At 65.3% G+C, this 57671-nt stretch carries 50 protein-coding genes (1 of these 50 running past the window's edge); 29 read left to right on the top strand and 21 right to left on the bottom strand.

Annotation, left to right across the window (positions count from 1 at the left end; translation table 11 throughout):
- The 3 genes from NJ75_RS11320 to NJ75_RS11310 all read left to right on the top strand — a co-directional run.
- Window positions 1-994, top strand: partial view of a zinc-binding dehydrogenase gene (locus NJ75_RS11320; protein ID WP_039334506.1) — the 3' portion only. It extends 95 nt beyond the left edge of the window; 994 of the gene's 1089 nt are visible here — the last part of the coding sequence; its start codon lies off the left edge, out of view; its stop codon occupies window positions 992-994.
- A gap of 111 nt (window positions 995-1105) precedes the next feature.
- A complete protein-coding gene (locus tag NJ75_RS11315; protein ID WP_039334505.1) occupies window positions 1106-2281 on the top strand; it encodes a sulfotransferase family protein in 1176 nt (391 codons plus the stop codon).
- 59 nt (window positions 2282-2340) lie between these two features.
- Window positions 2341-4092 (top strand): N-acyl-D-amino-acid deacylase family protein, encoded by a 1752-nt coding sequence (locus tag NJ75_RS11310; protein ID WP_039334504.1) that lies wholly within the window; start codon window positions 2341-2343, stop codon window positions 4090-4092.
- A gap of 19 nt (window positions 4093-4111) precedes the next feature.
- Here NJ75_RS11310 and NJ75_RS25305 read toward each other — a convergent pair whose 3' ends face one another.
- On the bottom strand, window positions 4112-4765 hold the full coding sequence (locus NJ75_RS25305) for a TetR/AcrR family transcriptional regulator (RefSeq protein WP_052242379.1): 654 nt from the start codon (window positions 4763-4765) through the stop codon (window positions 4112-4114).
- A gap of 108 nt (window positions 4766-4873) precedes the next feature.
- Between NJ75_RS25305 and NJ75_RS11300 the strand changes: the two genes are divergently transcribed.
- Window positions 4874-5956: a hypothetical protein gene (locus NJ75_RS11300; RefSeq protein WP_039334503.1), complete on the top strand. Its 1083-nt coding sequence runs from the start codon at window positions 4874-4876 to the stop codon at window positions 5954-5956.
- Between the two features lie 80 nt (window positions 5957-6036).
- On the opposite strand, the gene NJ75_RS11295 is transcribed toward NJ75_RS11300, so the two are convergent.
- Entirely contained in the window at window positions 6037-6357 is a 321-nt protein-coding gene (locus NJ75_RS11295; RefSeq protein ID WP_322788212.1) for a hypothetical protein, read from the bottom strand.
- 74 nt (window positions 6358-6431) lie between these two features.
- Window positions 6432-7109 (bottom strand): TetR/AcrR family transcriptional regulator, encoded by a 678-nt coding sequence (locus NJ75_RS23330; RefSeq protein WP_052242377.1) that lies wholly within the window; start codon window positions 7107-7109, stop codon window positions 6432-6434.
- Window positions 7110-7268: 159 nt separating this feature from the next.
- Between NJ75_RS23330 and NJ75_RS11285 the strand changes: the two genes are divergently transcribed.
- Window positions 7269-9488, top strand: coding sequence for a glycoside hydrolase family 3 C-terminal domain-containing protein (locus NJ75_RS11285; RefSeq protein WP_039334501.1), 2220 nt, complete (start codon window positions 7269-7271; stop codon window positions 9486-9488).
- 31 nt (window positions 9489-9519) lie between these two features.
- Entirely contained in the window at window positions 9520-12633 is a 3114-nt protein-coding gene (locus tag NJ75_RS11280; RefSeq protein ID WP_052242375.1) for an alpha-L-rhamnosidase, read from the top strand.
- Window positions 12634-12639: 6 nt separating this feature from the next.
- Here NJ75_RS11280 and NJ75_RS11275 read toward each other — a convergent pair whose 3' ends face one another.
- The 3 genes from NJ75_RS11275 to NJ75_RS11265 form a co-directional block, all read right to left on the bottom strand.
- Entirely contained in the window at window positions 12640-13605 is a 966-nt protein-coding gene (locus NJ75_RS11275; protein ID WP_039334500.1) for an acyl-CoA dehydrogenase family protein, read from the bottom strand.
- A 14-nt stretch (window positions 13606-13619) separates the two neighbouring features.
- On the bottom strand, window positions 13620-14777 hold the full coding sequence (locus NJ75_RS11270) for an acyl-CoA dehydrogenase family protein (RefSeq protein WP_039334499.1): 1158 nt from the start codon (window positions 14775-14777) through the stop codon (window positions 13620-13622).
- 119 nt (window positions 14778-14896) lie between these two features.
- Complete coding sequence (locus tag NJ75_RS11265; RefSeq protein WP_039334498.1) at window positions 14897-15772, bottom strand: LysR family transcriptional regulator; 876 nt, start codon at window positions 15770-15772, stop codon at window positions 14897-14899.
- Between the two features lie 100 nt (window positions 15773-15872).
- Between NJ75_RS11265 and NJ75_RS11260 the strand changes: the two genes are divergently transcribed.
- From NJ75_RS11260 to NJ75_RS11245, 4 genes are read left to right on the top strand one after another with little or no spacing between them, the layout of a single operon-like run.
- Window positions 15873-16679 carry a crotonase/enoyl-CoA hydratase family protein gene (locus tag NJ75_RS11260; protein ID WP_039334497.1) on the top strand — a complete coding sequence of 269 codons (807 nt, stop codon included), beginning with the start codon at window positions 15873-15875 and terminating at the stop codon, window positions 16677-16679.
- A complete protein-coding gene (locus NJ75_RS11255; RefSeq protein ID WP_039334496.1) occupies window positions 16676-17914 on the top strand; it encodes a CaiB/BaiF CoA transferase family protein in 1239 nt (412 codons plus the stop codon). The genes NJ75_RS11260 and NJ75_RS11255 overlap by 4 nt, the downstream gene beginning before the upstream one ends.
- Window positions 17914-19350 carry an aldehyde dehydrogenase family protein gene (locus NJ75_RS11250; protein WP_039334495.1) on the top strand — a complete coding sequence of 479 codons (1437 nt, stop codon included), beginning with the start codon at window positions 17914-17916 and terminating at the stop codon, window positions 19348-19350. Before NJ75_RS11255 ends, NJ75_RS11250 begins: the two co-directional genes overlap by 1 nt.
- 18 nt (window positions 19351-19368) lie before the next feature.
- Entirely contained in the window at window positions 19369-20268 is a 900-nt protein-coding gene (locus NJ75_RS11245; RefSeq protein WP_039334494.1) for an NAD(P)-dependent oxidoreductase, read from the top strand.
- Window positions 20269-20317: 49 nt separating this feature from the next.
- Here the strand turns inward: NJ75_RS11245 and NJ75_RS11240 are convergent, their stop codons facing one another.
- Together NJ75_RS11240 and NJ75_RS11235 are read right to left on the bottom strand one after the other, a co-directional pair.
- On the bottom strand, window positions 20318-21172 hold the full coding sequence (locus NJ75_RS11240) for an SDR family NAD(P)-dependent oxidoreductase (RefSeq protein ID WP_039334493.1): 855 nt from the start codon (window positions 21170-21172) through the stop codon (window positions 20318-20320).
- Window positions 21173-21193: 21 nt separating this feature from the next.
- Complete coding sequence (locus NJ75_RS11235) at window positions 21194-21655, bottom strand: VOC family protein (RefSeq protein ID WP_052242373.1); 462 nt, start codon at window positions 21653-21655, stop codon at window positions 21194-21196.
- Window positions 21656-21758: 103 nt separating this feature from the next.
- Between NJ75_RS11235 and NJ75_RS11230 the strand changes: the two genes are divergently transcribed.
- Window positions 21759-22754, top strand: a complete 996-nt coding sequence (locus tag NJ75_RS11230) for an alpha/beta hydrolase (protein ID WP_052242371.1) — start codon at window positions 21759-21761, stop codon at window positions 22752-22754.
- 27 nt (window positions 22755-22781) lie between these two features.
- Here the strand turns inward: NJ75_RS11230 and NJ75_RS11225 are convergent, their stop codons facing one another.
- The 3 genes from NJ75_RS11225 to NJ75_RS11215 all read right to left on the bottom strand — a co-directional run bounded on the left by NJ75_RS11225 (window position 22782) and on the right by NJ75_RS11215 (window position 28418).
- A complete protein-coding gene (locus tag NJ75_RS11225; protein WP_039334491.1) occupies window positions 22782-23894 on the bottom strand; it encodes an acyl-CoA dehydrogenase family protein in 1113 nt (370 codons plus the stop codon).
- A 213-nt stretch (window positions 23895-24107) separates the two neighbouring features.
- A complete protein-coding gene (locus tag NJ75_RS11220) occupies window positions 24108-26576 on the bottom strand; it encodes a TonB-dependent receptor (RefSeq protein WP_039334489.1) in 2469 nt (822 codons plus the stop codon).
- Between the two features lie 396 nt (window positions 26577-26972).
- Complete coding sequence (locus NJ75_RS11215) at window positions 26973-28418, bottom strand: NAD-dependent epimerase/dehydratase family protein (protein ID WP_236727129.1); 1446 nt, start codon at window positions 28416-28418, stop codon at window positions 26973-26975.
- 120 nt (window positions 28419-28538) lie between these two features.
- Between NJ75_RS11215 and NJ75_RS11210 the strand changes: the two genes are divergently transcribed.
- Window positions 28539-30464, top strand: coding sequence for a flavin-containing monooxygenase (locus NJ75_RS11210; RefSeq protein ID WP_052242369.1), 1926 nt, complete (start codon window positions 28539-28541; stop codon window positions 30462-30464).
- A 65-nt stretch (window positions 30465-30529) separates the two neighbouring features.
- Window positions 30530-31183, top strand: a complete 654-nt coding sequence (locus NJ75_RS11205) for a TetR/AcrR family transcriptional regulator (RefSeq protein WP_039334487.1) — start codon at window positions 30530-30532, stop codon at window positions 31181-31183.
- Between the two features lie 27 nt (window positions 31184-31210).
- Here NJ75_RS11205 and NJ75_RS11200 read toward each other — a convergent pair whose 3' ends face one another.
- Entirely contained in the window at window positions 31211-31987 is a 777-nt protein-coding gene (locus tag NJ75_RS11200) for an SDR family NAD(P)-dependent oxidoreductase (RefSeq protein WP_039334485.1), read from the bottom strand.
- Window positions 31988-32269: 282 nt separating this feature from the next.
- On the opposite strand from NJ75_RS11200, the gene NJ75_RS11195 reads away from it, so the two are divergent.
- The 5 genes from NJ75_RS11195 to NJ75_RS11175 are packed head-to-tail and all read left to right on the top strand — an operon-like array spanning window position 32270 to window position 37745.
- The gene (locus NJ75_RS11195) at window positions 32270-33184 is read left to right on the top strand and encodes a ThuA domain-containing protein (protein ID WP_052242367.1); all 915 of its coding nucleotides are present in this window, start codon (window positions 32270-32272) and stop codon (window positions 33182-33184) included.
- Window positions 33185-33216: 32 nt separating this feature from the next.
- Window positions 33217-34509 carry an MFS transporter gene (locus tag NJ75_RS11190; protein ID WP_039334484.1) on the top strand — a complete coding sequence of 431 codons (1293 nt, stop codon included), beginning with the start codon at window positions 33217-33219 and terminating at the stop codon, window positions 34507-34509.
- Window positions 34510-34512: 3 nt separating this feature from the next.
- The gene (locus NJ75_RS11185) at window positions 34513-35370 is read left to right on the top strand and encodes a sugar phosphate isomerase/epimerase family protein (protein WP_039334482.1); all 858 of its coding nucleotides are present in this window, start codon (window positions 34513-34515) and stop codon (window positions 35368-35370) included.
- Window positions 35371-35430: 60 nt separating this feature from the next.
- Entirely contained in the window at window positions 35431-36045 is a 615-nt protein-coding gene (locus tag NJ75_RS23325; protein WP_052242365.1) for a gluconate 2-dehydrogenase subunit 3 family protein, read from the top strand.
- Window positions 36046-36059: 14 nt separating this feature from the next.
- Window positions 36060-37745: a GMC oxidoreductase gene (locus NJ75_RS11175; protein WP_039334481.1), complete on the top strand. Its 1686-nt coding sequence runs from the start codon at window positions 36060-36062 to the stop codon at window positions 37743-37745.
- Between the two features lie 53 nt (window positions 37746-37798).
- Here NJ75_RS11175 and NJ75_RS11170 read toward each other — a convergent pair whose 3' ends face one another.
- Together NJ75_RS11170 and NJ75_RS11165 are read right to left on the bottom strand one after the other, a co-directional pair.
- A complete protein-coding gene (locus NJ75_RS11170) occupies window positions 37799-38578 on the bottom strand; it encodes an SDR family NAD(P)-dependent oxidoreductase (protein ID WP_039334480.1) in 780 nt (259 codons plus the stop codon).
- A 38-nt stretch (window positions 38579-38616) separates the two neighbouring features.
- Window positions 38617-39696, bottom strand: coding sequence for a Rieske 2Fe-2S domain-containing protein (locus NJ75_RS11165; RefSeq protein ID WP_039334652.1), 1080 nt, complete (start codon window positions 39694-39696; stop codon window positions 38617-38619).
- Window positions 39697-40020: 324 nt separating this feature from the next.
- Here NJ75_RS11165 and NJ75_RS11160 point away from each other — a divergent pair, with 324 nt between their 5' ends.
- From NJ75_RS11160 to estDL136, 10 genes are all read left to right on the top strand, one after another.
- Window positions 40021-40782, top strand: coding sequence for an SDR family NAD(P)-dependent oxidoreductase (locus NJ75_RS11160; RefSeq protein WP_039334478.1), 762 nt, complete (start codon window positions 40021-40023; stop codon window positions 40780-40782).
- 13 nt (window positions 40783-40795) lie between these two features.
- Window positions 40796-41524: an EthD domain-containing protein gene (locus NJ75_RS11155; RefSeq protein WP_039334476.1), complete on the top strand. Its 729-nt coding sequence runs from the start codon at window positions 40796-40798 to the stop codon at window positions 41522-41524.
- Between the two features lie 23 nt (window positions 41525-41547).
- Entirely contained in the window at window positions 41548-42423 is an 876-nt protein-coding gene (locus NJ75_RS11150) for an SDR family NAD(P)-dependent oxidoreductase (protein WP_039334474.1), read from the top strand.
- A 294-nt stretch (window positions 42424-42717) separates the two neighbouring features.
- Window positions 42718-44136 carry a cytochrome P450 gene (locus tag NJ75_RS11145; protein WP_039334473.1) on the top strand — a complete coding sequence of 473 codons (1419 nt, stop codon included), beginning with the start codon at window positions 42718-42720 and terminating at the stop codon, window positions 44134-44136.
- 10 nt (window positions 44137-44146) lie between these two features.
- On the top strand, window positions 44147-44479 hold the full coding sequence (locus NJ75_RS11140; RefSeq protein WP_039334472.1) for a 2Fe-2S iron-sulfur cluster-binding protein: 333 nt from the start codon (window positions 44147-44149) through the stop codon (window positions 44477-44479).
- 117 nt (window positions 44480-44596) lie between these two features.
- Window positions 44597-45469 (top strand): SDR family NAD(P)-dependent oxidoreductase, encoded by an 873-nt coding sequence (locus NJ75_RS11135; RefSeq protein WP_052242363.1) that lies wholly within the window; start codon window positions 44597-44599, stop codon window positions 45467-45469.
- Window positions 45466-45891 carry a nuclear transport factor 2 family protein gene (locus NJ75_RS11130; protein ID WP_039334470.1) on the top strand — a complete coding sequence of 142 codons (426 nt, stop codon included), beginning with the start codon at window positions 45466-45468 and terminating at the stop codon, window positions 45889-45891. Before NJ75_RS11135 ends, NJ75_RS11130 begins: the two co-directional genes overlap by 4 nt.
- Entirely contained in the window at window positions 45888-46694 is an 807-nt protein-coding gene (locus tag NJ75_RS11125; RefSeq protein ID WP_039334468.1) for an SDR family NAD(P)-dependent oxidoreductase, read from the top strand. The genes NJ75_RS11130 and NJ75_RS11125 overlap by 4 nt, the downstream gene beginning before the upstream one ends.
- Window positions 46694-47593: an NAD-dependent epimerase/dehydratase family protein gene (locus NJ75_RS11120; RefSeq protein ID WP_039334466.1), complete on the top strand. Its 900-nt coding sequence runs from the start codon at window positions 46694-46696 to the stop codon at window positions 47591-47593. Before NJ75_RS11125 ends, NJ75_RS11120 begins: the two co-directional genes overlap by 1 nt.
- A 13-nt stretch (window positions 47594-47606) precedes the next feature.
- Window positions 47607-48533 carry a chloramphenicol hydrolase gene (estDL136, locus tag NJ75_RS11115; protein ID WP_039334463.1) on the top strand — a complete coding sequence of 309 codons (927 nt, stop codon included), beginning with the start codon at window positions 47607-47609 and terminating at the stop codon, window positions 48531-48533.
- A 3-nt stretch (window positions 48534-48536) separates the two neighbouring features.
- Here estDL136 and NJ75_RS11110 read toward each other — a convergent pair whose 3' ends face one another.
- The 4 genes from NJ75_RS11110 to NJ75_RS11095 form a co-directional block, all read right to left on the bottom strand.
- Window positions 48537-50507 carry a putative bifunctional diguanylate cyclase/phosphodiesterase gene (locus NJ75_RS11110; RefSeq protein ID WP_039334462.1) on the bottom strand — a complete coding sequence of 657 codons (1971 nt, stop codon included), beginning with the start codon at window positions 50505-50507 and terminating at the stop codon, window positions 48537-48539.
- A gap of 195 nt (window positions 50508-50702) precedes the next feature.
- Complete coding sequence (locus tag NJ75_RS11105) at window positions 50703-51473, bottom strand: TIM barrel protein (protein WP_039334460.1); 771 nt, start codon at window positions 51471-51473, stop codon at window positions 50703-50705.
- A 3-nt stretch (window positions 51474-51476) separates the two neighbouring features.
- Complete coding sequence (locus NJ75_RS11100; RefSeq protein ID WP_039334458.1) at window positions 51477-52475, bottom strand: sugar phosphate isomerase/epimerase family protein; 999 nt, start codon at window positions 52473-52475, stop codon at window positions 51477-51479.
- 16 nt (window positions 52476-52491) lie between these two features.
- The gene (locus tag NJ75_RS11095) at window positions 52492-52878 is read right to left on the bottom strand and encodes a C-glycoside deglycosidase beta subunit domain-containing protein (RefSeq protein WP_039334456.1); all 387 of its coding nucleotides are present in this window, start codon (window positions 52876-52878) and stop codon (window positions 52492-52494) included.
- 121 nt (window positions 52879-52999) lie between these two features.
- Between NJ75_RS11095 and NJ75_RS11090 the strand changes: the two genes are divergently transcribed.
- A complete protein-coding gene (locus NJ75_RS11090; protein WP_039334454.1) occupies window positions 53000-54619 on the top strand; it encodes a GMC family oxidoreductase in 1620 nt (539 codons plus the stop codon).
- A 224-nt stretch (window positions 54620-54843) separates the two neighbouring features.
- On the opposite strand, the gene NJ75_RS11085 is transcribed toward NJ75_RS11090, so the two are convergent.
- The 3 genes from NJ75_RS11085 to NJ75_RS11075 all read right to left on the bottom strand — a co-directional run.
- A complete protein-coding gene (locus NJ75_RS11085; protein ID WP_156135772.1) occupies window positions 54844-55770 on the bottom strand; it encodes a hypothetical protein in 927 nt (308 codons plus the stop codon).
- 164 nt (window positions 55771-55934) lie between these two features.
- Window positions 55935-56837 (bottom strand): PRC-barrel domain-containing protein, encoded by a 903-nt coding sequence (locus NJ75_RS11080; RefSeq protein WP_052242361.1) that lies wholly within the window; start codon window positions 56835-56837, stop codon window positions 55935-55937.
- A gap of 112 nt (window positions 56838-56949) precedes the next feature.
- Window positions 56950-57671 (bottom strand): S8 family serine peptidase (locus NJ75_RS11075; RefSeq protein WP_039334641.1); only part of this gene is annotated, 722 nt, incomplete at its 5' end.

Genomic DNA, 57671 nt, shown 5'->3' with positions numbered 1-57671 from the left:
CGAAATCATGGCGAGCGGATTGTGCCACACCGACCTCAGCCAGATCGAAGGCAAGGCCGCGCCCTATCCCTTCCCGGTCATCGTCGGCCACGAAGGCGCCGGCATCGTCCGCGAAGTCGGCGCGGAGGTCACGTCGGTCAAGGTCGGCGACCATGTCATTCCCGTTGGCATCGGCGAATGCGGCTCTTGCGGCAACTGCCGCTCGGGCAGGACCAACCTGTGCGAGGCGTTCCTCGGCGACATTGCCCTCCAGCCCAGCCCGTTCTCGCTCGATGGCCAGCCGGTCTCCGCCTATTCCGGCGTCGGCAGCCTCGCGCAGTTCATCGTCACGGCAGAGCGCAACGTCGCGGTGATCCGCAATGATGTACCCTTCCACCTCGCCTGCACCGCAGGATGCTGCGTGGCTACCGGCGTCGGCGCAGTCATGCACACCGCCCATGTCGAAAACGGTGCGACAGTCGCCGTCTTCGGCCTCGGCGGCATCGGCCTCAATGTCGTGCAGGGTGCGCGTCTTGCGGGTGCCGCGCGGATCATCGGCGTCGACATCAATCCCTTGCGCCACGAACAGGGCAAGCGCTTCGGCCTGACGGACTTCATCGACGCGCGGACGAGCGATCCCGTCACCGCAATCCAGGCGCTGACCCGAGGCGGGGTGGACTACGCGTTCGAGTGTGCGGGCAATGTCAGGCTGATGGCCCAGGCCTTCGAATCGACGCGCATCGGCTGGGGCTGCACCGTCGTCCTCGGCGTGCCGCCCGATGGGCAGGCGATGGAACTGGTCCCGTTCCAGCTTCAGCTCGGGCGGCGGGTGCAGGGCTCGTTCATGGGCAACGTCAAGGGCCGCAGTGAACTGCCCGGCCTGCTCGATCATTTCGCGGCCGGTCGCCTCAACCTGGCCGATCTCGTCACCCATCGCCTGCCGATGAGCGAGGTCAACGCGGGGTTCGATCTGATGCGGCGCGGGGAGTCGCTGCGAGCGGTGGTTTCGTTCTGATTTGTGTTTGCATTATCAGGGGTGTGGTGACAAAACATCGCCAATTGCGAACCAAACTGCTCCCATAATTACGCATGGAGCAAATTGGTCCTAGTGAGAGGCTACTCTACGATGGCAACCACCGCCACCCCCGTCGCCGACCGGGTGTTTGACCGCGAAACCCTGCTGTCTGCTGCGTGCGAACGCAGCGGCCTGTCGGATTTCGGCGATACCTGGTTCTTCGAACCGATGGACCATTACATCGCCGCCGCCAATGCCGAGGGCAAGCTGACGGAGGCGGGTTTTGCCGGGCAGACCGAAGCGATCGTCAAAGGCCTCGCCAGCCGCCTGCGCATGGTCGAGGACATCAAGCGCCATCCCGAAATCCTCGATGAGGACGTGGAAGTCGCCGCGATCATCCTTGGCCTGCCGCGCACCGGCAGCACGATCTTCCATCGCCTGCTCGCCAGCGCCCCGGGCATGACCGCGATCCGATGGTACGAGGCGCAGAACTATGCCCCCCTGCCCGGCGACGAACCCGGCAAGCCTGAGGCCCGCCGCGCCTATGCCGAAGCGATGATCGAAGGCTGGCTCAACCTCTCGCCCGAACTCGCCTCGATCCACCCTCTCGATCCCGATGCGCCGGACGAGGAGATCATCATACTCGGCCAGCTGTTCATCACCACCATGGTCGAGGCGATGACCTTCATCCCCTCGTTCGCGAAGTGGCTCAACGATTACGACCAGTCCAAGGGTTACGAGGACCTCAAGACGATCCTGAAATACCTGCAGTGGCAGGACCCGACGCGGCGCGGCAAGAAGTGGGTCCTGAAAAGCCCGCAGAACCTGCCCTATACCGATGTCACCGCCAATGCCTTTCCCAAGGCGGTGCTGGTGATGACCCACCGCGATCCGCTGGAAGTCGTGCCAAGCTACGTCAGCATGGAGGCCGCGCTCTACAAGCTGAATTCGGTCCATTCGGACGAAGCCGTGGGCGCGTTCTGGTTTCCTCGCCTTGCCGAATGGATGCACCGCTTCGAGCAGGCGCGCGCCCGCATCGGCGAAGACCGCTTCATCGACATCGATTACCGCGAGGTGGCAAAGGAGCCCCTTAAGCAGGCGCAGCGTGTCCTGGCCCACATCGGCATTCCGCTGGACGACAAGATCGAGGCCGCGCTGACCGAGTTCATGGCCGGCAACAAGCGCGAACAGCGCCCGATGCACGACTACTCGCTCGAACGCTTCGGCCTGAACGAGGCTGACGTGCGCGAAGCCTTCGCCTCCTACCGGGCGCGCTACATCGGCTGAACCACCAGCGAAACAATGTTCGCTAAATGTTTCCCCGGGGAAACACGAGGAGAGAGTGCATGACCACGCAGGCAGACTTGCTGATAAAGGGCGGCCTGATCGTCGATGGCAGCGGCGCGGAGCCGCATGTCGGCGACGTTGCCGTGCGCGGTGATGCCATCGTCCACGTCGGCGGCACTTTCACCGGCACCGCCAGCGAAACAATCGACGCCACTGGCTGCATCGTCACCCCCGGCTTCGTCGATATCCACACCCATTACGACGGGCAGGCGATCTGGTCCGATACGCTTTCGCCCAGTTCATCGCATGGCGTGACCACGGCGGTGCTGGGCAATTGCGGGGTCGGCTTTGCGCCATGCCGAAAGGCGGACCATGAAGCGCTGATCCGGCTGATGGAGGGTGTCGAGGACATTCCCGACGTGGTCATGGCCGAAGGCTTGCCCTGGGACTGGGAGACATTCCCCGAATACCTCGACGCGCTCGGCCGCCGTCCGCGCGACATCGACGTCGCCTGCCTCCTTCCGCACAGCCCCTTGCGCGTGTGGGTCATGGGCGAACGGGCCATCGCCCGCGAGGCCGCGACCGAAGATGATCTCGCCCGGATGCGGACGATAGCGCGCGAGGCGATGGACGCCGGGGCCATCGGCTTTGCCACCTCGCGGCTGAACATCCACCGCACCAAGGCGGGCGACCTGATCCCGACCTTCGGCGCAGACACGCACGAACTCATCGCCATCACCGGCGCGCTGGCCGAGGCAGGTACGGGCGTGTTCCAGGCCGTGCTCGATGCGCCGTTCGAGACTTGGGAAAGCGAGATGGCGCGGCTGATCGCCGTCACCCGCGCTTCGGGCCGCCCGTCCACCTTCACGCTCGGCCTCGTCAACCATGGCCGCCCCAACTGGGAAGACGCGCTGACGTTGGTCGATCAGGCGCGGGCCGAAGGGCTGGAGATCTGGCCGCAGGTCCTGCCGCGCCCGATCGGCATGGTCTCCGGCTGGGCGCTTTCGACCCATCCGTTCTGCCTGTGCCCGTCCTATCAGCCGCTCGCCAACCTCCCGCTCGAACAGCAGCTGCCGCGCCTGCGCGATCCGGCATTCCGGGCGCAACTGATCGGCGAGATGCCGCAGGAGGGCCACCCGCTGGCCATGCTCACCCGCATCTGGGACTGGATGTTCCCGTTCGGCGATCCCCCGCAGTACGAACCATCGGTTAGCAACAGCATCGGCGCCCTGGCCCGCGCGCAGGGGCGCACGCCCGAGGAAGTGGCCTACGACGTGCTGATGGAGCGCGATGGCACCGGCATGATCCTCAACACGCTGGGCAACTTCCACGAAGGCAGGCTTGATGCCCTGCTCGGCCTGATGCGGCGCGAGGATACCGTGACCGGCCTTGGCGATGGCGGCGCGCACTATTCGGCGATCTGCGATGCCAGCTACCCCACCTTCGTGCTGACCTGGTGGGTGCGCGACCGCGACGGTGAACGCATGGGTCTGGCCGAGGCGGTGAAGATGCTGTCGTCGCGCCCGGCGCGGGTCGTCGGCCTTGAGGACCGCGGCCTGCTGCGCACCGGCTACAAGGCCGATCTCAACGTGATCGACATCGACCGGCTGACCCTGCACGCGCCGGTAGTACGCCACGATCTGCCGGGCGGCGGGCGCAGGCTTGACCAGGCGGCGAGCGGCTATCGCGCCACCGTGGTCAGCGGGCAGGTGATCCGCCGTGATGACCAGCCGACCGCACTGCGGCCCGGCCAAGTGGTGCGCGGCATGCAGAAGGCGCGCGCAGGAGAAGTGCTGGCGGAGCGCCCCTAACCTGCCGCAACGGCCCGGTTCAGGACCGAGGGGTCTCGCCGGCAGCGCCGGAGAAGCTGGCAATGAACGTGCGCAGCAGTCCTTTCTGGATGACCATGGCTTCAGGATCGGTTGCCTGCCGCCCGGACAGGCTTTCGATCAGGGGCGAGGCCCAGAAGAAGCCGAACAGCATGTTGAAGATCGCCACGATCTGCATCGCGAGGCTGTCATCCGATGAGGGCTGGCCCGCCTTCTCGTTCATTTTGCGGCCATAGCCGACCATCCGTGCCAGCCAGTCGAGTCCGATCGGGTCCGGCTCGCTGTCGGACGAAATCGCGGCGCGGATCAGGAGCCGGGCGATGTTGGGATGCTGCGCCAGCAGGTCGGTCATGCGATCGGTCAGGTCGGCGAAGTCGGCATCGGGGCGCGCCAGCACTTCGTCCATCAGATCGGTCATCGGCTTGAGCGCGCGCTCATAGACCTGTCGGTAGAGTTCGTCCTTGCCGGTGAAATGCTTGTAGAGGCCCGGCTGCTGCAGACCGACCTTGGCGGCGATGTCGCGCAAGGAGGTGGCGCCATGGCCGTGCTGCGCAAACAATTCCTCGGCAGCATCGAGAATGCGGTTCGCGGTGCGCTGCCCCTTGGTGAGAGCGCCGGATGCTGCGGGCGCGTGAATATCGGAGTTTCCGTCCATCGCCCCTCCATAGCGGAGTTCGCCTGAAGTCGCTTGCCAAAAAAGTTATCGATCTATAACTTCTGTCGGGAAAGCCAGGAAGGCGCGAATCCCAGACAGGAGACAGTGATGCTCGATGAAGCCCGCAGGCAGTACCTTTCCGACATTCTCAAGCCCGCCTCGCCCCCGCGCGAGATCAGCAATCCGTTCACCGAAGCGCAGAAGCGGCTGATGCTGGATGTGGTCCACGATCAGGGGCCGTGGAAGCTGATCATCGCCCAGCACTTCCCCACCGTGGAATCGCTGATCGCGACGTTCGCCGGCGGTTTCCCCGAGGGCTTTACCCCCACGCTCGATATGTTCCTGACGCCGACGTTCCGGGGTTACCTCGCCAACTATTCCACGCCGCTTTACCCCGAACTGCATGATGTCTTCTACAACGAGGCGTTCCTGAACCACGCCAAATCCTACTGGCGCGCGCAGTACGCCAAGCCGCAGATGATGCTGTTCAATGTCAACGGACCTTGCGGCAACACCGACCCCGGCCACCTCGATTCCCCAAGCTTTCGCGGCGTGCGGCACGAGAATTCGCCCACCTGGCTGTGCTCGATCATGGGCCGGTCCGGCTTGTTCCAGGATTACCTGATCAAGATGGCGCAGGTGATCACCTGGTTCAGCCATGATCCGGAAAGCGGCTTTACCTATTGGCCCAACGGGCCGCTGGGCAAGCCCGCGCGGGTGCAATCGCCGATCTACAACCGCGCCGTCGTCGTGCAGAACGAGATGCTGGTGCACCGGGGCGAGGCGAACGGACCCGTCGAGCGGCGGCGGCCCGAGGGCCTCGGCTTCGACAGCGTGTTCACCGGCGATCCGGCTGACCGCGATGGCTGGCTGGTGAAGACGGGCGAGCAGGTGATCGAGCGCTATCACACCGACGACCTGAGGTTCCTCGTCCACTGGTCGGCCGAAGTGTTCAGCGACTATGCCGAACTCAAGAAGAACATGGACGGCAGCGACAACCTGACCCACGAGCAGGCGATCGACATGCTGATCAAGGACGTCCGTTCGCGCGGCATCGAGATCGCAACGCCGAGCGATCCGCTGAACGATCCGGTGTTCATCGCCGCATTGAATGCTGCCTACGACTACGGCGGTCCGGCAGAGTATCCCGCCGAAGCGCCGGTCGATGCGCCTTATGGCATGGCAGCCTGAGCCGGGCGGCAAACACAGGAAAGGGCCGCGTTCATTGCGATCGCGGCCCTTCGTTTGTCCTGCCCCAGTCGGCCGGACGCCTACTTCAGCTTGGCGAGATCGGCGTCAATCTGGGCAAGGCGTTCGTCGGTGACGTCGTCGGGCGCGTAGGTCTGCACGGCCTTCAGCGTCATCGAGCGGGCCATTTCGATCTGCTCGTTGCTGGTCATGCCGGGGATGTACTTGTCGATGATCGCCTTGGCAGCGGGATCATCGAGCAGGGTGCCGATGTCGGTTTCGGCGGTGCTGTACTTGGGCTTGGCGGCAGGCGCGGCAGCTTCGGGCCTGGCCGGTTCGGCAGCGCTGGCCGAGGCGGGAAGCGCGGCAGCGGCCAAGGCGACGATAAGGGCAGTGCGGATCATGGGCATCCTCTCAGAATACGACATGCGAGTCGTTCGCCCGAGCATTAATGCACACAGGTGTTCGAATATCAAGCCTACCAGGCGCTGGTGCCCCACAGGATCAGATCGACCGCGCGTTGTGCGAAGGCTTGCAGGTCCTCGTCCCTGGCCGCCAGTCCGCTCTGCAGTTGAGCCCCGCTGATTGCGGCGACCAGCAGACGCGCCACGGCACGAGCATCGCGCAGGTTGCGCCTGTCACGCGCAGCCGCTTCCTCGATGTCGCGGGCGATCAGGCCGACGATGTAATCGTTGCCCCGCCGCTGCATGACTTCGGAAAGCTCGGGAAAGCGTTCCTGGACCGACAGCAGGAGACGCTGCAGGGCAAGAACGTCCGGCCTTCCCAGCCATGTGGCAATGATCTTGGCGTGATGGCGCAGGCGCTGTTCGATATTGTCGGTAAGCGATGCGTCCTGCAACGAGGCTTCCGCCGACCAGTCAGCGATCGATTGCTCGATGACCGCCTTGAACAGCGCTTCCTTCGAGGGATAGCGGGCATAGAGCGTGCCCTTGGAAACGCGCGCGGTTTCGGCCACCTGCTTCATGCCGACAGCATCGAACCCGTGGACAAGGAACATCGTGCGCGCGGTGTCGACAATGGCGCGATCGATCGAGGTGACCTGATCAGCCGTCGGCCGGCCGCGCACCGGCTGATGCGGCGCGGGCGCAGCCTTCCTTGCTGCGGGACCGCGGGTTTTCTTGGGGCTGGCGTCCATCGCGGTGCCTTGTTCCACAGCAGCAGAGCCCGCGCAAGCGGTGTCGCATAATCGAACCCGCGTGATCTATTACTTGACTCGAAGGCGAGCTTCGTGAAGTCTGCCGGCCTGAAAGCACGGGGCGGGTGATGCCCCGCCGGATCACCTGAGGACCCTGAAATGAAGCCTGCCGCGCGCCTGTCCTGCTCTGCTGCAATGCTTGCGCTCGGCTGTGTCCAGACACAGGCCAACCCTGTGCAAGCTTCCCGGGATACCGCCGAGGCGCGCGCCGAGCAGGCGCTTTCGCAGATGACGCTGGAGGAGAAGATCCAGCTGCTTCACGGCACGATGCCGCTGTTCATTCCCGTGCCCAAGCGCGCGCCGGGCATGCCGGTTGGCGCAGGCGTCATTGCCGGGATCGAGCGCCTGGGCATCCCGCCCCAGTATGCCACGGACGCCAGCCTTGGCGTTTCCAACATCATGGACATGCGCAAGGGCGATGTTGCCACGGCCCTGCCTTCCGGCCTGTCGCTCGCCTCCACCTGGAACCCGGCGCTGGTGCGCGAGGGCGGGCGGATGATCGGATCGGAAGCCGTGGCCAAGGGCTTCAACGTGATGCTGGCAGGCGGCGTCAATCTGGTGCGGGACCCGCGAGCCGGGCGCAATTTCGAGTATCTTGGCGAAGACCCGCTGCTCGGCGGCGTGCTGGTGGGGGCGCAGATCGAGGGCGTGCAAGCGAACGGCATCATCGCCACGATCAAGCACTTCGCGCTCAACAACCAGGAGATCGGGCGCTCGTCGGCCTCGGTCGAGATGGACGAGGCGGCCATGCGCGAGAGCGACCTGCTGGCCTTCCAGATCGGCATGGAGCGCGGCAATCCGGGCTCGGTCATGTGCTCGTACAACAAGGTTGGCGGCACATATGCCTGCGAAAACCGCTTCCTGCTGACCGACGTGCTGCGGCGCGAGTGGGGCTTCAAGGGCTATGTCATGTCGGACTGGGGCGCGGTCCATTCGGCCGAGGCGCTGCTGGCCGGGCTGGATCAGCAATCGGGCGAGATGCTTGACCGCAAGCGCTGGTTCTCCACCGAACTGAAGCCGAAGCTGGCTGACGGCAGCATTCCGATCTCGGCAGTCGACACGGCGGCCAAGCGCATCCTCTGGGCGATCTATGCCAAGGGCGTGGACAAGACCGTGATCGCGCCCAGGGCCATCGATTATGCCCGCAATGGGGAAGTTGCGCTGCAGGCCGCACGCGAAGGCACGGTGCTGCTGCGCAACGAGGGCGGCATCCTGCCGCTGGCGGCTTCGGTCCGCTCCATTGTGGTGATCGGCGGCAAGGCCGATCTTGGCGTGCCATCGGGCGGGGGATCGAGCCAGGTCGTGCCGGTCGGCGGGTTCCGCGCGGTGGAGAAGATCGAGAGCGGGCCTGCCGCCACCTTCGCCCGCCGTGCGTGGGGCGGCACGCCGCCGCTTGAGGCGCTGCGCCGCACATTTGGCAAGGCGCAGGTGACGTACGTTGACGGCAGCGATGCGAAAGTGGCAGCAGACGCGGCCCAGGCCGCCGATGTCGCCGTGGTCTTCGCCACGAAGTTCGCGACCGAAGCCGAGGACCAGCCTGACCTGGCGCTCGATGGCCGGCAGGATGCGCTGATCGATGCCGTGGCCAGCGCCAATCCGCGCACGGTGGTGGTGCTGGAGACCGGCAACCCGGTAACGATGCCCTGGCTGGCCAAGGTGCCGGCGGTGCTCGCCGCGTGGTATCCCGGCCAGCGCGGCGGCGATGCGATTGCCGAAATCCTGTCCGGCAAGACCAATCCCTCGGGTCGCCTGCCGGTGACCTTCCCGGTAAGTGTGGATCAGTTGCCCAATCCCGTCCTGCCCGGATCGGACTTGCCGCCGCCGTCCAAGGAGGACAAGGCCACCTATGGGCTGCAGACCAACAGCCCGCCGTTCACGATCACCTATCCCGAAGGTTCCGACGCCGGCTATCGCTGGTTCGACCGGAAGGGCGAGAAGCCCCTGTTCGCGTTCGGCCACGGCCTGTCCTACACGACGTTCCGCTATTCGGCGCTCAGGGCCAAGGCCGGGCGCACCGTCAGCGTCAGCTTCACCGTTACCAATTCCGGCGCGCGCGAAGGCGCCGACGTGCCACAGGTCTATGTCACGTTGCCCGGCAAGGCGCGGCGCCTGATCGGGTGGGACAAGCCGGTGCTGAAGCCGGGGGAAAGCATGACAGTGACGATCACGGCCGACCCGCGCCTGCTCGCCAGTTTTGACGTGGCCCGCCAGCGCTGGGTGGTGAAGCCGGGCAGAGTGAAGATCGAGGTGGCCCGCTCTGCCGGTGACCGGGTGCTGGCCACGCAGGTTTCACTGGCCGCGCAGACGATCAAGCCCTGATGCCAAGAGCAAAGATTCCGGGAGAAAGACGATGAAGGTCAACCGGCGCGAGGCCATTGCCTTGGGCATTGCCGGCGGCGGTGCAACCGCGCTCCCGCTGCGGGCGCTTGCCGCAGCTGAACCGGCACAGGTCGAAGGCCTGCGTGTGTGCGGTCTGGAAAGCCCGCTGGCACTGGGCGATGCACCACCGAGGTTTTCGTGGAAGCTGGGCGGCGCGGAACGTGCAGGCCAGGTCGCTTACCGGATCAGCGTGGCGCGCAGTCCGGACGACCTCGCTGCTGGCCGCAACCTGGTCTGGGACAGCGGGCGCGTGGCTGGCACTTCGGCGGTCGACATTGCCTATGGCGGGCCGGCCCTGCCCTCGCGCAGCCGGGTGTGGTGGCAGGTGGAAAGCTGGACCAGGGGCAGCCGCACGCCGCTGCGCAGCCAGCCCGCAATGTGGGAAACCGGCCTTGCCCCGGCAGACTGGCAGGCCGAATGGATCGCCAGCGAAACGCTGGTCGCCAAGGCCGATCGCGAAGCCGGGCTGCACTGGCTTTCAGGGCCGGACAAGCAGAACGTGGGCCAGACCCGCGCCTTCCGCTGGACCTTTGACCATCCCGGCGGTGCGGCAGAGTTCTGCGCCACGCTGCACGAATTGACCGGCGTGTGGATCAATGGCGAACCTACGCCCGCGCCGCGCGATGGCCCCGCGCGTCACACCGAGATGGCAGTCTGGCCGATCATCCTGAAGAAGGGCCGAAATGTCATCGCCATCGAAGGGCGGCGCGTCGGCAGCTTTGGCCAGCCGCCTTGCGTGGCGGCGGCCTTGCTGCGCCATGGCGAGGGATTGATCCAGCGGATGACTTCGGCCAGTCCTGGCTGGAAAACCGTGGTGGCGGCGCCCCCCGGCTGGCATCTGCCCGCGTCCGATGACACGGCATGGCCCGCAGCCGAACCGGCCAAGGGCAGCCTCCCCATTGGCGAGCCCTGGCCGCTCACGCCTGCCAGCCGCCTGCGCCATGGCTTCACCATCGACAGGCCAATCCGCGCCGCGCGCCTCCATGCCACGGCACTGGGCATCTACCAGCCATGGATCAACGGCGCGCCGCTGGCCGACCGCAAGCTGGCACCCGAATTCACCGATCCTTCGAAGCGGGTGCTTTACCAGACCTATGACGTCACCGCGCTGCTCAAGCCCGGTGCCAACGTGCTGGGCATGGTGGTCGGCGATGGCTGGTACGGTTCGCGCTTCAGCACTTCTGCCCGCTTTGCCTTCGGGCCTGCGCCATGCCGCATTCTGTGCCAGCTCGAGATCGAGCATGACGACGGCTCGCGCACCGTGATCGGCAGTGGCGATGGCTGGGAGATCGCAGACTCGGCCGTGCTCGAACATTCGCTGTACGATGGAGAGATCCACGATGCGCGGGGTGAACAGCCCGGCTGGGCGACCGCGAACGGACCGACCGCAGGGTGGCGTCCGGCCAGTGTGGTGGCTGCTCCCGCGATCCCGGTTCAACCACAGCGCTGCCCGCCGATCCGCATTCGCGAGACGCTGCAACCGAAGAGCGTCAAGCGCCTTGGGCCTGGGCATTATCAGCTCGACTACGGACAGAACTTTGCCGGCTTCCCACGCCTGACCGTGAGTGCCCCTGCCGGCACGCGCATCGAGATGCGCTTTGCCGAGATCCTCAAGGCCGACGGCACGATCGACCAGGCCAACCTGCGCACCGCCAAGGCGCGCGACATCTACATTGCCGCCGGGCGCGGGCGCGAGGTCTACGAGCCGCGCTTTACCTATCACGGCTATCGCCATGTCGAGATCACCGGTGTGCCCGATGATCAGACGGCGTGGAACCTTGAAGGTCTGGTGGCGCATCAGGACCTGCCACTGACCGCCGAGTTGCGCGTCGGCGATCCGGTGATCCAGCAGTTCTGGCGCAATTCGGTGTGGAGCCAGAAGGCCAACTTCTATGGCCTGCCGACCGACTGCCCGCAGCGCGACGAGCGGCTGGGCTGGATGGGCGATGCCGCCGTGTTCTGGCCAGCGGCGGCATGGAACATGGACGTTGCCGCCTTCACCGCCCGCGTGATGGAGGACGCGCGCGTCTCGCAAAGCGCCAAGGGCGGCTTCCCCGACTGCATCCCGCCGTTCGTGCCGACGATGAAGCTGTCCTCGCCGGGCTGGGCCGATGCGGGCGTGATCCTGCCGCACACCTCGTGGATGCAGAATGGCGATACCGGCGTGATCCGCGCCAACTGGCAGGCGATGGAAGCCTACATGGCGTGGATCGAGGCGGCGAACCCTGACCATGTCTGGCGCAAGCAGCGCGGCGCGGACTATGGCGACTGGCTCTCGGTCGATGCGCCGACGGCCAATCCGGGCGCGGCGACCACGCCCAAGGACCTGCTCTCCACCGCCTATTGGGCACAGGATGCGACGATGATGGCGGCGATGGCCGGGGCGATCGGCAACGCAGAGGCTGCCGCAAAGTATCGCAGCCTGTTCGAGGCGATCCGCAGCGCATTCAACACCGCCTTCGTCGTCGAAGGGAAGGTTGGTAATGGCAGCCAGACCGGCAACGTCGTGGCGATCCGCTTCGGCCTGCTTTCGCCCGAAGCCATGCGCGCAGCGGGCGCGGCGCTGGCGGCGGACATTGCGCGGCGCGGCAACCACCTGTCCACCGGCTTCCTCGGCACGCCGCACATCCTCGATGCGCTGGTCATGGCCGGGCAGGAGGCAACTGCGATCACCCTGCTCACCCAGCGCAGCTATCCGTCATGGGGCTATATGGTGGAGCAGGGCGCGACGAGCATGTGGGAACGCTGGAACAGCGACCAGGGCGATGCCAGCATGAACAGCCGCAATCATTATGCCTTCGGCGCAATCGGCGATTTCCTGTTTCGCCGCATCGCCGGCATCGCGCCTGCGACGCCCGGCTTCGGCAAGGTCCGCATTGCGCCGATCATGAGCGAAGTGCTGGGCACTGGCGGCGCGACCTACCACAGCGTGCGCGGCACGATCCGCACCGACTGGACGGCCAAGGGCGGCAGGTTCCGGCTCGATGTAGAGCTTCCCGGCGGCGTGGAGGGTGAGGTCGTGCTGCCCGGCGGCCGCAAGGCCAGCGCTGTGGCGGGGCCGAACCGGTTTTCGGGCAGGCTCTGAGGTGGATCAGGCGAAGACGCTTTGCCTGATCCAGTCCACGCTTGTCACGGTCGACGCGAGTCGGCTTTGCCCCAGCACTTGCGACCAGTAGCCCTCCGAACCATCTGCGAGGCGCCATTCGTGCAGGCGGCGGGTGAGGAGCTGGAGGTCGTATTCCTCGCTGATGCCAATGGCGCCGTGAACCGCATGAGCAGTGGCAGCGATGCGCGGGGCGGCCGACGAGGTGGCGATCTTGGCCGTCGCCGCGGCGGCGAGCGGCACGTTCAGACCATGCGAAGCGCCAAGCTGCGCGGCGATGCGGCAGGCGATCATGTCCTCGGCCGTCAGCGCCAGCATCTGCTGCAGCGACTGCTGGCGGCCGATCGGCTTGCCGAACTGCACCCGCTCGGATGCATAGGCGGTGGTCACGTCGCACAGGCGGGCGGCGGCACCGGCGATCAGCGCAGCGCGCAGCACGGCGGCAATGGAGCGCAGGCCGGATGCAGGGCGGGGCAGACTCCTGCCTTCGGGCTTGCCGGAAATGCGTGCAGCCAATGAATTGGTGACGCCGGTCGGCGCGGGCGCAAGCTGCGCCATGTCGCACAGCACCAGCGCATCGCCGCAATCGACCAGCGCGGCTTGCGCCACCAGTCCGCAAGGCACCGGCTGCGCCAGCGAGGTGACAAGCACGACCGGCCCATCGGGCGCAGCGATCCCGCTCTCGGCCAACAGCGCGCGGGCGACCATGGTTTCGGCCACGGGCAGGGGCACGGCGCGGGCCCCGAGTGCCTCGATCAGCGGTTCGATATCGGCAAGACTCAGGCCCGCGCCGCCGTGTTCATCGGAAACCAGCGCATCAAGGAAGCCTGACCCTGCGATCTCTCTCCACAGAGCGTCGGCAGAGCCACCGTGTTCGATGGCACGGACCACTGCCGGGCTCGCTGCCGCATCGAGCATGCGGACGAAGGGTTCGAGCAGTTCGTTGATGTCCATCTGTTTCTCTCCCCTCACCGCAGGCCCATGCCGCGCGCGATGATCCCGCGCAGGATCTCGCGCGTGCCGCCGCGCAGGCTGAAGCTCGGCGCGATGTGCGTGACGTAGAGCAGCGTGCGATACAGCTCCTCGCTCACCGCCTCATCGGGGTGCGCGGCGAGATCGTCGCCGATCACCACCGGCAATTCCTGTTCGAAGCCAGTGCCGCGATCCTTGACGATGCTCGCTTCGACCACCGGGCTTTCCCCCGCCACCAATCGCGCCGTGCAGGCAATCGACATGGCGCGCAGCGTGGCAAGCTCGGCAGTCAGCCGCCCGACCAGCGCGGCGCAATCGCTGCGGCCCACCGCCTGCAGGTGCCGTATCCAGGCATCCAAAAGCACGGCGCTGGAATAGATGCGTTCCGGCCCGGAGCGTTCGAACGCCAGTTCGGCGACGACCTGCTTCCAGCCCTCACCCTCTGCCCCCACCAGCGCATCCTCGCCGAGTTCGACGTTCTCGAAGAACACTTCGGCAAAGTGCGCATCGCCCGTAAGATCGACGATGGGCCGTACCGTGACGCCGGGCGCCTTCAGGTCGATGATCAATTGCGAAAGCCCCGCCTGCCGGTCTGCCGAAGTGCCGGAAGTGCGGACCAGCGCGATCATGTAGTCCGAATGCATGGCATTGGTGGTCCAGATCTTCTGGCCGTTGACCACCCAGCCCCCACCGCTGCGATTGTCGCTGCGGTCGGCCCGCGTGCGCACGCTGGCAAGGTCCGAGCCCGAGCCCGGCTCGCTCATGCCGATGCAGAACAGCTGTTCGCCCCGGCAGATCGCGGGAATGTGCTTGCGGCGCTGCGCCTCGGTGCCGAAGTTCAGGAGCAGTGGCGCGCTCTGCCGATCAGCGATCCAGTGCGCGGCGACCGGTGCTCCGGCGCAGAGCAATTCCTCGACCACCACGAAGCGCGCAAATGGGCCCTTGCCGTGGCCACCGTATTCCTTGGGCAGCGTGAGGCCGAGGAAACCCGCCTCCCCCAGTGCGCGGCTGAATTCCGCGCTGAAGCCCTGCCACGACCGCGCGCGGCGATCCATCGGGATGCCGGCAATGTGCTGTTCAATGAAGGTGCGGATGGCAGGCCGCAGCGCTTCGTCTTCGGGTGGCAACTGGGCAAGCGTCAGGGTATCGAACACGGAAAGGCGGCTCCTGTCCCGGGCGGCGCATCATGGCGCCGCTCTCCAGGGCAAAGCGATGCGCCCGGAGGCACTCTGCATCAAATATTTATTTTGCCGGGTTCGATAGTGATTGCATATCAGGCGTTCTCACAGGCCAGAGCAGTGCGCACGAAATTCCGTGCCAGCACAGATGGCTCGTCGGCCCGCGCAATGCCCATCGCGATCGGCACCGGGTCTGACAGGGTGACGATGCGCACCCCCTCCCCGGCAAAGCGCGCGCTGCGGCCGGGGATCAGCGCCACGCCAAGCCCGGCTTCGACAAGGCTGAGGATGGTCTGCACCTGCACCGCCTCCTGCGCGACGCGCGGGGTGAACCCGGCACGATGGCAGGCGAGCCGGATCGTGGCATGGAGCACGCTGACCGGGCTGTAGATGATGAAGCTGCGATCAGCCAAGGCGCCAAGATCAAGCGTCTTGCGCCGCGCCAGCACGTCGCTGGCAGGCAGCACCGCAACCAGTTCATCGGTCTCGATCACGTCGATAGCCACGGGCGCGGAGTCCATCACCGGCAGGCGCACCAGCCCCACGTCCAAGCGGCGCGCAGCAATGGCCCGGACGATCTCGACGCTGTTCATCTCCTCCAGCGCGAGTTCGACCTCCGGGTAGGCGTGGCGAAAGGGGGAGACGATGCGCGGCAGCAATTCTCCGATGGCCGAGCCGATAAAGCCGATCGACAGACGGCCACGCAGGCCCGCCGCGCCCTGGCGCACGGCCTCGCGCACTTTCTCGGCCGCCGCCAGAGCCTCGCGCGCCGGGGCAACCGCGGCAAGGCCTGCCGTCGTCAAGCGCACGCCACGCGGATCGCGCTCGAACAGGGCGACGCCGAGGTCTTCCTCAAGCTTGCGAATGGCGACCGTCAGCGGTGGCTGCGAGATGTGCAGGCGCTCTGCCGCGCGATGGAAGTTCAGCGTTTCGGCAAGGGCGTTGAAATAGCGCAGCTGGCGCAAGTCCACGATATATACTCACTATCGAAGTCGGAAAATTCAATATTAGCCCGAAAGGACGGGGTAGCCTAGCTGTTTCAGCCAATCAAAAGCCCATGGAGAGCGCGCGATGTCCGAAACCCCCTTCCTGCTGGTCGAACGCGATGGCCCGGTGGTCATCGCCACGCTCAATCGCCCGGACACCCGCAACGCCATTTCGGAAACCGCGCACAGCGAGGAGATCGCGCAGTTCTGTGCAGACGTGACCCGCGATGCTTCGGTGCGTGCGGTAGTGCTGACCGGGGCGGGCAAGGCCTTCTGCGCAGGCGGCAACGTCAAGCACATGGCCGAGAAGACCGGCATGTTCGGCGGCTCGCCGTTCTCGATCCGCAACCAGTATCGCACCGGCATCCAGTTGATCCCGACGGCGCTTTACGATCTGGAAGTGCCGGTCGTTGCCGCTGTCAACGGCCCGGCGATCGGGGCGGGCCTCGACCTCGCCTGCATGACCGATATCCGCATTGCTTCGGAAAAGGCTCTGTTCGCGGAAAGCTTCGTAAAACTCGGCATCGTGCCGGGAGATGGCGGGGCGTGGCTGCTGCCACGCGTGATCGGCATGGCCCGCGCCAGCCTGATGACGCTGACCGGCGACACCATCGACGCCGCCAAGGCACTGGAGTACGGCCTGGTCAGCGAAGTCGTGGCGCCTGACCGGCTCCTGCCGCGTGCCCTCGAAGTCGCCCACTCGATCGCCGCCAACCCCGGCCATGCCACCCGCATGGCCAAGCGCCTGCTGCGCGAAGGGCAGGACATGAAGCTGGCCCCGCTGCTCGAGCTTTCGGCCGCTTACCAGGCGCTGGCCCATCACACCCATGACCACCACGAGGCGGTCAGTGCCTTCCTCGAAAAGCGCAAGCCGGAGTTGAAGGGCGAGTGAGCGAACCGCAGGTTGCCGGCCCGCTTGCCGGGATTACCGTCCTCGATCTTTCGCGCGTGCTGGCGGGGCCGTGGTGTTCACAGGTCCTGGGCGACCTTGGCGCCGATGTGATCAAGGTCGAACAGCCGGGACAGGGCGACGACACGCGCAAGTGGGGGCCACCGTTCCTTGACGACGGCAGCCGCGATGCCGCCTATTACCTCTGCGCCAACCGCAACAAGCGCTCGGTCGCGATCGACATGGCCGAGCCTGCAGGCGCCGAACTGATCCGCCGGTTTGCCGCGCAGGCCGACGTGGTGATCGAGAACTTCCGCGTCGGCGGCCTTGCCAAGTACGGGCTCGATTTTGAGTCCCTGCGCGAGGTCAAGCCGGACCTGATCTACCTTTCGATCACCGGCTTTGGCCAGACCGGCCCCTTGCGCAACAACGGGGGATACGACTTCCTCGTCCAGGGCATGAGCGGCCTGATGAGCGTGACCGGCCTGCCCGATGGCGAGCCGGGCGGCGGGCCGATGAAGGTCGGCATCCCGATCAGTGACCTGACGACCGGGCTCTACGCCGCAATTTCGGTGCTGGCGGCATTGAACCACCGCCATGCCACCGGCGAGGGCCAGCGGATCGACCTTGCCCTGCTCGATACGCAAGTGGCACTGCTCGCCAATCAGGCGTCGAACTGGATGAACGGCGGTATGGTGCCGCGCCGCATGGGCAACCAGCACCCCAATACCGTGCCATATCAGGACTTTGCCTGTTCGGACGGCAGCGTGCTCGTCGCACTCGGCAATGATCGGCAGTTCCGCGCCTTCACCGCGCTGATCGGCCTGCCTGACCTCGCTGACGACGAGCGCTTTGCGATCAGCGCTGGCCGTAGCGTCAACCGCGATGCCTTGCTCGCGCAGTTGCGCCCGGCCATCGCCCGGTGGAAATCGGCAGAGCTGATCGCGGTGATGGAAGCGGCGGGGCTGCCCGGCGGCAAGGTGAACGAGATTCCCGAAGTGCTCGACCACCCGCAGATCGAGGCGCGCGGCCTGGTGCACGAGATGGCGCGATCCGACGGGACGCCGGTCAAGGTGCTTGGCTTCCCGGCCCGGCTTTCGGCCTCGCCCGCAACCTATCGCCACGCCCCGCCACGCTCGGGCGAAGATACCGTCGCCGTGCTCAGCGAAAGACTGGGGCTCGGCAAGGACGAGATCGAACGCCTGCTGGCGGCTGGCGTGATTGCGGAGACATTGTGATGCAGGGTGCAAACTACATCGACGGTCGCTGGGTGGAAGGCGCAACGCCGTTCACCACGCAGAATCCGTCAGACCTTGATGAGACCGTGGGCAGCTATACCAAGGTTGGCGAGGCCGAAGTGCGCGAGGCCATGGCGGCGGCGCGCCGGGCGCAGCCGGCATGGGCCGCGTTCAACATGCAGGCGCGGGCCGATATCCTCTACCGCATTGCCGAACTGCTGAAGGCGCGCGCGCCCGAGATCGGCAAGCTGCTCAGCCGCGAGGAAGGCAAGACCCTGCCCGAAGGCATAGGCGAGGCCCTGCGCGCCGCACAGTGCTTCCAGGCCGCGGCCGGCGACGTGATCCGCGCGCAGGGCGAATGGTACAATTCGATGCGCGATGGCTTCAACGTGCTGGTCACGCGCGAACCGCTGGGCGTCATCGCCGCGATCACCCCGTGGAACTTCCCGATCGCCCTCCCTTCATGGAAGATCGCAGGCGCGCTCGCCTATGGCAATGCGGTGGTGCTCAAGCCCAGCAGCTTCGTACCCGGCTGCGCGGTGATGCTGGCGCAGATCATCGAAGACGCGGGCGTTCCGGCGGGCGTGTTCAACCTCGTCATGGGTGATGGCCGCGCTACCGGCAACGTGATGATCGACGAGGCCGACGGCCTGACCTTCACCGGCGGCACCGCCACGGGCCGCGCCGTGCTGACCCGCGCCGCCGAGACGATGACCAAGTGTCAGCTCGAACTCGGCGGCAAGAACGCGCTGGTCGTGCTCGACGATGCCGACCTTGATCTCGCGGTCGAGATCGCCAGCAACGGCGCCTGGATCCAGACCGGGCAGCGCTGCACCGGGACCGAGCGCCTGATCGTGACGCGAGGCATCCACGATGCCTTTGTCGAGCGCATGGCCAAGGTGGCGGGCAGCTACCGCGTCGGCCACGCGCTCGATCCCGAGACCCAGATCGGCCCGGTCGCCAACGTTCAGCAGTTCAACGAGAACCTGCAGTTCGTGATCGATGCGCAGGCCGAAGGCGCGGAGCTTGCCGCAGGTGGCGGTGCCGTGGAAGCGCGCACGCGGGGCCTCTACATGGCCCCGACGCTGCTGACCGGCACCAGGGCCGAATGGCGCTGCAACCAGCACGAATCCTTCGGGCCGATTGCTTCGGTGATCAAGGTCGAGGACCTCGACGAGGCGATCCACGCTGCCAATGCCTGCGAATACAAGCTGTCATCCGGCATCGCCACGACCAGCCTCAAGAATGCGGAACGCTTCCGCAAGGCGTCGAAGGCCGGCATGGTCATGGTCAACGCGCCGACGGCGGGCCTCGAATACCACGTGCCGCTCGGCGGCCGTTCGCCCTCTGGCTACGGCGCGCGCGAGACCGGCTCCACGGCCGCGGAATTCTTCACCGAGAGCAAGACCAGCTACATCAATCACGGCGCCGTCTGAGCGCTGTCGGAGAGAGATATGACGACTGTTGCATACATCGGCCTTGGCGCGATGGGCCTGCCACTGGCCATGCATCTGGTGCGCAAGGGTTTTGACGTCATTGCCTATGACATCGACCCGACCCGCGCCGACGAGATCGTGGCATTGGGCGGGCGCAAGGCGGGCTCTGTGGCCGAAGCCGCGAGGGATGTCGAGGTGGTGATCACCTGCCTGCCCGCGACGCCCCATGTGGAGGCCGTGGTGCTCGGCCCCGATGGCGCACTGGCTCAGATGAAGCCCGGCACGCTGCTGCTCGACATGTCGACCATCGATGCCAACGGCACCGACCGCGTCGCCAGGGCCTGTGCCGAAAAGGGCGTGGCCTTCGTCGACAGCCCGATCGGCCGCCTCGTGCTCCATGCCGAGCGCGGGGAATCGCTGTTCATGGTGGGCGCGAGCGACGAGGACTTCGCCCGCGTCGAGCCGCTGCTCAATGCCATGGGCAAGGACATCATGCGCTGCGGCGGGCAGGGCATGGGCAGCCGGATGAAGCTGGTGAACAACTTCCTGCTGCTGACCATCGCCGAAGTCAGCGCCGAAGCCGTCGCGCTCGGCACGCGTCTTGGCCTAGATATCGAGACGATCCTGAAGGTCACCGGCAGCACAACGGCGCAGAACGGCCAGTTGCACACGCTGATGGTCAACAAGGTGCTGAAGGGCGATACCACCCCCGGCTTCACCATCGACCTTGCCTTCAAGGACATGACCCTGGCGATGACGGCTGCGGCGGAATACCGCATGGGCCTGCCGGTCGGCGCGGCCGCTCACGCCGTCTATGGCGGAGCCCGCGCGATGCCGGAATTCGCGAAGAAGGATTATTCGGCTCTGCTCGAATGGGCCTGCCGCAACGCCGCGGTGGAAACCCCGCGCACAAGCTGAAGTCTGCCGGAAGAGCAGCGCGCCGAAAGGCGCGCCGCTGCCGTGCCTCTCAATCCGCCGCGATCTGGCGGGCGATGTCCGGCATGACCGGCGGGGTCTGCTCCTGCATGAAACGGATGCGGCTGCCGAGGGCCTGCTCGCTCATCTCGGGCTGGCTGTGCACCCAGAACCTGTTTTCTGCCATCTGTTCGAGGAACAGGCGGCAGCCCTCGTCGAGGTCCATGCCGTAGTCGCGCATCATCTCGAACATCGCGCGGCGGTGGCCGCTGGCGTTGGCCGGTTCCCCCTCGCCGCCTTCCGCATTGAAGATGTTGGTGCGCATCATGCCGGGGATGATCGCCGATACGTGGATCGGCAGCTTCTTCAATTCCATCTCGAGATAGAGGCATTCGCTGAACGCCTGCACCGCGTGCTTGGTGACGATATAGGCGGTCTGCGCGGGCATCTGTCCGAAGGCGCCAACGGAGGAAAGGTTGCCGATCCAAGCTTCCTGGCCGCTGGCGATGATACGCGGGACGAAGGCGCGCACGCCGTGGATCACCCCATGGAGGTTGATGTTCAGCGCGGCTTCCCAGCGCGCCGTGGGCACTTCCCAGGTGTAGCCGACGGTCTCGATACCCGCGTTGTTGATCAGCAGGCGCACTTCGCCATGCCGGGCGAACACCAGTTCGGCGAGGCGATCGAGCTCTTCGGGAATCGACACGTCGACCTTTTCGGCTTCGGCCTTTCCGCCAGCCGCCTTGATCGCGGCGACAGTTTCAGCGGCGGCGGCCTCGTTGATGTCGGTCACCACCACGGTCATGCCGAGCGCGCCGGCGCGACGGGCGAGTCCTGCGCCAATGCCGGAACCGGCACCGGTTACGACGGCCACGCCGCCTGCAAATACGTCCTTGTCCAAGGCCATGAACTTACTCTCCGCTGCGGATCAATGGGCCAGCATCTGCACGTTTTCGCACAGCGCGCCTTCGGGATCGGTCGAGAATACCACGCGCACGCCGTGATCAGCCTCCTCGCGAATGGGGCCGACCAGCTTGCCGCCGTTCGCCGTGATCTTTTCGACAAGTGCGTCGAGATCCTCGACCACGAAGCCGAGGATGACCTGCTGGTCGCGGGGCGCAGCGCGCTCGGTAAAGTTGAACATGACCAGCGAGCCCTTGGTCCAGTCACCCCCCGGAGCGAGGATCACTTCGCGGAACGGCTCGCCATCGCTTGAGCCAGCCACCCTCTGGACAATGCCGTAGCCGTAGACCGCCACGTAGTAGGAGGCCATCGCCTCTTCATCGCGGCAGATCAGCTTCGTGAAGCCGGAAATTGCGGTCATCGTATCGTTCTCCCGTTCGCGCTGCGCGATGTCGTGACTGGCCTTGCGAGCCGGCCTCTCAGACATTCCGCAAGGAAAGTGAATCAGCACTCACTATCATTGATTATCGTAGCCTCTTCGCGCATATGTTACGCAATGACAAGCCGAAAGGCCGGAAGGAACAAGCCTGATGCGCAGCTATGATGTTGAAAACGGGGTCGTGGATCTGGGCCGGATCCAGCTCGACGTGCCCGATACGATCAGCGACGAGGCCAAGGCCTATCTGCGCTTCGATCCCAACCAGCAGATGCCCGAGGACGCGCACCCGGTGCCGATGTGGCAGATGCGCGAACCGCTGGCGCCAATGTTCGAATGGCTGAACCAGCAGGCGTTGGAAGCCTATCCCTGCACGGTCGAGGAGACCGCGATCGACGGCGTGCGCTGCCATCGCATTGCGCCCAAGGACGGCGTGCGCCATGCTGGCAAGATTCTGATCAACCTGCACGGTGGCGGCTTCGTCATGGGTTCGGGCTCGCTGGTGGAAGCCATCCCGATTGCTGTCGAGACCGGGTGCGAAGTCATCGCCGTCGATTATCGTCTTGCGCCCGAGCACCCCTTCCCCGCGGCCGTGGACGACATCGTCGCGGTCTATCGCGATGCGCTGAAGACCCATGCGGCAAGGGACGTGATCCTGTTCGGCACCTCGGCCGGCGGCTTTCTGACGGCCATGGCGATCATGCGTTTCAAGAAGGAGGGGCTTCCACTACCGGCTGCCTGCGGCGTGTTCACCGCCGGCGGCGACGTGACGCAGCTGGGCGATACCTTCAATTACCTGACGCTGTCGGGCTTCTACGGCCACGTCGGCGCAAAGCTGGACGATCCGCTGTGCGAACGCGGTGTCTTTGTTGGAGCGGCGGACCGCAACGATCCGCTGCTAGCCCCGATCAAGGGCGACCTTTCGGACTTCCCGCCGACGCTGCTGGTCACCGGCACGCGCGATGCGGTGCTGAGTTCGGCGGCCATGTTCCACCGTGCCTTGCGCAAGGCTGGGCGCGATGCCGATCTTCACGTGTTCGAAGCGATGCCGCACGGCTTCTGGTTCAGCTTGGCCCTGCCGGAATCTCGCGAGGCAATCGACCTGATGGCACGCTTCTTCGAACGCCACCTCGGCATCGGCGCAACATAGATCAGCTGCGCCGACAAGAACCGCGACTTACAGGAAGAAGTCGCGGTTCTCGGCGCCCATCAGCACGCTGGCATAGTTGCGCGCAAAGCCGACCGGATTGTTGGCAACATGCGCGCGCGACATGCGCACGTCATGCCACAGATCCTGAAAATCGCTGCCGAGATAGACCGAGCGGCCACCGGCCACGTCCATCAGCAGGTCCATCGCCTCGATGCAGCGATCCGCCACGAGGCTGGCCTGATAACGATAGCGGACGCGGTCCTCGATGGTCGGCTTCCAGCCCGCCCTTTCCATCGCCTCGAAGTTGCTGACCATCACCGTCAGGCATTCCTCGGCAAGGTTGGAGGCGCGGGCGATGCGTTCCAGCACATCAGGGTCGGCGGCGGACTTGGTCATGTCGGTGGAGCTGAGGCCGACGCGATCCCTGAACAGCGCGATGGCATGGCGCACTGCGCCGATCGCGGCGGTGTTGACCACGCGGATGAACACTTGCGCCCATGGCAGGTCATAGACGCCGCTGCCCTGATGGTGGACCGAATTGAACCCGTCCATCTGCTTGTGGCTGCGGCGCTCGGGCACGAACACCGGTGTGTCGATCACGATATCGTTGGAGCCGGTACCCTGCAGGCCCATGGTGTGCCAGGTATCGTCGATGCGGTAATCGCCGGCGGGCACGAGGAAGGTGCGATGGCCCTCCTCGGCCACCATCCCACCCAGCAGCACCCAGTTGCAGTGCAGGCTCCCGCTCGACCAGCCCCACCGGCCCGACAGCAGGAAGCCGCCTTCGGTCCGCTCGACTTTCGCGCCCACCGGATTGTAGGAACTGGAGATCATGGCGTCCGGGCCATCGGCGAAAACCTCGGCCTGTGTCTCAGGGTCCATCATCGCGATCTGGTAGTTGTGAACCGCGACGATCCCCAGCGCCCATGCGGTGCTCATGTCGCGTTCGGCAATGGCGATCTGGTCGAGGAAGAAGTCCTGCGGCGTCCCTTCGCGTCCGCCGTGGCTGGCGGGGGTAAAGTGGCGGAAGAAGCCCTCTTGCCGCAGTGCTTCCACGACCTTGTCGGAAATGCGCCGCGCCTTACGCCCTTCTTCGGCATGAGCCGCGACGAGATCGAGCGTGGCTGCTGAGATCGACATTTAATACCCCTCGAAACCTAGTGCGTAGCCATGTGAATCTTATGATACGCATTTTGCGCCTTGCAAAGCATCTAGACAAAACTTTGCCGCAAAAACACTGGTGAAATTGTCTATTTGCACCAAAGTGCAGCGCATCTACGCCGCACACCCGTCTACGACACAGGGGCCGCCTTGCGAGCGGCCCCTGCAGATTTCGCCAAGCGCGACAGGCAATTACCAGTTGAACTTCAGCGTGGCGCCGAATTCGCGCGGGTTGGTCAGGCTGACCTGCCGGAAGCCCGAATTGAAGGTGCCTGCAATCAGGGAATCCACCGTCCCGTTGCCGAGGCCACGGTTGGTGACGCGCCGCTGGTCGAGCAGGTTGCGGGCGAACACGTCGAACTCCCATTTGCCGTCGTCGGTGCGCACGCCCAGGAACATGTTGAGCAGTTCGCGCGACTGATAGGTGTACTGCGCCCGCTCTGAATCAAAGCCCGGACGATAGGTGAACAGGGCGCGCACGAACGGCGTCACCGAGCCCATCGGCAGGCGCAGTTCGGTGTTGGCAGTCAGGCTGAAGTCCGGAACTTCGGCGAGGCGACCATTGGCCACGCAATAGCTGACATTGCCCGTGCCGGTAACCTTTGGCGTGCCGTTGCGGTTGGGGACGCCGGTGCCAGCAAAGTCGGTGCACGGCACGCGGGCATTGTCGAACCGCGCCTTTGTGTATGCGGCCGACACGCCCAGGTCCCAGTTGTCCGAAACGCGCCCGTCGAACGAGGCTTCGACGCCCTTGATCGTGGCATCGGCATTGTAGTTGAAGTCAAAGAACCCGGTGGCCGGCTGGTTCGCGGGAGCGTTGTAATAGATGTCGGTGAACCGCGACAGGAAGTTGTCGATCTTCTGGTAATAGCCCGAAAGCGAATAGCTGACGCGGCGATCGAACATCGTGCCCTTGATCCCGCCCTCGAACGAATCGCTCTTTTCCGGATTGGTGCGGATCAGGTCGTTGGAAATGCCGGCCGGCACGGCAACGCCCGTGCTGCCGGCGCGGAACGAATGGCCATAGGCGGCAAACACGTTGAGGTTCGGCGTGATCTCGTAGGAGATATTCACGCCGCCCGTCACCGGCTTGTTGGTATTGCGCTGCAGGGCCGGCGGGATGATCTCGGTCGGGCCGCTATTGACGGCGCCGCTCAGCGTCAGTTGTGTGGTCTGAACGCTCTTGATGATCGAATAGCGCACGCCACCCTCGATCGACAGCGGGCCGGAGCGGTAGCGCAGGTTGGCGTTGAACGACCAGGTCTGGTTGTTGACCGGCACGTTGACGCGCGTTGCGATGCCCAGTGTGTTGGGCAGCGTGAACGGCGTGAAGCCGGGGATCGGCAAACCGATCGCGGCGAATGGCAGGTTGACTTGCGCATTAGGGCTTACCGCATACCAGAACTGCGAAGCATCCTGATTGACCACGGTCGTGCCGGTCTGCTTCGTGTAGAACGCGCCAAGACCCCAGCCGAGACCTTCGCTGTTGTTCGAGGTCAGGCGCAATTCGGCCGTGTCGACCTTGTAGGGCGTCACCACATCGGAATACTGCACATAGCCTGGCAGCGCATTGGTCACATCAAGATCGCGCTGGATGTCAAGCCTGCTGAACTGGTGCGCCCCCACGAAGGCGATTGTCGCGGGCCCGAGATCGTAGTCGAGGTTGAGGTTGACGATGTGCGACTTGTTGATGTTGCGGAAGGCACCATCCTGCACCGAGGCATAATCGTCCGTGGTCAGCGCCGGGCCCGACCGCGCAGTCGTATCGGGCACGAACACCCCGGCGAGCAGCGCCGGAAGATCGCCCACACCCGGAACCGGAATCGTGAAATACTGGCTGTAGGGCGTATTGCCCGCGCCGATGACCTGCTGGAACTGGCGGTTGTCGGCTTCGAGGTACTGATAGGTCAGGTAGCCGGTGAAGTTGTCGGTCGGCTTCCAGCCCAGCGTGATGCGCGCGCTTTCGGTGGTGCTCTTCGAGCGTTCCTTGCGGGTCACGTTATAGACGTTGTTGAGGCGGTTGCCGTCGACCAGCGCGGCAACGCGGATCGCGAACGTGTCGGAGAACGGCAGCGAGGCCCCCATCTGCGCGTTGTAGCCCGCACGGGTCGTGCCGGTGATCTGCGCGTAGCCCTCAGGCTTTTCGAAGCTGGGGCGACGGGTGGCGATGGTGATCGCGCCAGCCGGCGCCGAAAGGCCGCGCAGCAGCCCCTGGGGCCCGCGAAGCACTTCGATCTGCTGCACGTCATAGATCGCGGTGTAGACCGTCTGTGCGTCGGTCGGGATCTCGTTGAGGTAGACCTGCACGGCGGGCGAGGTGCCCTGATCGGGGTCGAACGAAATGCCGCGCAGCGTCGTGGTGTTGTTGCGGCCGCTGACGTTGGTCAGTTCCAGGCCAGGAGCGAGTTGCTGCACGTCCTTGACGTCGAAGATCTTGAACTTCTCGAGCTGTTCGCCGGTGGCCACGTTCACCGTCATCGCCACGTCCTGCAGCTTCTGCGACTGGCGGGTGGCGGTAACGATGATCTCGTTGCTCGGCGCTTCCTCTGCCGCCTGCGGCGCGGCGTCGGCCGGCTCGGCCGCCATGGCTGCACCTGGCAGCTGCATCGCGATTGCACTGGCGCCGAGCAGTAGCGCGAACCTGGTGTTGTCGGACTTCATGTTTCCTCCCCTCGTTGGCCGAAAGAGCGAGGTGGCCCCGCCTGCGTTCGCGCCTGGATTTGTGCCGATCGCTCGGTCCGATTCCGGCGGGATCGTGCGGTGACTTCAGGGGAGCGATAGCGCGCCTACCGTCCATCGTGCTGGACCGGCCCATGCGCCCAAGATCAGACTCACTCCCCCTCGGTCCTTGCATTCAATCACGCCGAAGTTAGTCTTAACTAACAAAAGATGCCGGGTGCGTCAAATCAGATTCGCTCAATAGCGATCTTATTCGGTCGTAATTGGCCTGCGGCGGGGGATTTGCGTAAGAATGCGCCATTTTCGCAACGCAATAACCAAAGGGCGAAAGCGCCTTACCGCGCACCCGCTACAGTCGCTCGCCTGAGTCCCCGGGGCTCAATCCATGTCGGGCCAGACTTGCGCGAAGAACGGATTGGCGGCCCTGTTCGCATCGTAGCTGTCCTGATCGACCATGCAGGTCGGACACCAGTGGCCGCCCTTGAGGTAGAGCCGGGGCGTCATCGTGAAGTCATGGCCCATGGCGCAGCGGAACTGCGTCGGCTCGTCGGCACCGCCCATCGCGCCAACATGCTTGCCGCCCCGGAACGCGGCGGCAGACCTGAGATCGTCGCCGGTCCAGTCCTGCTCGTGCTTATCGGTGTCATAACCGTGGTCGAGCAGCGAGACCTCGCGCGAGGGCTGGCGAAACTCGAAGTCGGCCCAGGTGCGCGGCAGCCGCTCCCACGCCTCGCGCGATCCGAAATAGGCATCGATGTGCTCGCGGTCGTCATTCGCGATCCAGTTGAGAGTGCCCCCCGGGCCCTTTGCCAGCTTCTCCATCCGGCTGCGCCCCGCGCCCGGAAACCATCGGGCGACAAGCCGCACCGGCACCGGCATGCTGGCGACCATCGCCTGTGCCCAGTCCTCCAGCGTCTCGGAGCGGAACGGCACCATCTCCTCGAGCCGATCCGAATCCGCATACCACTGGCCATGGAAGTTGCGCGTCGCCGACCAGTGCGGGCGAAAGCTGGCGAAGGCATCCTTCTGCCCCAGCGCCCGTGCGGTGATGCGGGCGAACTCGTGATTGGTGACCCGCAGCTTATCCCCGCCGCCGATGTTGTAGAAGCGCTTCCAGAACGTCTCGGGCACGGCATCCTCGCAGGCATTCGCCGCAAGCCGGGCCGAATCGCCCACCGTCACCCATTCGAACACGCCGTTGAACGGGTTGTGGAAAATGATCGGGTCGAAGATCTTCCAGATGCCCGGATGCGCAATGCCGGTCTGGCGCAGCGAGACCCAGCGCTTCAGCCCGCTCTGCGCGACGATGGCTTCAGCCTGGGTCTTGCTCACTGCGTACTGGTCGAACCGGCTGATCTTGATCGGATCGCCGGTGCGGCCCCAGTGGACCGGCGCATTGCGGTGCCCCGTCTGCGCCACCGTGCCGATATAGACGAGGGCCGTAGTCTCTGCCTGCCCTGCCGCCTTGATCGCCTCGACGATGTTTCGCGCCCCGCCGACATTCACCTTCATGGTCAGTTCGGGGAACTGGTCGGCAAAGGGCGAGACCATGCCGCCGATGTGCAGCACCTGATCCACGCCGTCGATACCACGGCGCATGTCCTGCGCGCTGGTCAGATCGCCACTGAGCCACTCCACCGCCGGATGCTTTGCAAACCGCTTCACCACCGGGTGGCCCTGCTCCTCCGGCCGCACCAATGCGCGGACCCGGAAGCGGTCTGCCCTGCCCGCCAGTTCGGCAAGGGTCGCGCTGCCCATGTTGCCGGTCGCACCGGTCAGAAAGATCGTCTTCTTGGTGGAAATCGCCACGTCAGGCTGCCTCACAGGTTATAATTGTCCTCATAGGTTCGATTAAATCAAGCTGGCAGTCAATCGCTTGCACAGACCTCTTTGCCAATTCCGAATTATGATGTAAGTGCCCACTTATCAAAACGGAGAGGCGAGATGAACGCGATTCTGGCTGAGCGCACCAACTTTACACCACTGGCCAATGGCCCGGACCTTGCCCGCGCGCTCGATGAAGCGAACGTGCCGACCCTGCTTGCGGCCTATGTCCATCTCTCGCACAATACCGATCTGCTCGAACAGTTCGCGCCCCATATCCGGCCCGCGTTCTCCTATCCTCCGACGGAAATTCCCGACGAGCTGGCCGACGCGCTGCGCCTCAAGCTGCGGCACCTGCTCACCACCGGCGAAGGCCTCGCCAGCAGCGAACCCTCGGACGCGCTCGTCCAGCGCATAATGTCGGTGACCGTGGGCGAACCGGTGGACACCGAGTTCGTCGACCTGGTGAACGACCAGTGCGGCTTCCGTCCCTGGATAGACCGCAGCAAGCTGCCCGATCGTCCTGCCCCCAAGGCCGGCTTCAAGGTGCTCGTCATCGGCGCGGGCATGACCGGCATGGCCGCCGCCACCAAGCTGCGCGAGGCGGGCTATGAATTCGTCGTGATCGAGAAGAACCCCGAAGTCGGCGGCACCTGGTACGAGAACCGCTACCCCGGCGTCGGCGTCGATACGCCCAGCCACTTCTACAGCTTCAGCTGGGAAATCTGGCCCGATTGGCAGCACTACCACCCCCACGGCGCCGACATGCAGCGCTACATGACGGGCGTTGCCGACAAGTACGACCTGCGCCGCGACATCCGCTTCAACACCACGGTCGAAAAGCTGGTCTGGGACGAGAAGTCCTGCACCTGGACCGTCACTGTCCGCCGTGCCGATGGCCAGACAGAAGACCTTGTCGTCAACGCGGTGATCAACGGCCACGGTCCGGTCAACCGCCCGAAGATGCCGGACATTCCGGGCCTGTCCGGCTTCAAGGGCCCCGTCGTCCACACCGCCGCCTATCCCGCCGATCTCGACCTGAAGGGCAAGCGCGTCGCCGTCATCGGCACCGGAGCCAGCTCGGCCCAGCTCTGCGGCGCGATCGCGCCCGAGGTGGCCGAACTCACCGTCTATCAGCGCACCAAGCACTGGGTGCTCTACAATCCGGAAATCGCCCACGAGGTGAGCGAGGGGATGAAGTGGGCGCTGGCCAACATCCCCACCTTCAAGGAATGGTTCCGCTTCCGCGTCTACTGGGCCGCGGCCGACGGACTGTTCTCGAACGTGCTCAAGGACCCGGCGTGGGAAGGCAATATGCTGGCCGTCTCCGAAGGCAACGAGATGACGCGCCAGTACGCGCTCGGCTACATGCAGCAGCGCTTTGCCGACCGGCCCGACCTGATCGAGAAGCTCACCCCCGATTTCCCGATCTTCTCCAAGCGCATTATCCTCGACAATGGCTGGTTCGATGCGCTCGCCCGCCCCAACGTCCACCTGGAAACGCAGGGCATCGCCCGCATCCTGCCAAATGGCATCGAGGCGAAAGACGGCTCGGTGTTCGAGTGCGACGTGATCATCTGCGCCACCGGTTTCAACGTCGCGCAGATGGTCGGCAACCTTGTGATCAGGGGCGAAGGCGGGCGTGAACTGGGCGAGGAATGGGGTGCGGAAGACCCGCGCAGCTACCTTGGCATGTGCGTCCCGGGCTATCCCAACTACTTCCACACCGTTGGCCCCAACAGCGCGCCCAATCACGCGGCCGGCCAGAACCTCATCTCCGAAGCGCAGGTCAACTGGATCATCGAGGCGCTCGATCGCATCACCGAAGCCGGCGCCCGCGCCTTCGAGGTGGAGCAGGACGCATTCGATGCCTGGAACCGCAAGGTGGACGAGCGCATGCCGCAGATGATCTGGACCCACCCGCGCGCCAATTCCTACTACAACAACTCGAAAGGCCGGGTCTTTCTGTCGTGGCCTTGGCGCCTGGTGGACTTCTTCAACGCCACCCGCCGCCCGGAACCGGGCTGCTATCGCCTGATCGATTGAGACCGCCAACCCGGTTCCATGCATCTCTCTTGCGCGGGACCGTGGTTTCGCCCTAGTCGGGATGCGTGACCAAACGCACCCGCCTCCCCGCGAAAGACCGCAAGGCGCTCATTCTCGCCAACGCCCGCGCAATTTTCGCGCAGAGTGGCTATGAAGCGGCGCGCACGCAGGAGATTGCCAAGCGGTCGGGCGTATCCGAAGCGCTGATGTACCGGCACTTCCCCTCTAAAGAGGCGCTCTACCGCGCCGTCCTGCGCGAAGTGATCCGCGAACAGGATGCCAGCTACGAGATCCTCGGGCTCCAGGAACTCAACGGGCGGGCGCTGGTCCGCAATCTCCATGCCTATTTCAGCCTCGTCATCGGGCCGTCCCAGGTGCGCTTCAAGGAAGGCTTCCGCCTGCTGCTTGCCAGCCTGATCGGCGACGCGCGGTTTGCCACGCTGGTCTATCGCCGCGCGCACCGGTTGATGAATCATCGCCTCACCGCCGCCTTGCGCCAGGCGCGCGACGCTGGCGAGGTGGTGGGCCGGGAAATCTCGGTCGCCAACACCTCGCTGTTCACCGAACACGTCGGCACCGTGCTCAACGTGCTGGCTTCGAACGTCGAACGCTCGCCCTACCACGGCAACACCGAGGACCTCATCCGCGACGCCGTATGGTTCTGCTGCCGCGGGGTGGGCTTCACCGACGAAGCGATCGAGCGCCACCTGCGCGATTGAGCGCTGCCGAAAGGGCTACGCCGGCATTCAGGCGCGCATCAGCGAGCCGCCGTTGACATCGAAGATCCCGCCATTGATCCAGCGCCCGTCCTGCGACAGCAGCATGGCGACGACGCCGGCATGGTCTTCGGATGTACCGAGGCGCGTGTGGGGGGTGCGGGCCATGTAGTAGTCCGCCCACTTCCTGGCCTCCTCGGCATTCGCGTCCATCTGCGCCTTCATCTCGCCCGTGACGGTGAAACCGGGCGCGAGGACATTGGCCGTGACCCCTTCCTTTCCCCAGCGTGCCGCGACATGGCGCATCAATGCGTTCAGTCCGGCCTTGGCCATGGCATAGCAGGGACGTGTTGGCTCGGCGCCGTGGGCAGCGCCCGAACTGGTATAGACAATCGCGCCCTCCCCACTGGCAACGAGGTGTGGCAGAACTTCGCGGGTACACAGCAGGTGGCCCCGCAGGTTTACCGCGATAGTGCGATCGAAGGTGGCGAGGTCGATCGCCAAGGCATCGGAATCTTCCATGATCACGCGCAGGTCGGCCGCGTTGATATGCGCTCCATCAAGCCCGCCGAACCGATCCACCGCGGCCGCGGTCGCCTGCTGGACGGAGGCTTCGTCAGCGATGTCGACATGGACGGCGAATGTGGCGCCACCGGCGTCCTCGGCAACCTTCGTCGCACCGGCGATGTTGATATCTGCTGCGCATACCTGCGCGCCCTCCTCGGCAAGGCGGCGAACGGTGGCTGCGCCAATGCCCGTCGCACTGCCGAAAACGATGATGCGGCGGCCGGCAAGTCGGTTGGTCATGATCGTCCCTTCTTCACGTCAATCGAGTGCTCATCAGGGGCCAGAGCCCACGCCATACGCATCACAGGATGCGCAAAGGTGAAGCATGCCTCGCCGACTTGCCAGGAATGCGTAGACATATACCCATCATGGTGCGTAAAGGAACTAAGTTTTTACTCACCATCCTCGTGAACTGCCATGCCCTTGCGCTGGCCGGGCATGCGGGTTACCAACCACATTGACAGCGCTATCTAGTTGGGGTCCAAAAGGATCGACGGCGCGGGGAGAGCGATATTGCGCAAAGTGCTGAAGGTGCTCGGCCTGCTGTTGCTTGCGGCCGCGGTAGTCATGGCGATCCTGGCGTGGCGCAACTGGGACCTGATCCAGCGCGTGTTTCTGGGCGGTGTCAAAGTCTATGAGACGGTCCCGCCGCAAATTCCCGCCAACATTCCGCGCCCCGCCGTGCTGGTCTTCTCGAAGACCAATGCCTTTCGCCATGAAGAGGCGATTCCCGCTGCTGCGAAAATGTTCGACGCGCTGGCCCGGCAGAATGGCTGGGGCCTCTACCAGACGGAGAACGGAGCGGCCTTCAGCCCCGAGATCCTGTCCCGCTTCGATGCCGTGGTGTTCTCCAACGTCACCGGCGACGTCTTCACGCCCGAACAGCGCGCTGCGTTCAAGGCCTATCTCGAAAATGGCGGTGGCTACGTCGGGATCCACGGCGCGGGCGACAATTCGCACAAGGCGTGGGACTGGTATGTCACCTCGGTGATCGGCACGAACTTCATCGGCCATCCGATGGACCCGCAGTTCCAGAGCGCTGCCGTCAACGTCGAAACCCATGCGCACCCTTCGACCGCGTCATTGCCTGACAGGTTCGATCATGTCGACGAATGGTATTCCTTCGACAAGTCGCCGCGCGGCATCCCCGGGCTGACCGTTCTCGCCACGATCGACGAGGGCAGCTACAAGCCGGGTTCGTTCATGGGCACCGAACTTGCCATGGGCAAGGACCATCCCGTGGCGTGGTGGCGATGCATTGGCCAAGGGCGCGTGTTCTACGCTGCGGCAGGCCACACTGCACAGACTTACGACGATCCCCAGTACCGCCAGTTCCTTACGGGTGCGGTACAGTGGGCGATGAAGCGCGCCGGCAGCGACTGCGGCAGCGATGCCGCCAGCGCCGCCGGGCCCGCGCAAGGCAAGCAACCGAAATAGAGCAACCACAGGAACGGGCGGGGAATTCTTTCATGGCAACCACATCCCAGAACAGGAAATCGATCTTCTGGATCTGCGTCCTTGCCCTGTTCTGTGCGGCACTGGCGAACGCCGTGCGCGCAGGCGCCGCCGGGGCAATGAAGACAGCCCTGCTCGATCCGATCGACCCGCAGCATTCGGGCGAGCTTATCGGCGTCGTGCTCGGCAACTCTTTCCTCGGCTTTGCCATCAGCTTGCTGGTCATCTCGCCGCTGCTCGACAAGTTGGGCGCAAAGAAGGTGATCCTGTTCGCCTCGGCCTGCTTCATCCTCGGCCCGCTCCTTGTGCTGCTGGCGGGGAACGCTCCACCCGCCTCGATCATGCTCGTGCTCAACCTGGCCATGGTTCTGTGGGGCTGCGGCTGGGGAGCGACCGAGGCCTCGATCAATCCCGTGGTGGCCACGCTCTTTCCCGACGAGAAGACAGGCAAGCTCAACGAGCTGCACGCCTGGTGGCCGGCAGGCCTGATCCTCGGCGGTCTGCTTTCGGTCCTGTTCTTCAAGTCGCTCGACCTGCCGTGGCAGGCGCTGGTGGGCCTGTGCCTCATTCCCGGCGTGGCTCTGGCAATCTGGGCAGCCCGCCACCAGTTCCCGCAGACCGAAAGCGCCGTGGCAGGCGTCTCCTTCGGCGAGATGATGACCGAGCCGTTCAAGCGGCCGAGCTTCTGGGTATTCTTCGCCATCATGTTCCTGACCGCGTCGAGCGAACTGGCGCCGGGCGCATGGGTCGATGTGACGCTGACCAATACCGTCGGCATGCCGGGCATCCTCGTGCTGGTCTATGTCTCTGCGATCATGTTCGTCATGCGCCATTTCGCCGGCGCGCTGGAACATCGTTTTTCCGACATGGGCCTTCTGCTGATGTGCACGGTGCCCGCGGCCGTGGGCCTGTACCTGCTGTCGGTGGCGAACTCACCCGTTACCGCGGTACTGGCGGCAACGGTCTGGGCGTTCGGCGTGTGCTTCATGTGGCCGACCATGCTGGCGGCAGTTTCGCGGCGATACCCGCGCTCTGGCCCATGGGGCATTGGCCTGGTCGGTTTTGCCGGCGCGCTGGCGATCTACTTCGTGCTCCCCGAACTCGGCGCGATCTATGACAGGGCCAAGCTGGAGAAGGCCGGGGGCGAAGAAGCCTTCGCCGCATTGCAGCCCGGCAGCGATGCCTTGCAGCAGGTTCTTGCCTACGCTGCAGAGAAGAGCTTCCAGACCATTGCCATCATTCCGGTGGTGCTCTTCTTCATCTTCCTCGCCGTGCGCCTCGTCGAACGGAAAAGCGGAAAGGCCTGATCTGTGAAGGTCGGCATCAACCTGATGCTGTGGACGGGGCATGTCACGCCCGCTGATGCGCCGCTGCTCGCAGCGCTGAAGGACACCGGGTTCGACGGCGTGGAAGTCCCGCTGTTCGACGTTTCGAGCAGCGCGCACTTTGCCGGGCTGGCCGACATCCTTGACGGCATCGGGCTCGAACGCACGGCAACGGCCATTCTTCCGGACGAAGCGCACAATCCGATTTCACCCGATCCCGCAGTCCGCGCCCGTGCGGTCCAGCATCTTGAGCGCGTGATCGATTGCGCAGCGGCGCTCGGCGCGCAGGTTTTGGCCGGACCGTTGTTCCAGCCGCTCGGGCTGTTCAGCGGGGCCGGGCCGACCGAGGCCGAGCTTGAGCGTTGCGCCGAGGTGCACCGGACAGTTGCCGAACGCGCCCGCGCGGCAAACCTGCCTTTGGCGCTGGAACCCCTCAACCGCTTCGAGTGCTACCTGCTCAACACCTGCGAACAGGCGAGCGCCTATCTGGACCGTCTCGATGCACCCGGGTTCGGCATCCTTTACGATACGTTCCATGCCCATATCGAGGAGAAGGACCCGGTGGCGGCGCTGCGCAAGGCACTGGCGCGCGGCCACGTGGCCCATGTCCACATCAGCGAGAACGATCGCGGCACTCCGGGGCGCGGGCATGCCAGGATTGCCGAGGCCATCGCCGCACTCAAGCAGACGGGGTACGATGGCTGGCTGACCATCGAGGCCTTCGGCAAGGGCCTGCCCGAGCTCGCCGCCGCAACCCGCGTATGGCGCGATTTCTTCAGCAGCCCGGAAGAGGTCTACACCGAGGGGCACCGCTTTATCCGCGCATGCTGGGGCCAGGCATGATGTCCACACCTGCCATTTTTGCCCTGCGCCAAGACGCAAGCCAGAACACGGAGACTGCCGATGATTGATCTTCCCGAAACCGATCGCCGTGGCATCTTGGCCGGCTTTGCTGCCCTGCTTGGCGCGGCAGCACTTCCAATCGAGGCACTTGCGGCACCGGCCGGCAAGACCACGCCCTTCCTCCCCGCCCCTCGCTTTGCGCTGCTTTCAAGCGTGGCCGACACGATGCTGCCCGTCACCGACACGCCGGGCGCGCTTGCGGCGCAAGTCCCCGCCCGGCTTGACGCGATGCTCAAGAACTGGGCCGCATCGGCCACCCGGGCCGAGATCCTCGCGGCGCTTGACCGGATCGATGCCTCGGCCAAAGCTGCCAAGGGGCGCAGCTTTGCCGCGCTTTCCGCAAAGGAGCGCGAAACGGTGCTGCGCGCCCACGATGCCGCCGCGCTCAAGCCGACAGCCCCGCTCGATGCCAACAAGGCGGGGTTCCTGCAGACGGGGACCGTACCGACCGATGCCGGTTACAAGCGGCTGAAGGAGCTGGTCATCGGCCTCTACTACTACAGCCCGACCGGCAGCGAGCACGAGCTGGTCTATGATCACGTGCCCGGCCCCTACCAGGCCTCGGTCAAGCTTACCCCGAAATCCCGGCCTTTCCTCGGCCTCGGTCCGTTCTGAGCGGAGATAGATTCATGTTTGACGCCATCGTTATCGGCTCGGGTATCAGCGGGGGCATTTCCGCCAAGGAATTGACCGAACGCGGCCTGAAGGTCCTGGTGATAGAGCGCGGCCGCAAGGTCGAACACGTCAGCGACTACAACGACACCCAGATGCCGTGGGAGCTGCCCAACAACAACGAGATTCCCGAAGAGGAACTGGCGCGCGACTATCCGGTGCAGCGCCAGTGCTATGCCGTGAATGCCGCGACCAAGCAGTTCTGGGTCAAGGACAGCGAACATCCCTACACCACGCCAGAAGACCGCCCGTTCAGCTGGATTCGCGGCTATCACCTCGGCGGGCGCTCGATCATGTGGGGCCGCCAGGCCTATCGTCTTTCGCCCATGGATTTCGAGGCCAACGCCAAGGACGGTCACGGCGTCGACTGGCCAATCCGCTATGACGACCTCGCGCCATGGTACAGCCATGTCGAGAAGTTCATCGGCGTGGCAGGGTCAAAGGAAGGCCTGCCGCAACTGCCAGATGGCGAATTCCTGCCTCCATGGGAAATGAACGATGCCGAGAAGCTGTTCAAGGCATCGGTCGAGGAGAAGTTCTCGGGCCGCAAGGTGATCATCGGGCGCAATGCCAACCTCTCGGTCGCACAGCCACACCACGAGGAACTGGGGCGCACCAGCTGCCAGAACCGTTCGATCTGCGAACGCGGCTGCAGCTTCGGGGCGAACCACACCAGCCTGTCCTCATCCTTCCCCGCGGCAGAGCGCACCGGCAACCTGACCATCGTCACCGATGCGATCGTGCACAGCCTGGTGCAGGACCCGGCCAGTGGCAGGATCACGGCCGTGCGGGTGATCGATGCCAAGACCATGGAGGGGCGGACCTATGAGGCAAAGGTCTTCTTCCTCAACGCATCGACCATCGGATCGGCGCAGATCCTGCTGAACTCGGCGAACGAGGCAAATCCGCGCGGCCTGTGCAACAAGTCCGATCAGGTCGGCCGCAACATCATGGACCACATGTATGCGCTGGCGACAGCCGGCGTGATGCCGCATTATCCAGCCGACAGCTATTATCACGGCCGCCGTCCCACCGGGATCTACATCCCGCGCTATCGCAACGTGACCGAGGACGCCGACGGCTTCGTGCGCGGCTACGGCTATCAGGGCGCAGTGACCCGGCAGGGCGGAAAGCCCGATGCTTCCGCAGGAATCGGCCAGGAGATCAAGGAGCGGAACCGCAAGTTCGGGCCGTGGGTCGCCTATATCTCGGGCTTTGGCGAAATGCTGCCCCATCCCGATAACCGGATGACGCTGCACCAGACGCGCAAGGACAAGTGGGGCATTCCGCTGCTCCACATCGACGTTCAGCTGCGCGAAAACGAGAAGAAGATGGCGAGGCAGATCCAGGCCGATGCCCGGACCATGATCGAAGCCGCCGGCGGCACTGTCGTCTACCAGCGGACCGAACCGGGACCGCCGGGTCTGGGCATCCACGAGATGGGCAGCGCCCGCATGGGCCGCGATCCGATGACCTCGGTGTTCAACGGGCTGAACCAGGCGCACGAGGCGCCGAACCTGTTCTGCACCGATGGCGCGGTGATGACCTCTTCGGGCTGCCAGAACCCGTCGCTCACCTACATGGCGATGTCGGCCCGCGCCGCGCACAATGCGGTGCTGATGTTGAAGGAAGGCAAGATCTGAACCGCTCGGGGGCTGCCTGCAAGGGCAGCCCTTCAAGCAGGAGATGCCCGGAATTACATTCCCGGCGATCCGGGGAAGCCCATGTAGTAGCTGCCGGTGGTCATTCCGCCGTCGACCACGATCTCTGCGCCATGGATGTAGGACGCCTCGTCGCTGGCAAGGAAGGCGCTGGCTGCGGCCACCTCTTCCGGCCCGCCGATGCGCTGCAACGGCACGTTGCCATAGCCCTTGTCCACTTCCTCGCGCGGCGCGCCGGAATGGTTGGACATCACCGTGTCCACCCCGCCGGGGTGGACGGAGTTCACCCGAACGCCCTTGTGGCCCAGCTCCATCGCCGCCACCTTGGTCAGCCCGCGCACGCCCCACTTGGACGAGGCGTAGGCAACCAGGCTGTTCGCGCCCTTCATCCCGTCCACGGAAGAGACATTGACGATCGACCCGCGCCCTCGCGCGATCATGCCCGGCGCCACCGCCTTGATGCCGAGGAACTCGCCGACGAGATTGACGCCCAATACCTTTTCGTAATCGGCCTTGGTCGTCTCGAACAGGCTCTTGAACAGCAGGATGCCGGCATTGTTGACCAGCGCGTCGACCGGTCCCAGCGTTGCTTCAACTTCGCCGACAACGGCAGCCCAATTGGCCTCGTCGGTCACGTCGAGATGGAAGAACCGCGCCGCATCGCCAAGCTCTGCGGCCAGTGCTTCACCGGCCTCGTCCAGCACATCGGCAATCGCCACTTTCGCGCCCTCGGCCACGAACAGCCGGCTCGTCGCCGCGCCCATGCCCCGCGCGCCACCGGTGACGATCGCCACCTTGCCTGCAAGCTTTCCCATGATCTCTCCCTTGGCCCCTGCGTGGGAGCCTTATGTCCTCAGGCCACCTTCTGCCCCGGCCGCTTGTCGAGCGTGACGTGCAGACCATTGACCCGGCCCTGTATCTCGGGCGCCTTGTCACGCGGGTTGTAGAACTGGCGGTACCACAGGCGCACCTTGGCGTATGGCCCATCCTTGGGGATCGCCAGCGGGTTGATGCAGGCGCGCTTGTTCGCCCAGATTTCCACGTCCTGCGCAAAGGCAAGGCGGCTCGCTTCCTGATACATCAGCGCGGTCTGGCGGTCCTCGGCGGTCGTCTCGCGGCTGCCGTCGTGAACCTTGACCATCAGCGCGTGCCATGACCGCGTCACCCCGTCCTCGATCGGCGTGTTGGCGATCATGATGAAGCTGTCGAACGTGCCGGCCATTTCCGATTGCAGGAAGCCGGGCCCCTCGTACCAGGTATCCAGGACCAGCGCGTCTTCGGGGTTGGCGGTCAGCGTGCGGTGCCCGGCGCTATAGTACTGGTGCAGGTGCGGCCCCATGAACTCGTTGGCAAAGTACTGCCAGTCGGTCGCCCCGTGGATCGGCACGAAGTGGCCGAAGTCGGCCATGTTGTCGACGATCTCGATGCCGTGGCTGTTAAGATCGCCCATGTAGTCGATCTTCCATTCGACCCAGCCCGGCTCGCCATAATGGCCGCCGAAATTGGCCAGCTCGACGTCGGGCTCCAACCCTTCCGGATCATGCCACATCCAGATGATCCCGGCGCGTTCGAGCACCGGATAAGTGCCGAGCTTCGCTGCCTTGGGGATGAAGTCGGAATAGGGAATGTGGTTGCACGCGCCATCGGTGCCGAAGCGCCAGCCGTGGAACGGGCAGCGGATCGACTCGCCCTCGACATGCTCGCCATCGCGCACGATGTAGGACGTGCTGTTCTTCGCCAGGTGCGCGCCCATGTGCGGGCAATAGGCATCGACCACGTAAGGCTTGCCGCTCTCGCCCCGGTAGATCACCAGATCCTTGCCGAAGTAGCGGATCGGCGCGGGAGTGCGCGTGGCATCGGCTGCAGTTCCGATCATGAACCAGCCGCGCGGAAAATCGAACTCACCCAGGCCATACTCTTTCGAGGTTGCCATCTGCATCACTCCTTTTGATCACCGCGCCGTTCTGCCTTGGTGACGACAGCGCATTCGTGATCCCGAAAACCGAATCGCGAACGATTTGCGGACCGATCGCGATCTTCTCCCACGCCCTCAGCATGGCACGCCCAAGAGCATTGGGCAAGCCCAAGCGGACCACACTTTGCGTTGCCATAAATGCCGCATCTTACGCAAAGACAGCAATACTCCACGTTTTCTCTGTAACCTGCGTTCAGATTTTGGTTTGCAGTTTGCATGAGGCCGTGGCAACAACCCGATCAGCGAGAGGCCGCAAGACGCTTCACGCCACTGGAGAGAAGCATGACCGATCTTGACCGCAAAGTCGTCCTGATAACCGGAGCCGGGCAGGGCATCGGACAGGGCGTGGCGCTGGCAATGGCAGGCGCTGGCGCATCTGTCGTCGTCACCGGGCGGACGCTCGCCAAGGTCGAGGCAACGGCGCGGATGGTCGAGGAACGGGGCGGCCAGGCGCTTGCCGTCGCTTGCGACGTGAAGTCCGCCGCCGACCTTGCCGCGACGGTCGAGCGCACCGTCGCCACCTTCGGCGGGCTCGACATTCTCGTCAACAATGCCCAGGAAGTGCCGCTCGGCAAGCTCGAGGACGTGACGGACGAAGCCTTCCTCGCGGGATTCGAAAGCGGGCCGCTGGCCACGCACCGCCTGATGAAGCTGGCCCGCCCGCACCTCGCCGCGCGCGGCGGCGGCACGATCTTCAACTTCTGCTCGTCGGCGGGCATCCGCTGGGACATGACCGGTTACGGCTGCTACGCCGCGGTCAAGCAGGCGATCCGTTCGCTCACCCGCGCCGCTGCCGCCGAATGGGGCGGCGAAGGCATCCGCGTGCTGACCATCGCGCCGCACGCGGAATCGCCCGGGCTCAAGTGGTGGATCGAGAACAATCCCGAAGAGGCGCAGGCCTTCTTCCGCACGATCCCGCTGGGCCGGGTCGGCAGCCTGGAAGGCGATATCGGCCGCGCGCTGGTGGCGCTTGCGGGGCAGGACCTTGCCTACCTGACCGGGGCGACCATCCCGCTCGACGGTGGACAGGCCAACTTCGACTGAGGAGGCGCAGCCCATGGAAAAGGTCATCGCTGCCCTCTGGGCCCCGCCGCACCAATCGCGGGAGGATTTCGGCGCCGCACTGCTCGGCACCCTGCCCCAGGCGCTCGTCGCTGCGGGAGCGAGCCGGGTTCGGCTCAACCTGCGCGATGCCACGGTCGCCCCCGGCGAGGCGCTGGTCCAGCAGTGGCAGGCGCCGCAGCAGGCCGCCGTCGTGCAGTTCTGGATGCCCTCGGCAAACGCCCGCTTCCGGACTGAGGTAGATGCCGCGCTGGCCGCGCATTCGGCCTGGTTCGCCGCATGGCTGGTCTGCGAATCCGAGATCATCCCCAACACCGCGCATCCGTGTTCTGCAAATGTTTCCCCGGGGAAACACCGCACCTGGGGCTGGAGCCAGGCCAGCTTCATCACCTTCCGCCCGGACATCACCCGCGAAGAGGCCGTCGCCCACTGGCATTCGCACCACACGCGGGTGGCGATCGAGGCGCAATCGAATTTCGAATACGTCCAGAACCTGATCGTCCGCCCCCTCACCGAAGGCGCGCCGGCCTACAGCGCATTCGTCGAGGAATGTTTTCCCCTGGAAGCGCTCGAACAGCCCGAAGTCTTCTTCGATGCCGTGGGCAACCCGGAAAAGTTCAAGGCCAATCTCGACGCGATGATGGCCAGCTGCCACGCCTTCATCGACTTCACCCGCAACGATATCATCCCCACCAGCCAGTTCGATTTCGCCCACCTGGGCTGAAGATCGCGCAAGAGGAATCCACCATGTCCGAACAACCGAAAGTGGCTCTCGTAACTGGCGCCAGCCGGGGTGCAGGCGCCGGCATCGCGCGCGGCTTTGGCGAGATGGGCTACACCGTCTACGTCACCGGGCGCACCGTTACGCCGGGTGACGCGAAGGGCTGGGACGGCACCGTGCTGCCCGGCACGGTATCCGAAACCGCGCAGAGGATCACCGAGAACGGCGGCAAGGGCATTCCCGTGGTCTGCGACCATGCCGACGATGCCAGCGTCGCCCGCGTATTCGAACAGATCATGGACGAGCAGGGCCGCCTCGACGTGCTGGTCAACAATGCCGCCTACATGCACCACCAGCTGATCGAGAAGGCGCCGTTCTGGGAAAAGGAACTGGATGCGCAGAAGATCATCGATGTCGGTCTGCGCAGTGCCTACGTCGCCAGTTGGCACGCGGCGAAGATCATGGTTCCGCAGAAGTCGGGCCTGATCGCGATGACCTCGTCGTTCGGCGCGACCTGCTACATGCACGGCCCCGCCTACGGCGCGCAGAAGGCCGGGCTCGACAAGCTGGCGCACGACATGGAGCACGATTTCCGCGGCACCGGCGTGATCGCCGTCTCGCTCTGGCTCGGCCCGCAACTGACCGAGCGCGCGCTGATCGCGGCCAAGACCAACCCGGAGCAGTACGAAGGCTTCCTGTCGATGGCCGAGAACCCCGAATTCTCCGCCCACGTCCTTGCTGCCATCGACCGGGCGCCGAACCGCGACGAGCTTTCGGGCCAGACGCTTATCGTGGCGGAAATCGCCAAGGAACTGGGCGTGAAGGACAGGGGCCACGACCGCCCCTCGCACCGCGAAATGCTCGGCAGCCCGCGCCCGAAGAACCCGGCGGCGGTCTATTGAAGGGTAGCGCCGAAGCACCTTCGCCTAATTGCTTCGTCACCCTGAACTCGTTTCAGGGTCCATTTCTCGACATCCACGGACAGTGTTCGGTGAGAGATGGATGCTGAAACAAGTTCAGCATGACGGGGCTGTGGTTGAAGGCTTGTTCGGCAAAGCGCTCAGGCACGTTCGCTCAATGATCCCCGCCGGATCATCCTGCGATACCGAGATCCGCGAACCCCTTGCACCAGCCCCCCCGCCCCATACCCTTCGCCCGTTCGAGCCGGAGCAACCGGCCAGACGGGGAGATGATCGATGGCAAGTGCAGCAGCGGGTGCAGACGGCCTTCCCTTGCTCGATGGCGGCGTGCCGCTGCTCGGGCACCTCGCCCAGTTCTTTCGCGATCCGGTTTCCGTCCTGAAGCGCGGCTATCGCTCGAAGGGCCGGCTCTTCGCGATGAACTTCATGGGCCAGCGCATGAACGTGATGCTGGGGCCGGAACACAACCGCTTCTTCTTCGAGGAAACCGACAAGCTGCTCTCGATCCGAGAGTCGATGCCGTTCTTCCTCAAGATGTTCTCGCCCGAGTTCTACTCGTTTGCCGAGATGGACGAATACCTGCGCCAGCGCGCGATCATCATGCCCCGGTTCAAGGCGGCATCGATGAAGCAGTACGTGCCGGTGATGGTCGAGGAATCGCTGAACCTCGTCGAACGGCTGGGTGAGGAAGGCGAGTTCGACCTGATCCCGACGCTGGGCCCCGTGGTAATGGACATCGCCGCGCACAGCTTCATGGGGCGCGAATTCCACGAGAAGCTTGGCCACGAATTCTTCGAGCTGTTCCGCGACTTCTCGGGCGGCATGGAGTTCGTGCTGCCGCTGTGGCTGCCGACACCAAAGATGGTGAAAAGCCAGCGCGCCAAGAAGAAGCTCCACGCGATCCTGCAATCGTGGATCGACAAGCGCCGCGCCAGTCCGCTCGATCCGCCCGACTTCTTCCAGACGATGATCGAGACGAAGTATCCCGATGGCCGCGCCGTGCCCGACGAGATCATCCGGCACCTGATCCTGCTGCTGGTCTGGGCGGGCCACGAAACCACCGCCGGGCAAGTCAGCTGGGCGCTGGCCGACCTCCTCCAGAACCCCGGCTACCAGCAGGTGCTGCGCGAAGAGGTCGCCTCGCTGCTCGGCGGCAGCGACGGGCGCGCACTGGGCTGGGAGCAGGCCGTGGCGATGGAGAAGATGGACCTCGCCCTGCGCGAGACAGAGCGGCTCCACCCCGTCGCCTACATGCTCAGCCGCAAGGCCAGTGCCGATATCGAGCGCGACGGCTATCGCATCCGCAAGGGCGAATTCGTGCTGCTCGCGCCCTCGGTCAGCCATCGCATGGAAGAAACCTTCCGCAATGCCGATGCCTATGACCCCGAGCGCTTCAACCCGCAGAACCCGGACGCGCAGATCGAGAGCAACTCGCTGATCGGCTTCGGCGGCGGGGTGCATCGCTGTGCGGGGGTAAACTTCGCGCGCATGGAAATGAAGGTGCTGGTGGCGATCCTGCTGCAGAACTTCGACATGGAGCTGATCGACGAAGTGCGCCCCATCGCCGGCGCATCGACCTACTGGCCCGCCCAGCCCTGCCGCGTGCGCTACAAGCGGCGCAAGCTGGATGGCGCGGGTGGAAGCGCGGACGTGGCGGCGCTCGCCAAGGCGGCCGGTTGCCCGGCCCATGCATGAGGCGCACTGAATGGCCAAGGTGACTTTCGTCCAGCCGGACGGCTCGGCGCGGACTTGCGTGAACTTCGAGGGCATGACCCTGATGCAGCTCGCGGTCGGCAACCTTGTCGACGGGATCGACGCGCTGTGCGGCGGCATGATGCAGTGCGCCACCTGCCATTGCTACATCGACCCGGACTGGCTTGACCGCACCGGCCCCGCCCGGCCGGAAGAACGCGAGATGCTCGAGGCCATCGATGGCGTCGAGATCCGCCCGAACAGCCGCCTGTCCTGCCAGGTCCAGCTTGGCGAGGAGTTGGACGGGCTGGTGGTGCACATTCCGGCGGAGCAACCGGGAATCTAGCAATAACAGTGCCCTCTCCCTGCGCATTCGGTTGACATGTGCTCTTCCGGAAAACAGTATGCGTAGAAATAGAAACAACTATTGCCGAATCATCGGCATGGAGAGGGTAGTTGCCGTATGACTGCGGTGGATAACGCAAAGCTCGCTGCGCAGGCGCTCGATTTCGCCGGCAAGACCGTGCTGGTCACCGGCGGTGGCGTCGGCATCGGGCGCGCCATTGCCGAGGCCTTCGCCGGAGCCGGCGCGCAAGTGGTGATCGCCGAGATCGACCCCGCCAATGCCGATGCAGCCGAAGCCGCCATGCCATCGGCCCGCGTGATCCGCTGCGACGTGCGCCAGCGCGGCGTCGGCGCAATGCTGGCCGAGCGGATCGCCGCCGAGACCGGCCGGCTGGACGTGCTGGTCAACAATGTCGGCCACTTCGTCCACGCCCGCCCCTTCGCCATGCTGGAGGACGAGGAGGCCGAGGAAATCCTCGACGTGAACCTTGGCCAGATGCTGCGCATGACCCGCGCGATGATTCCGCTGCTGCGCAAGGGCGCGCCCGGCTCCTCGATCATCAACGTCACCTCGATCGAAGCGCATCGCGGCATCCCCTATTGCTCGGTCTATGCCGCGGCGAAATGGGCCGTCACCGGCTTTACCAAGAGCCTCGCGCTCGAGCTTGGCCCCGAGGGCATCCGCGTCAACACCATCGCGCCCGAGACGACCGACACCCCCCAAGTGGCGCTCGATATCATGATCCCGCCGGAAAACCGCGCACACGAGGAGCGCTGGATTCCGCTGGGCCGCTTCGGCCGCCCCAGCGACTGTGCAGGCGCGGCGCTCTACCTCGCCAGCCCGCTGGCGGCATGGGTAACGGGCAGCGCGATCAACATCGATGGCGGCGCACTGGCAGCAGCAGGCTGGTATCGCACGCCGCAGGGCGAATGGACCAACGTGCCGCTGATTTCGGGCAATGGCCTCGTTGTTCCGGGAACCGTGGCATGAGCGACCTTGCCGCCCTGCGCCGCACCGCCGAGCGCTATGCCCTCGGCGCAGACCGGCGCGACAAGGCGCTGTGGCGCGAAGTGCTGGCCGACGATGTCGAGATCAGCGGCCCTGGCTTCAGCATCACCGGGCTGGAAGCCAACCTCGGATCGATCGACCACCTCGCCCACGCCTTCACCATGACGCGCCACATGGTGCACGACATGGACGTGACCGTGGACGGTGACACCGCGCAGGGCGAGACCCGTTCCACCGCCGAGCACCGCATTGCCGCGCCGGACGGCGACAAGCTGCTGGTCTGGGCGATCCGCTACCAGGACCAGTGGCGGCGCGAACAAGGCACATGGAGATTCAACCGCCGCACCCTGATCGTCGATTGGGAAGAACTGCGCGCCGTCTCAAATCCGGGCGGCGCGGCGTGAGCGGTCTTTCCGGCCGTACCGTCTTTATCACCGGTGCCACCGGAGCCATTGCCGAGGCCTGCGCGCTGCAGCTGGCGCGTGACGGGGCGCGCCTCGCCCTGATGGCGCGGCGGGCCGACGGGCTTGCCGAAACCGCCGCGCGCATCCGCGCGCACGTGCCGGACGCGCAAGTCCACACCTTCATCGGCGATGGCACCGACGAGCAGGCCGTGGCCGCAGCGGTACGCGGCGCCCGCGCCTTGGCCGGCAGGCTCGACGTCGCCTTTGCCACGGTCGGTGGCGGCGGGTTCCGCCCGCTGATCGAGACCACCGCCGCAGACCTTCGCGATGCCTTCGAGAGCAACGTCGTCTCCGCCTTCCACGTGATCCGCACTGCTGCGCCGCTGATGCAGCCAGGCGGGTCGATCGTCTGCCTGTCATCGGGCGCGGCGGTCCTCACCTTCCGCCATCTGGCCGCCTACCACATGGCCAAGGCGGCGCTCGAAGGCCTGGTGCGCTCGGCGGCGGACGAGCTCGGCCCCTCGGGCCTGCGCGTCAATGCCATCCGCCCGGGCCTCACCCGTTCGGGCGCGACACAGGGCATGTTCGAGGGCGGAGCGGCCGAGGCCTTCCTGCCCGAATACCCGCTCGGCCGGCTGGGCGAGGCCGACGACATGGCCGGCGCGGTACGCTTCCTTGCCGGCGACGAAAGCGCCTGGGTGACCGGGCAGTGCATCGCGGTCGATGGCGGCAACCTGCTGCGCCGCAGCCCCGATCTTGCACCGCTACCAGTGGTGAACGCGAATTCCGAAGGGAGAGAATGATGAAAGTACTGGTCATCGGTGGCACCGGGGCCCTTGGCGGCCACGCCGCGCTGCATCTGGCGCGCCAGGGCCATGACGTGACGATCACCGGCCGCTCGTCGGCGCCGCAGGGCACGCCGCTGACAGGGCTCGGCTTTCTCAAGGGAGATTACGTGGCGGGTGATTTCACCGCTGCAACGCTTTCCGGCTTCGACTGGATGGTCTTTGCCGCAGGCAACGACCCGCGCCACGTGCCGCAGGGCGAGGATTTTGGCGCATGGCTGAAGAAAGCCAACCACGAAGCGCTGCCGGCCGTCTTCGCCGCCGCGCGCGAAGCCGGGGTCAGCCGAGCCATCCAGCTCGGCAGCTTCTACCCGCAGGCCGCACCGGAGCTGATTGCGGGCAACGTCTATATCCAGTCGCGCCTTGCCGCGTGCCAGCTTGCCCGCAACGAGGGTGCCGAGGGCTTCGACGTGATCAGCGTCAATGCCCCCTTCATGGTCGGCGCCGTTCCCGGCCTGCCCAGCGCGATCTTCGAGCCTTACGTGGCATGGGCCAACGGCCAGATCCCGATCCCGTTCTTCGCTCCCACCGGCGGCACCAACTTCATGTCGTTCCGGTCACTGTCCGAAGCCATCGAGGGTGCGTTGTTGCGGGGCGAGCCGGGCAAGGCCTATCTGGTGGGTGACGAGAACCTGGCCTTCCGCGAATACTTCCAGCTGTTCTTCGACGCAGTTGGCAGTGACGTGAAGCTGGAAGAGCGCGACGAGGAATTGCCGCTCCTGCCAGACGTGGCCATCCCGCAAGGGCGCGGCAACACGATCAGTTATGAACCCGACGCTGGCGAAACCGCGCTGCTCGGCTATCGTCGCGGCGACGTGGCTGCGGCCGTGGCCGAAATCGTCGCCCAGTACGGGTAAGGGAGAGATACCGATGACGCTCAATCCGCAGGTCGAGGCGCTGCTCGGCTTCTTCGCGCAGATGCCGCCGGTCGATTACGAGACGATCACGCCCGAGGCCCTGCGCGAGGCGAACCGGCCGATGCAGATGGGCCCGCCCCCGGCCGTGGCCGAAGTGCGCGACCTGACATTGGACCTGCCCGGCCGCTCCATCGCCGCGCGGCTCTATAAGCCCGAGGGCGCGGGAGAGAACGCGCCGCTGGTGCTGTTCTACCATGGCGGAGGCTGGGTGATCGGCTCGATCGAGACGCACGATGCCTCGGCCCGAGCCCTTGCCGTGGCCAGCGGCGCGGCGGTGCTGTCGGTGGACTACCGCCTTGCCCCGGAAACGCCCTTCCCCGGCCCGCTCGACGATTGCCATGACGCCCTGCTGTGGGCGGTGGACCACGCGGCAGACCTTGGGATCGACAAGCACCGCCTGGCCGTGGCCGGTGACAGCGCGGGCGGCAACCTCGCCGCTGCCGTGGCGATCCGGGCACGCGATGCCGGCGGGCCGAAGCTCGCCCACCAGCTGCTGATCTACCCGGTCACCGACACCAACTTCGAGAACGGCTCCTATACCGAGAATGCCGAAGGCTACTTCCTCACCACCCGCATGATGCAGTGGTTCTGGGCGCATTACGTGGGCGATCATGCCAACGCGCACCCGGAAGCAGCGGTGCTGCAGCACGCGGACCTTTCAGGCCTGCCGCCCGCCACGGTGCTGGTGGCGCAGTACGATCCCTTGCGCGACGAAGGGCTGGACTATGCCGAGGCGCTGAAGCAGGCCGGCGTGCCGGTCGAGACCGAACTCGCGCCCGGCATGATCCACGGCTTCTTCTCGATGTTCGAGGCGGTGCCCGATGCCATGCCCTATATCGAACGGGCGGGTGCACGGTTGAAGGCAGCGTTCGCGGCCTGACCGCTAACCGGCGAAGCGCGCCGAGGCTTGCAGCACGGTGCGCTCCGACCGCTCCCAGGCAGCGACGAAATCGGCAAGCGGCATGGGCTTGCCGAACAGGTAGCCCTGCAGCTTGTGGCATCCGGCCTGCCGCAGCAGCTGCGCCTGTTCCTCGGTCTCGACCCCCTCGGCGATCACGCGCATGTCGAGCCCACAGGCCAGCATGATCGCCCCGGTCACCAGCATCGCGCCCTTGCTCCCCGGTGCCAGGCCGTCGAGCAGCGACTTGTCGATCTTGATGTGGCTGAAGCCATAGCTGCGCAGGTAGTGGATGCTGGTGAAGCCCGTGCCGAAATCGTCGAGCGCGATCGACATGCCGCGCTCCTTGAACGTCTCGACTGCGCGCACCACGCGCTCCGGATTGGCGAGGAGATAGCCCTCGGTGATCTCGAACTGCAACCGCTCGGGGGGAAAGCGGGTCTGCTCCAGCACATGGGCAACCTGCCGTTCGAAATGCGAATCCCGAAACTGTGCCGGGCTGACATTGACGCTGAGCCGCAAGTCGCCCAGCGGTGCAATATCGCGGCAGGCGCGTTCGAGCACGAACATGCCGAGCGGATGGATCTGCCCGGTGGCCTCGGCAATGTCGATGAAATCATCCGGCGGCAGCGGGCCCTCGGGGCGACGCGGCCAGCGCAGCAGGGCTTCCACCGCCACAATCCGTCCCGTCTGGGCATCTACCTCGGGCTGGTAGTAGACTTCGAACTCATCGCGGGCAAGGCCGCGACCGATCTGCGTTTCGACGGCCAGGCGATGTTTTCGACCCTCATCGAACGCGGCATCATAGACGGCGACCTGGTTCTTGCCGCCGGTCTTGGCGTGATACATCGCAGTATCGGCGCGGCGCAGCAATTCGCGTGGCGTTCCGGCCGCATCGGTATTGGCGGCAACGCCGATGCTGGCGCCCACCTGCAGCACGTGGCGTTCGACCAGCACCGGCAGCGAGATTTCCTCGAGGATCGTTGCGGCCAGACGTTCCGCCTCGGCCTGCGCCTTGGGCATTTCCAGCAGCACCGCAAACTCGTCGCCGCCGACCCGGGCAAGTCGTGCATGCGCAGGGCAATGCTGGCCCAGCCGCAGGCAGATGCTGCGGATCAGGGCGTCGCCGGCCTGGTGGCCGTGCTCGTCGTTGACTTCCTTGAAGCCATCGAGATCGATGAAGATCACCGCAAGACTATCGGGCAGGGGATCAGCCCGCGCCTCGAGTCGATCAAGCCGCGTCAGGAGTTCGCGGCGGTTGGGCAGGCCGCTCAGCGGATCGCTGAACGCGATGCGCCGGTTTTCCTCGGAGAGCTTTTCGGCCTCCATCTGCCGCGTGCGGAGCGTGCGCTGGGAGCGGACCAGTTCGGAGAACGAGATGTTGTAGCGGTGCGTCACCACGATCATGCCGATGCACACCAGAGTCAGCACCACCGATTGACCGAGCAGCTTTCCGCCATCCACCCACGAGAAGTAGAACAGGAACGACAGCGTGCTGACCAGCGCCACGCGCATCGCGGCGGGACGCAGGGTCATCAGGCAGAAGACAGTGCTGACCTCGGTCAGACCAAGGAAAAACGTCAGGTTGCTGCGCGCATAGGCATCGCCATCGGGATAGACCCAGATGCACCACGCCTCGAACGCCATGGTCATCAGGATCGCCAGCCAGCAGGTGCGCCGCAGGCAGGCCGCGATGTATTCGTCAGACAGCTTGGCCGGATCGCCCTGCTGCCACCACCAGATGCCGCGCCACACGGCAATGCCGCATGTCACGAGTGGCGTCACGACGGTCTTGATCGGGCGCGCCGGGTCGAAGAACGACAGGGCGATGGCAAAGGCATTGCACACCAGAATCGCATAGAGCAGCGGCATCTGGCGCGAAAACGAACGAAACTGCGCCCGCGTCAGCTCCGGATCGCTGGTATCCAGCCTGAGGATGTTCGCAAAGGCCTGCATCCCCACCGTGTTTCGCCCTAAGTCCTTGAATCTTGGTTAAGATGCAGAACTTAGGCGAAAACCTTGAAGAGGCGGTATTATCGGGGACCCCGTAGAATTGCTTAGTCCGCCGCCGAGCACTGCCGCACCCTCCCCATTTTCACGCAGTGCAAATGGGGAGACGACAGTCGCATCAGCGGCTGACGGAAGGGTAACTCAGGCGCACAGCCCGCGGATATAGCCGAACGCCTCGACCGAAGGCTTGGTCGGCTGCAGTTCCAGGCCGATCGTGCCCTTGTAGCCCAGACGCTCGAAGCGGGCGAGCGCCCCCGGCCAATCGATCTTGCCCGATCCCGGTTCGCCCCGGCCCGGCGCGTCGGCGATCTGCACGTGCACCACGTGGTGCATCGCCGCGGCCAGCGCCTCGTCCGGGTCCTCGCCTTCCACCACCGAATGGTAGAGGTCGTAGAGCACCTTGACGCGAGGGCTGTCCAGCATGTCGGCCACCACCACGCTGTCGTGCGTGGTGGAGCACAGCACGCCGGGATGGTCATGCCGGGTGTTGGCGGATTCGAGCAGGATCGTCACGTCCAGCTCCTCGGCGATCGGCAGGATCTTGCGCAGGGCATCGGCAAAGATCGAAAGCTGCACCGGACGCTTCAACCATGGCACGCCGCGCCCGGAAGTGACCACCACGTTCGAGCAGCCGAGGAACTTGGCCGCCGAGGCCGCCTCGCGGAACACCTCGCAGAAGCCCTCGTGCGTGGCGGGATCGACCAGCTGCGTCACATAGTCCGCCACCGTGCTGATCAGTTCGACGCCGTTGGCATCGAGCGCCGCCTTGATCGCATCAAGATCGCGCCCCTTCAGCAGGAACAGCTCCACCTTGCGGAAGCCTGCCGCTGCAGCCGCGGCAATGCGGTCCTCGATCTTGTCGCCCGCTTCGGTGAAGCCGTATTCGAGGTTTACCGAGAGTTCGAAAGCCATGGCTCAGTTCCCCCAGATGCGGCGGGCCATCGCCTGGTGGCGGCGGACCTGTTCGAAGGCATCGCGCATGTCATAGGCATGGCCTTCCCATTCGGAGACCATCGTGCCGGTGAACCCGCCATCCTTGAACAGCGGCAGGATCGTGTCGTAATCGATCGCTTCCTCGACCAGATCCTCGCTCACGCCATAGAACTTGCCGTGGATGTGGATGGTGCGATCGACCAGCGCCGCCCAGCTCTTGGGATCGTGGTTCGAAAGGATGAAGAACGCCAGGCACGCCGCCTGAACTTCCAGCGGGCCATGGCCCTTGGGCAGAGCCCACTCGCGCAGGCGCCCGGCCTTCTCGTGGCTCATGCCGTCTTCGAGCCAGACTTCCTTGAGCTTGTCGAGCAGGTCTTCCTTGGCCCCCTTGGCGCGCGCAGCATCGAGCATCGATTCCGGGATGCGGCTTGCCGTACCGCCGAAGTCGGGAATCCAGCCCAGGTACGGCGTGTTCAGCTTGTCGTACATCTCGCCATAGGCCTGCACCGCGGGGTGCCCCGCCCACATCGGCGCGTGGACTTCCACGCCCATGCGGATGTCCAGCTCCTCGGCATAGGGTGCGATTTCCGGCAGCAGGTGCACCGGCAGCGCGAACTGGTAGCGCACCAGGCTGAAGCCCATCTTCTTTGCCGAACGCAGCTGGCGCTTGTGGTATTCCACCAGCGCGGCGTCCTCGATCGGCTGCGCGCCCGGCTTGAGGAAGCGGTCGGAATTGATCGCGCAGGAAACCGGGTTCAGGCCCGTCTCGGCGATCATCTGCTTGAACTCTTCGGCGAACTTGTCCGAAACGTCGGGGAATTCACGGAAGTTCTGGAAGCCGATGATCTCGATGTTCGGACCCAGGTTGCGCTTGGCCACTTCGGCCAGCAGCGTATCGAGCTCGAACTGGCGGGTCAGATACTCGTTGGTGAAGGAATAGAGCGTAACGCCGGTCTGCGGACCAGTTGCGGTAGTAGCCATGATTGCCGGTCCTCTCTCAGGCAGCTTCGACGGTGAGCGTGGAGGTCTGCGGATTGGTCCGCTTCATCCCCGGAATGTAGGGCGGGCTGATGAACAGGTTCAGCGAAACCTCGCGGGTTTCACCCACCTCGGCGCTGAGCGAAGGCAGCACCAGAAACGCCGAATCGCGGATGAACCAGAAGGTGTCCACCTTCTCGCCATTCTCCGAAAGCGGCCATTGCTGGCCGTTGTATTCGATCAGCGCGTCGGACAAGTCGACAGCCTCGCCACCCACCGACAGCGGCCCCACTTCCACCACCGAAAACGGCAGCGAGCGATACCATGGCAGGCGCATCGCCAGCTTCAACCCGCCTGCCGTAGCGGCAAGTCCTTCTTCTCCGATCACCCGTTCGACTGGCAGCACGTTTGCTCTCCCGATAATTAGAATGCTTCTTCTAATCATCGCTTGACAGCGGGTCAAGGCCTGTGCAGATAAAAAGAGAACTTCAGTTCTATTCTAATTCAGGGACAGGTGCCAGAGGGTCATGGCGGAATTCGATTACATCATCGTGGGTGCGGGCTCGGCAGGCTGCGTTCTGGCCAACCGCCTCAGCGCCAATCCGCAAACCCGCGTCCTGCTGATCGAGGACGGTGGCGACAACCAGCACCCCTTCATCAAGATGGCCGGCGGCTTCATCAAGATGATGGGCAACCCCGATTACTTCCGCGTCTACCAGACCGAACCGCGCCCCGGCATGCGCGGCGGCATCCACACTTACGGGCGCGGCATGGGTGGCTCCTCGGCCATCAACGGCACCTGGTATCTCACCGGCATGCCCAAGGACTTCGACAGCTGGACCGACCACGGCCTGTCGGGCTGGGGCTGGGACGAGATCGCCCGCTGCTACAGGAAGTTCGAGGACTATCGCGATCCCGGCGCGCATCCCGGCCGAGGCCAGGGTGGTGAACTGCAGGTCACTGCCTCGACCTACCAGTCGCCGGTGCTCGATGCGCTGGTCGCCGGCTTCGGCACGCAGGGCATGCCCTGGCTCGACGATATCACCACGCCCGGCAAGCAGGGCGTCGGCCGCAGCCAGTACACCGTCGATCGCAAGGGGGTGCGCGAAAGCTCGTACAAGGCCTTCGTCATGCCGATCCTCGGCCGCCACAACCTTACCATTGCCCAGCACACTGCGGTAAAGCGCGTCACCATCGAAGGCGGCCGCGCCACTGGCGTCGTCACCGAAGCCAACGGGGAAGAGCGCACCCACACCGCGACGCGCGAAGTCATCCTCTCCGCCGGCGTCTATGGCTCGCCGCAGCTGCTCCAGCTGTCGGGCGTCGGCCCTGGCGCCACGCTGCAGGCCTTGGGCATCCCGGTGATCAAGGACCTCGCTCGCGTCGGCCAGAACCTGTCCGATCACACCAAGTTCGGCGTCTCGTTCGACCTGACGAACCACCCCGGCACCAACCGCGAGTTCTTCGGTTGGCGGCTCTATCGCAATGCGCTGCAGTATTTCCTCACCGGCACCGGCCACCTCGCCCGCGTCGGCATGCCGATTACCGGCCTGGTCGCCAGCGAAGGCACGCCCGAGGACTGGCCCGATCTGCAGGTCGGCGCCGCGCCCTTCGCCATGCGCACGGTGAACGAGATGGCCGCCCGCCCCGGCAGCCCGCTCACGCCCAATCCCGGCCTCACCTTCTCGGGCTATCACCTGCGGCCCAAGAGCCGCGGCTCGATCCGCCTCACTTCGCCTAACTTCCGCGATGCCCCGATCGCCGACGCCGCGATCTGGTCCGATCCCTCGGACCGGGCCAAGAGCCTCGAACTCTTCCGCCTGTTCCGCGCAATCGCCGGGTCCGAACCGCTGAAAGCCTTCATCGGCACCGAACGCATGCCCGGCCCCGACGTGCAGGACGAGGCCGCGATCCTGGCCGAGCTTGCCAAGATGGTCGAAGTCGGCCTCCACGGCACCGGCACCTGCGCCATGGGCACCGACGAAGCCACCTCCGTCACCGACGCCCGCGCCCGCGTCCACGGCATTGGCTCCCTGCGCGTGGTCGACTGCTCGATCATGCCCACCCCGATTTCGGGCAACACCAACGGCCCCGCCATGGCGGTAGCGGAACGCGCGGCGGAACTGATTTTGGAGGATGCGCGGTAAGAACCCCTCCGTCAGCCGCCAACACGGCTGCCACCTCCCCGTTTGCGCTCACGCAAAAACAGGGAGGATCAAAGCCCAGGCGCGTACCCACCAATCCTCCCCATTTTCACAAAGTGCAAATGGGCCAGAACACAAGCGATCCTCCCCATTTTCACGAAGTGCAAATGGGGAGTGGCAGCGCGAAGCGCTGACGGAGGGGCAAATCCGCAACCGCGCCCTCCCCGCTAATCCTCCTCACGCAGCCACTTGCGCTGCTCCTTGATCGTCTCGCTGAGCTTCGGCCCCGCGCAATACTCCTGCTCGAACGCCGTCAGAGGTGGCGGCGGCGGTTCCTCGAACTTCGCGGCGATTTCCTTGCGCAGGCAGAACCCCGCCGCCTCGCGCACACCCAGCATGTCGATGGGGATGCGGCTCGTCTCCTTTCGCGCGATCGGTCCTGCCAGATCGGCAATCGTCCCGGCCCACGCAGTCCGGTTTTCCCGAGCCTCCGTGCCCTTTCCGCCAGCCTTGGGCGAAATGACGATGCTCGCCCTAACCGCCTCGGTTTCATCAAAGCTGCCGAGTTCGCGCAAACCGTTCGCAAGCCGGAATCGCGCAGCAATGGCTTCGAGGTTCCCCGCATCCGGCTTCACCAGCCGCGCCGCCTCGACGAATTCCGTATTGTAACGCCGCGCCCGTTCGCCTGCCGGATCGTCGTTCTTCGCCTCCCAGCTTGCTTCCAGCAACCACCAGTGCAGATCCTTGTCGCCCAGAAACTGCGCGGTGCGATAGGCCAGATAGCGCGGCGTCTCGCCTGCGCTGCGTAGCGCCTTGTAACCCTCGCTCGCGATGAAGGGCGCAAGCCGCGCCACTTCCTCGGGCGTGAAGTCGCGGTACATCACCAGCCCGTTCGATGGGCACTGCGGCAATTCCACCGGAAACCGGCCCGAACCCAAAGGCATTCCATCCGGCAGCGCACCCCAGGTCGAGATAGACATCAGCGCCATCCGCGTGAACTTTTCGCCGCCGACCGGACAGACAACTTCTTCCTCGGTAAAAGTGCTGGCCTGCGTGGGAGACGTCCCGCCCGCAGCAAGCACCGCCAGCAACGGCAGGAAAACCCGCCAGGCGCACTTGCCTGACTTGCACCAAGCCTCTGAAATCATTGCCAACAAGCGCCATCCCCTCGCCACCATCAGATTGCAACGATGCCATGGCCACCCTGCCAGGGCAAACGGAGCTTGCACCGATCCTGCCCGTCTCCTCACCCACCCACGCGAAAAGGCGCGGTCCTTCCCCGGGACCGCGCCTTCAGCGTGTTTTGCCGGCCTTTACATCAATCCTCCGCAGCGGCTTCCTGCTGCTGGGCCACACGCTTGATCTGGCCTTCGCCCATTGCCGAGACGACAGCCTTGCCGTTGCCGCTGCCGCTGAAGTTGGCGGCGGGCAGCATCGCCTTTTCGCCATCGACCTTGACCAGCAGGGATTGCACCCGCCCGCGGCTGTCGGCGATCACCTCGCGGATCTTGCCGATCTTCTCGCCATCGGGGCCAAGCACGTTCATGCCCTTGCTGAGCGAGAAGGCACCTTGCGCCGAAGACGCTGCGCTGCCGGCCAGGGCCAGCGATCCCGCACCGCCCGAAAGCGCGCCATTGGCCGAACCGCTCGCCATCCCCGCGCCAGAGCCAGCGACGGAACCTGCCACGCTGCGCCCGCTGGTCGCCAGCGCACCGGCAGTGCTGCGGGTGGCGTCAACCGCCCCGCGCGCCGTGCTGCGTGCCGTTCCGGCGACTTCGCCAGCGGTAGACCGCACCGCATCGGTGCCGATCAGCTGCGCATTGGCGCCACCCGAAGCCCCGCCCGAAGCCGCGCCAGAGCCGCCTGCGCGGGTCATGCCGGTCGGGGTGGAAAGCGTCTGGCCAAGGCTGCCGGTCAGCGAACCGTCGGCACTGCCCTGTGCGCCCACCTTGCCGCTCTTGCGATCGACCGACTTGCTGGCCGAAGCGCGTCCCGTGGCGTCGGCCGAGCCGCGTGTAGTGCTGCGAACGGTGCTGCGCGTCGTGCTGTCGACGCTGTCCATGGTCCGGCCGATGGTGCTGCCCCCAATCGAACCACCAAGCGTGCCGCCCAGCGATCCACCAAGGCCGCCGCCGATGCCGCCACCGCCCAGGATCTGGGCCTGTGCAGCCGGAGCCAGCGCGATCAGCATGGCGGTCGAAGCGATAAGGATCTTGCGCATCGTGAATTTCCTTTCCTCAAAGTGGGCAGGGCCGCCTTCGCAACGGCCTCTCACAAAGGAAAACGGATGGGCTGTCCGGTTTAATTCACGCCTTTTGCATTTTTTCGATTTTTTATCGGGCAGGTCTGCAGATCGTGCACAGCAGCCCGCGGCCATACGTGCCATCCGGGCCCCGTGCGCCCAGATCGATCGCCTCGGCATCAAGCTTCGGCCCCAGATTGGCGCCCCATTTCAGCGCCACGCGCGATGCCACCAGCGGCGTTGCAAACGATGTGCCGCGCACTTTCACCCGCCGCCCCGCAGCATTGGTCGCCGCGATATCGGCCCCCGGCGCGGCATAGTCGAGATGCAGCGCCCGCCCCGCCTCGATCAGCGCCCGGTTGCGCCCGTCCACCGCCGTCACCGCGATCACGCCGGGGTAGGAGGCGGGATAGGAAGGCGGCGCCGCCGGGCCATCGTTGCCCACCGCCGCCACGATCACCGCGCCCTTGCCCTGCGCCGCCTTCACCGCCCGCGCCAGCAGCGGATTGGGCGGGCCGACGAGGCTGACCGATACCACCTTCACGCCCTTGCCCACCAGCCAGTCCAGCCCCTTGGCCACCGCGAGGGCATTGCCGCCTGCCGGGTCGCTGCCATAGACATCGGCCACCAGCACGCGCTGCACCCCGGCAAACTGCAGCAGCGAGGTAACCGCGCTGCCATGATCGCTGGCCTTGGGCGCACCACGGGCAAAGCCGCGCGTTTCGGCAGGTTTCAGCCCCGGCATGGGCGCGCCGTCGATAACGCCAACCGGCGTTGCTATCGGCGGCATGGCCCCTGCCCTGCCCCCTGCCG

The sequence above is a fragment of the Novosphingobium subterraneum genome (assembly GCF_000807925.1).
In the GTDB taxonomy this organism is placed as follows: domain Bacteria; phylum Pseudomonadota; class Alphaproteobacteria; order Sphingomonadales; family Sphingomonadaceae; genus Novosphingobium; species Novosphingobium subterraneum.
The sequence above is the reverse complement of the archived record's forward strand: the minus strand, read 5'-3'. Positions and strand labels throughout refer to the sequence as shown.

Bases quoted from the DNA above. Each gene is read 5' to 3' on its own strand.
- NJ75_RS11100 (WP_039334458.1), bottom strand. From the start codon at position 52,475: ATGGCTACTACCGCAACTGGTCCGCAGACCGGCGTTACGCTCTATTCC.
- NJ75_RS11235 (WP_052242373.1), bottom strand. From the start codon at position 21,655: ATGTCTGAGAGGCCGGCTCGCAAGGCCAGTCACGACATCGCGCAGCGC.
- NJ75_RS11315 (WP_039334505.1), top strand. From the start codon at position 1,106: ATGGCAACCACCGCCACCCCCGTCGCCGACCGGGTGTTTGACCGCGAA.
- NJ75_RS11225 (WP_039334491.1), bottom strand. From the start codon at position 23,894: ATGTCGATCTCAGCAGCCACGCTCGATCTCGTCGCGGCTCATGCCGAA.
- NJ75_RS25305 (WP_052242379.1), bottom strand. From the start codon at position 4,765: ATGGACGGAAACTCCGATATTCACGCGCCCGCAGCATCCGGCGCTCTC.
- NJ75_RS11155 (WP_039334476.1), top strand. From the start codon at position 40,796: ATGGAAAAGGTCATCGCTGCCCTCTGGGCCCCGCCGCACCAATCGCGG.
- NJ75_RS11295 (WP_322788212.1), bottom strand. From the start codon at position 6,357: ATGATCCGCACTGCCCTTATCGTCGCCTTGGCCGCTGCCGCGCTTCCC.
- NJ75_RS11310 (WP_039334504.1), top strand. From the start codon at position 2,341: ATGACCACGCAGGCAGACTTGCTGATAAAGGGCGGCCTGATCGTCGAT.
- NJ75_RS23330 (WP_052242377.1), bottom strand. From the start codon at position 7,109: ATGGACGCCAGCCCCAAGAAAACCCGCGGTCCCGCAGCAAGGAAGGCT.
- NJ75_RS11230 (WP_052242371.1), top strand. From the start codon at position 21,759: ATGCGCAGCTATGATGTTGAAAACGGGGTCGTGGATCTGGGCCGGATC.
- NJ75_RS11090 (WP_039334454.1), top strand. From the start codon at position 53,000: ATGGCGGAATTCGATTACATCATCGTGGGTGCGGGCTCGGCAGGCTGC.
- NJ75_RS11150 (WP_039334474.1), top strand. From the start codon at position 41,548: ATGTCCGAACAACCGAAAGTGGCTCTCGTAACTGGCGCCAGCCGGGGT.
- NJ75_RS11220 (WP_039334489.1), bottom strand. From the start codon at position 26,576: ATGAAGTCCGACAACACCAGGTTCGCGCTACTGCTCGGCGCCAGTGCA.
- NJ75_RS11200 (WP_039334485.1), bottom strand. From the start codon at position 31,987: ATGACCAACCGACTTGCCGGCCGCCGCATCATCGTTTTCGGCAGTGCG.
- NJ75_RS11080 (WP_052242361.1), bottom strand. From the start codon at position 56,837: ATGCGCAAGATCCTTATCGCTTCGACCGCCATGCTGATCGCGCTGGCT.
- NJ75_RS11260 (WP_039334497.1), top strand. From the start codon at position 15,873: ATGTCCGAAACCCCCTTCCTGCTGGTCGAACGCGATGGCCCGGTGGTC.
- NJ75_RS11300 (WP_039334503.1), top strand. From the start codon at position 4,874: ATGCTCGATGAAGCCCGCAGGCAGTACCTTTCCGACATTCTCAAGCCC.
- NJ75_RS11105 (WP_039334460.1), bottom strand. From the start codon at position 51,473: ATGGCTTTCGAACTCTCGGTAAACCTCGAATACGGCTTCACCGAAGCG.
- NJ75_RS11145 (WP_039334473.1), top strand. From the start codon at position 42,718: ATGGCAAGTGCAGCAGCGGGTGCAGACGGCCTTCCCTTGCTCGATGGC.
- NJ75_RS11245 (WP_039334494.1), top strand. From the start codon at position 19,369: ATGACGACTGTTGCATACATCGGCCTTGGCGCGATGGGCCTGCCACTG.
- NJ75_RS11280 (WP_052242375.1), top strand. From the start codon at position 9,520: ATGAAGGTCAACCGGCGCGAGGCCATTGCCTTGGGCATTGCCGGCGGC.
- NJ75_RS11165 (WP_039334652.1), bottom strand. From the start codon at position 39,696: ATGGCAACCTCGAAAGAGTATGGCCTGGGTGAGTTCGATTTTCCGCGC.
- estDL136 (WP_039334463.1), top strand. From the start codon at position 47,607: ATGACGCTCAATCCGCAGGTCGAGGCGCTGCTCGGCTTCTTCGCGCAG.
- NJ75_RS11120 (WP_039334466.1), top strand. From the start codon at position 46,694: ATGAAAGTACTGGTCATCGGTGGCACCGGGGCCCTTGGCGGCCACGCC.
- NJ75_RS11130 (WP_039334470.1), top strand. From the start codon at position 45,466: ATGAGCGACCTTGCCGCCCTGCGCCGCACCGCCGAGCGCTATGCCCTC.
- NJ75_RS11135 (WP_052242363.1), top strand. From the start codon at position 44,597: ATGACTGCGGTGGATAACGCAAAGCTCGCTGCGCAGGCGCTCGATTTC.
- NJ75_RS11170 (WP_039334480.1), bottom strand. From the start codon at position 38,578: ATGGGAAAGCTTGCAGGCAAGGTGGCGATCGTCACCGGTGGCGCGCGG.
- NJ75_RS11160 (WP_039334478.1), top strand. From the start codon at position 40,021: ATGACCGATCTTGACCGCAAAGTCGTCCTGATAACCGGAGCCGGGCAG.
- NJ75_RS11175 (WP_039334481.1), top strand. From the start codon at position 36,060: ATGTTTGACGCCATCGTTATCGGCTCGGGTATCAGCGGGGGCATTTCC.
- NJ75_RS11250 (WP_039334495.1), top strand. From the start codon at position 17,914: ATGCAGGGTGCAAACTACATCGACGGTCGCTGGGTGGAAGGCGCAACG.
- NJ75_RS11110 (WP_039334462.1), bottom strand. From the start codon at position 50,507: ATGCAGGCCTTTGCGAACATCCTCAGGCTGGATACCAGCGATCCGGAG.
- NJ75_RS11275 (WP_039334500.1), bottom strand. From the start codon at position 13,605: ATGGACATCAACGAACTGCTCGAACCCTTCGTCCGCATGCTCGATGCG.
- NJ75_RS11240 (WP_039334493.1), bottom strand. From the start codon at position 21,172: ATGGCCTTGGACAAGGACGTATTTGCAGGCGGCGTGGCCGTCGTAACC.
- NJ75_RS11285 (WP_039334501.1), top strand. From the start codon at position 7,269: ATGAAGCCTGCCGCGCGCCTGTCCTGCTCTGCTGCAATGCTTGCGCTC.
- NJ75_RS23325 (WP_052242365.1), top strand. From the start codon at position 35,431: ATGATTGATCTTCCCGAAACCGATCGCCGTGGCATCTTGGCCGGCTTT.
- NJ75_RS11210 (WP_052242369.1), top strand. From the start codon at position 28,539: ATGAACGCGATTCTGGCTGAGCGCACCAACTTTACACCACTGGCCAAT.
- NJ75_RS11190 (WP_039334484.1), top strand. From the start codon at position 33,217: ATGGCAACCACATCCCAGAACAGGAAATCGATCTTCTGGATCTGCGTC.
- NJ75_RS11140 (WP_039334472.1), top strand. From the start codon at position 44,147: ATGGCCAAGGTGACTTTCGTCCAGCCGGACGGCTCGGCGCGGACTTGC.